At 32.9% G+C, this 57,671-nt stretch carries 50 protein-coding genes, 1 tRNA gene and 1 pseudogene (2 of these 52 cut by a window edge); 23 read left to right on the forward strand and 29 right to left on the reverse strand.

What is annotated here, in order from left to right:
• Together HS129_11855 and HS129_11860 are read left to right on the forward strand one after the other, a co-directional pair.
• Positions 1 to 1,207, forward strand: a pseudogene (locus HS129_11855) (AarF/ABC1/UbiB kinase family protein) (it extends 95 nt beyond the left edge of the window).
• Between the two features lie 157 nt (positions 1,208 to 1,364).
• Complete coding sequence (locus HS129_11860; GenBank protein ID MBE7412732.1) at positions 1,365 to 1,766, forward strand: hypothetical protein; 402 nt, start codon at positions 1,365 to 1,367, stop codon at positions 1,764 to 1,766.
• A 37-nt stretch (positions 1,767 to 1,803) separates the two neighbouring features.
• On the opposite strand, the gene HS129_11865 is transcribed toward HS129_11860, so the two are convergent.
• Positions 1,804 to 1,953, reverse strand: a complete 150-nt coding sequence (locus tag HS129_11865; protein MBE7412733.1) for a hypothetical protein — start codon at positions 1,951 to 1,953, stop codon at positions 1,804 to 1,806.
• 87 nt (positions 1,954 to 2,040) lie between these two features.
• Between HS129_11865 and HS129_11870 the strand changes: the two genes are divergently transcribed.
• The 3 genes from HS129_11870 to HS129_11880 are packed head-to-tail and all read left to right on the forward strand — an operon-like array spanning position 2,041 to position 6,843.
• On the forward strand, positions 2,041 to 4,695 hold the full coding sequence (locus HS129_11870; protein ID MBE7412734.1) for a valine--tRNA ligase: 2,655 nt from the start codon (positions 2,041 to 2,043) through the stop codon (positions 4,693 to 4,695).
• Positions 4,685 to 5,965 (forward strand): phosphoribosylamine--glycine ligase, encoded by a 1,281-nt coding sequence (locus HS129_11875; GenBank protein MBE7412735.1) that lies wholly within the window; start codon positions 4,685 to 4,687, stop codon positions 5,963 to 5,965. The genes HS129_11870 and HS129_11875 overlap by 11 nt, the downstream gene beginning before the upstream one ends.
• On the forward strand, positions 5,965 to 6,843 hold the full coding sequence (locus HS129_11880) for a hypothetical protein (GenBank protein MBE7412736.1): 879 nt from the start codon (positions 5,965 to 5,967) through the stop codon (positions 6,841 to 6,843). The genes HS129_11875 and HS129_11880 overlap by 1 nt, the downstream gene beginning before the upstream one ends.
• A gap of 22 nt (positions 6,844 to 6,865) precedes the next feature.
• Here the strand turns inward: HS129_11880 and HS129_11885 are convergent, their stop codons facing one another.
• Entirely contained in the window at positions 6,866 to 10,162 is a 3,297-nt protein-coding gene (locus HS129_11885) for a hypothetical protein (GenBank protein MBE7412737.1), read from the reverse strand.
• 74 nt (positions 10,163 to 10,236) lie between these two features.
• Here HS129_11885 and HS129_11890 point away from each other — a divergent pair, with 74 nt between their 5' ends.
• Positions 10,237 to 10,974 (forward strand): methyltransferase domain-containing protein, encoded by a 738-nt coding sequence (locus HS129_11890; protein ID MBE7412738.1) that lies wholly within the window; start codon positions 10,237 to 10,239, stop codon positions 10,972 to 10,974.
• A 13-nt stretch (positions 10,975 to 10,987) separates the two neighbouring features.
• On the opposite strand, the gene HS129_11895 is transcribed toward HS129_11890, so the two are convergent.
• Positions 10,988 to 11,836, reverse strand: coding sequence for a methyltransferase domain-containing protein (locus tag HS129_11895; protein MBE7412739.1), 849 nt, complete (start codon positions 11,834 to 11,836; stop codon positions 10,988 to 10,990).
• Positions 11,837 to 12,152: 316 nt separating this feature from the next.
• On the opposite strand from HS129_11895, the gene HS129_11900 reads away from it, so the two are divergent.
• From HS129_11900 to HS129_11915, 4 genes are read left to right on the forward strand one after another with little or no spacing between them, the layout of a single operon-like run.
• Positions 12,153 to 12,566, forward strand: coding sequence for a polymer-forming cytoskeletal protein (locus HS129_11900; GenBank protein ID MBE7412740.1), 414 nt, complete (start codon positions 12,153 to 12,155; stop codon positions 12,564 to 12,566).
• Between the two features lie 53 nt (positions 12,567 to 12,619).
• Positions 12,620 to 13,720: a M23 family metallopeptidase gene (locus HS129_11905; protein ID MBE7412741.1), complete on the forward strand. Its 1,101-nt coding sequence runs from the start codon at positions 12,620 to 12,622 to the stop codon at positions 13,718 to 13,720.
• Between the two features lie 17 nt (positions 13,721 to 13,737).
• The gene (locus HS129_11910; GenBank protein ID MBE7412742.1) at positions 13,738 to 14,808 is read left to right on the forward strand and encodes an alpha/beta hydrolase; all 1,071 of its coding nucleotides are present in this window, start codon (positions 13,738 to 13,740) and stop codon (positions 14,806 to 14,808) included.
• Between the two features lie 15 nt (positions 14,809 to 14,823).
• Positions 14,824 to 15,639 carry a hypothetical protein gene (locus HS129_11915; protein MBE7412743.1) on the forward strand — a complete coding sequence of 272 codons (816 nt, stop codon included), beginning with the start codon at positions 14,824 to 14,826 and terminating at the stop codon, positions 15,637 to 15,639.
• Here the strand turns inward: HS129_11915 and HS129_11920 are convergent.
• Positions 15,636 to 17,387: a 4-alpha-glucanotransferase gene (locus HS129_11920; GenBank protein MBE7412744.1), complete on the reverse strand. Its 1,752-nt coding sequence runs from the start codon at positions 17,385 to 17,387 to the stop codon at positions 15,636 to 15,638. The genes HS129_11915 and HS129_11920 overlap by 4 nt on opposite strands.
• The gene (locus HS129_11925; GenBank protein ID MBE7412745.1) at positions 17,384 to 18,445 is read right to left on the reverse strand and encodes a D-alanine--D-alanine ligase; all 1,062 of its coding nucleotides are present in this window, start codon (positions 18,443 to 18,445) and stop codon (positions 17,384 to 17,386) included. The genes HS129_11920 and HS129_11925 overlap by 4 nt, the downstream gene beginning before the upstream one ends.
• A gap of 266 nt (positions 18,446 to 18,711) precedes the next feature.
• On the opposite strand from HS129_11925, the gene HS129_11930 reads away from it, so the two are divergent.
• From HS129_11930 to HS129_11940, 3 genes are read left to right on the forward strand one after another with little or no spacing between them, the layout of a single operon-like run.
• Positions 18,712 to 19,020: a hypothetical protein gene (locus HS129_11930; protein MBE7412746.1), complete on the forward strand. Its 309-nt coding sequence runs from the start codon at positions 18,712 to 18,714 to the stop codon at positions 19,018 to 19,020.
• The gene (locus HS129_11935) at positions 19,017 to 21,671 is read left to right on the forward strand and encodes a TonB-dependent receptor plug domain-containing protein (protein ID MBE7412747.1); all 2,655 of its coding nucleotides are present in this window, start codon (positions 19,017 to 19,019) and stop codon (positions 21,669 to 21,671) included. The genes HS129_11930 and HS129_11935 overlap by 4 nt, the downstream gene beginning before the upstream one ends.
• Entirely contained in the window at positions 21,668 to 22,405 is a 738-nt protein-coding gene (locus tag HS129_11940) for a hypothetical protein (protein ID MBE7412748.1), read from the forward strand. The genes HS129_11935 and HS129_11940 overlap by 4 nt, the downstream gene beginning before the upstream one ends.
• Before the next feature lie 59 nt (positions 22,406 to 22,464).
• Here the strand turns inward: HS129_11940 and HS129_11945 are convergent, their stop codons facing one another.
• From HS129_11945 to HS129_11965, 5 genes are all read right to left on the reverse strand, one after another.
• On the reverse strand, positions 22,465 to 23,475 hold the full coding sequence (locus HS129_11945; protein ID MBE7412749.1) for a hypothetical protein: 1,011 nt from the start codon (positions 23,473 to 23,475) through the stop codon (positions 22,465 to 22,467).
• A 117-nt stretch (positions 23,476 to 23,592) separates the two neighbouring features.
• Complete coding sequence (locus HS129_11950; GenBank protein ID MBE7412750.1) at positions 23,593 to 24,612, reverse strand: DUF4340 domain-containing protein; 1,020 nt, start codon at positions 24,610 to 24,612, stop codon at positions 23,593 to 23,595.
• A 2-nt stretch (positions 24,613 to 24,614) separates the two neighbouring features.
• Positions 24,615 to 26,312: a GldG family protein gene (locus HS129_11955; protein MBE7412751.1), complete on the reverse strand. Its 1,698-nt coding sequence runs from the start codon at positions 26,310 to 26,312 to the stop codon at positions 24,615 to 24,617.
• The gene (locus HS129_11960; protein ID MBE7412752.1) at positions 26,309 to 27,034 is read right to left on the reverse strand and encodes an ABC transporter permease subunit; all 726 of its coding nucleotides are present in this window, start codon (positions 27,032 to 27,034) and stop codon (positions 26,309 to 26,311) included. Before HS129_11960 ends, HS129_11955 begins: the two co-directional genes overlap by 4 nt.
• Position 27,035: 1 nt before the next feature.
• Positions 27,036 to 27,956, reverse strand: a complete 921-nt coding sequence (locus HS129_11965) for an ATP-binding cassette domain-containing protein (protein MBE7412753.1) — start codon at positions 27,954 to 27,956, stop codon at positions 27,036 to 27,038.
• Positions 27,957 to 28,792: 836 nt separating this feature from the next.
• On the opposite strand from HS129_11965, the gene HS129_11970 reads away from it, so the two are divergent.
• From HS129_11970 to HS129_11980, 3 genes are all read left to right on the forward strand, one after another.
• Positions 28,793 to 31,132, forward strand: a complete 2,340-nt coding sequence (locus HS129_11970) for an N-6 DNA methylase (GenBank protein MBE7412754.1) — start codon at positions 28,793 to 28,795, stop codon at positions 31,130 to 31,132.
• A gap of 340 nt (positions 31,133 to 31,472) precedes the next feature.
• On the forward strand, positions 31,473 to 32,822 hold the full coding sequence (gene gdhA / locus HS129_11975; protein MBE7412755.1) for an NADP-specific glutamate dehydrogenase: 1,350 nt from the start codon (positions 31,473 to 31,475) through the stop codon (positions 32,820 to 32,822).
• A 90-nt stretch (positions 32,823 to 32,912) separates the two neighbouring features.
• Positions 32,913 to 34,517 carry an FAD-dependent oxidoreductase gene (locus tag HS129_11980; GenBank protein MBE7412756.1) on the forward strand — a complete coding sequence of 535 codons (1,605 nt, stop codon included), beginning with the start codon at positions 32,913 to 32,915 and terminating at the stop codon, positions 34,515 to 34,517.
• 3 nt (positions 34,518 to 34,520) lie between these two features.
• Here the strand turns inward: HS129_11980 and HS129_11985 are convergent, their stop codons facing one another.
• The 3 genes from HS129_11985 to HS129_11995 form a co-directional block, all read right to left on the reverse strand.
• Positions 34,521 to 35,318, reverse strand: coding sequence for a hypothetical protein (locus tag HS129_11985; GenBank protein MBE7412757.1), 798 nt, complete (start codon positions 35,316 to 35,318; stop codon positions 34,521 to 34,523).
• Between the two features lie 151 nt (positions 35,319 to 35,469).
• Positions 35,470 to 36,237: an ABC transporter permease gene (locus HS129_11990; GenBank protein MBE7412758.1), complete on the reverse strand. Its 768-nt coding sequence runs from the start codon at positions 36,235 to 36,237 to the stop codon at positions 35,470 to 35,472.
• Positions 36,238 to 36,287: 50 nt separating this feature from the next.
• Positions 36,288 to 37,616, reverse strand: a complete 1,329-nt coding sequence (locus tag HS129_11995) for a hypothetical protein (protein MBE7412759.1) — start codon at positions 37,614 to 37,616, stop codon at positions 36,288 to 36,290.
• Between the two features lie 290 nt (positions 37,617 to 37,906).
• On the opposite strand from HS129_11995, the gene HS129_12000 reads away from it, so the two are divergent.
• The 4 genes from HS129_12000 to HS129_12015 are packed head-to-tail and all read left to right on the forward strand — an operon-like array spanning position 37,907 to position 40,595.
• Positions 37,907 to 38,326 (forward strand): hypothetical protein, encoded by a 420-nt coding sequence (locus tag HS129_12000; protein ID MBE7412760.1) that lies wholly within the window; start codon positions 37,907 to 37,909, stop codon positions 38,324 to 38,326.
• A 45-nt stretch (positions 38,327 to 38,371) separates the two neighbouring features.
• Positions 38,372 to 39,313 carry a hypothetical protein gene (locus tag HS129_12005; GenBank protein ID MBE7412761.1) on the forward strand — a complete coding sequence of 314 codons (942 nt, stop codon included), beginning with the start codon at positions 38,372 to 38,374 and terminating at the stop codon, positions 39,311 to 39,313.
• 8 nt (positions 39,314 to 39,321) lie between these two features.
• Entirely contained in the window at positions 39,322 to 39,870 is a 549-nt protein-coding gene (pyrE, locus tag HS129_12010; GenBank protein ID MBE7412762.1) for an orotate phosphoribosyltransferase, read from the forward strand.
• Positions 39,867 to 40,595, forward strand: coding sequence for a hypothetical protein (locus HS129_12015; protein MBE7412763.1), 729 nt, complete (start codon positions 39,867 to 39,869; stop codon positions 40,593 to 40,595). Before pyrE ends, HS129_12015 begins: the two co-directional genes overlap by 4 nt.
• 13 nt (positions 40,596 to 40,608) lie before the next feature.
• On the opposite strand, the gene HS129_12020 is transcribed toward HS129_12015, so the two are convergent.
• The 13 genes from HS129_12020 to HS129_12080 form a co-directional block, all read right to left on the reverse strand.
• Positions 40,609 to 41,388: a TdeIII family type II restriction endonuclease gene (locus HS129_12020; GenBank protein MBE7412764.1), complete on the reverse strand. Its 780-nt coding sequence runs from the start codon at positions 41,386 to 41,388 to the stop codon at positions 40,609 to 40,611.
• Between the two features lie 9 nt (positions 41,389 to 41,397).
• A complete protein-coding gene (locus HS129_12025; GenBank protein MBE7412765.1) occupies positions 41,398 to 41,694 on the reverse strand; it encodes a hypothetical protein in 297 nt (98 codons plus the stop codon).
• Between the two features lies 1 nt (position 41,695).
• Positions 41,696 to 43,282 carry a site-specific DNA-methyltransferase gene (locus HS129_12030; GenBank protein ID MBE7412766.1) on the reverse strand — a complete coding sequence of 529 codons (1,587 nt, stop codon included), beginning with the start codon at positions 43,280 to 43,282 and terminating at the stop codon, positions 41,696 to 41,698.
• A 236-nt stretch (positions 43,283 to 43,518) separates the two neighbouring features.
• Positions 43,519 to 45,033, reverse strand: a complete 1,515-nt coding sequence (locus HS129_12035; GenBank protein ID MBE7412767.1) for a hypothetical protein — start codon at positions 45,031 to 45,033, stop codon at positions 43,519 to 43,521.
• 21 nt (positions 45,034 to 45,054) lie between these two features.
• Complete coding sequence (locus HS129_12040) at positions 45,055 to 46,992, reverse strand: ATP-dependent zinc metalloprotease FtsH (GenBank protein ID MBE7412768.1); 1,938 nt, start codon at positions 46,990 to 46,992, stop codon at positions 45,055 to 45,057.
• Positions 46,993 to 47,121: 129 nt separating this feature from the next.
• Positions 47,122 to 47,685: an aminoacyl-tRNA hydrolase gene (locus tag HS129_12045; protein MBE7412769.1), complete on the reverse strand. Its 564-nt coding sequence runs from the start codon at positions 47,683 to 47,685 to the stop codon at positions 47,122 to 47,124.
• A gap of 39 nt (positions 47,686 to 47,724) precedes the next feature.
• Positions 47,725 to 48,381: a 50S ribosomal protein L25/general stress protein Ctc gene (locus HS129_12050; GenBank protein MBE7412770.1), complete on the reverse strand. Its 657-nt coding sequence runs from the start codon at positions 48,379 to 48,381 to the stop codon at positions 47,725 to 47,727.
• 20 nt (positions 48,382 to 48,401) lie between these two features.
• Positions 48,402 to 49,340 (reverse strand): ribose-phosphate pyrophosphokinase, encoded by a 939-nt coding sequence (locus HS129_12055; GenBank protein MBE7412771.1) that lies wholly within the window; start codon positions 49,338 to 49,340, stop codon positions 48,402 to 48,404.
• Between the two features lies 1 nt (position 49,341).
• Positions 49,342 to 50,103 carry an NTP transferase domain-containing protein gene (locus tag HS129_12060; protein ID MBE7412772.1) on the reverse strand — a complete coding sequence of 254 codons (762 nt, stop codon included), beginning with the start codon at positions 50,101 to 50,103 and terminating at the stop codon, positions 49,342 to 49,344.
• A 22-nt stretch (positions 50,104 to 50,125) separates the two neighbouring features.
• Positions 50,126 to 50,200: transfer RNA gene (locus HS129_12065), tRNA-Gln, on the reverse strand.
• 2 nt (positions 50,201 to 50,202) lie between these two features.
• Positions 50,203 to 51,096 (reverse strand): 4-(cytidine 5'-diphospho)-2-C-methyl-D-erythritol kinase, encoded by an 894-nt coding sequence (gene ispE, locus HS129_12070; protein ID MBE7412773.1) that lies wholly within the window; start codon positions 51,094 to 51,096, stop codon positions 50,203 to 50,205.
• Positions 51,093 to 52,040, reverse strand: coding sequence for a WYL domain-containing protein (locus tag HS129_12075; protein ID MBE7412774.1), 948 nt, complete (start codon positions 52,038 to 52,040; stop codon positions 51,093 to 51,095). Before HS129_12075 ends, ispE begins: the two co-directional genes overlap by 4 nt.
• Positions 52,037 to 53,074 carry a WYL domain-containing protein gene (locus HS129_12080; protein MBE7412775.1) on the reverse strand — a complete coding sequence of 346 codons (1,038 nt, stop codon included), beginning with the start codon at positions 53,072 to 53,074 and terminating at the stop codon, positions 52,037 to 52,039. Before HS129_12080 ends, HS129_12075 begins: the two co-directional genes overlap by 4 nt.
• Before the next feature lie 119 nt (positions 53,075 to 53,193).
• On the opposite strand from HS129_12080, the gene HS129_12085 reads away from it, so the two are divergent.
• The 3 genes from HS129_12085 to HS129_12095 are packed head-to-tail and all read left to right on the forward strand — an operon-like array spanning position 53,194 to position 55,872.
• Entirely contained in the window at positions 53,194 to 53,892 is a 699-nt protein-coding gene (locus HS129_12085) for a hypothetical protein (protein ID MBE7412776.1), read from the forward strand.
• Between the two features lie 45 nt (positions 53,893 to 53,937).
• Entirely contained in the window at positions 53,938 to 55,233 is a 1,296-nt protein-coding gene (murA, locus tag HS129_12090; protein ID MBE7412777.1) for a UDP-N-acetylglucosamine 1-carboxyvinyltransferase, read from the forward strand.
• A 9-nt stretch (positions 55,234 to 55,242) separates the two neighbouring features.
• Positions 55,243 to 55,872, forward strand: a complete 630-nt coding sequence (locus HS129_12095; protein MBE7412778.1) for a 4Fe-4S dicluster domain-containing protein — start codon at positions 55,243 to 55,245, stop codon at positions 55,870 to 55,872.
• A gap of 37 nt (positions 55,873 to 55,909) precedes the next feature.
• Here HS129_12095 and HS129_12100 read toward each other — a convergent pair whose 3' ends face one another.
• The 3 genes in view from HS129_12100 to prmC are tightly spaced (at most 19 nt apart) and all read right to left on the reverse strand, a layout consistent with a single transcriptional unit that may run on beyond the window.
• Positions 55,910 to 56,866 carry a DUF4384 domain-containing protein gene (locus HS129_12100; protein MBE7412779.1) on the reverse strand — a complete coding sequence of 319 codons (957 nt, stop codon included), beginning with the start codon at positions 56,864 to 56,866 and terminating at the stop codon, positions 55,910 to 55,912.
• Between the two features lie 19 nt (positions 56,867 to 56,885).
• Positions 56,886 to 57,335: a peroxiredoxin gene (locus HS129_12105; GenBank protein MBE7412780.1), complete on the reverse strand. Its 450-nt coding sequence runs from the start codon at positions 57,333 to 57,335 to the stop codon at positions 56,886 to 56,888.
• A 1-nt stretch (position 57,336) separates the two neighbouring features.
• On the reverse strand, positions 57,337 to 57,671 hold the 3' end of the coding sequence (gene prmC, locus HS129_12110) for a peptide chain release factor N(5)-glutamine methyltransferase (GenBank protein MBE7412781.1). It continues 538 nt past the right edge of the window; 335 of the gene's 873 nt are visible here — the last part of the coding sequence; its start codon lies off the right edge, out of view; the stop codon is at positions 57,337 to 57,339.

The raw sequence follows: 57,671 nt of genomic DNA on the forward strand, positions 1-57,671 counted from the left end.
TTTAAAAGAGCTTTTACTCTCCGGTTCAACCTCTAATATTCCTGTAAAATTAAGAGAGGCATTTGAAGAGCTTGGAGCCACTTATATTAAATTGGGGCAGTTTATCGCATCGGCACCTTCTCTTTTTCCCGAAGAATATGTGAATGAAATGCAGAAATGCTTAGATAGCGTTCGTCCGGTCAGTTTTCCCGAAATCAAAAGAATTATAGAATTTGAATTAAAAGGAAAAATTTCAGATTGCTTTCAAAGTATAGAAGAGACTCCAATTGCATCTGCATCCATTGCTCAAGTTCACGGAGCTATAACTAAAGACGGGCTTGATGTAGTCATAAAAGTTCAAAGACCGGATATTGAATCCATTCTTGAAACAGATTTAAACTTAGTATATATTATTTTTCTCGTTTTAGATAAAATTATCCCTGGCTTGAACAGGTCAGGCCTTCTCGATATGGTGAAAGACTTCCAAGCCTCTATTTTAAAAGAAATCGACTTTATCCAAGAAGCAAAAAATATTGAAGAGTTTGAATCTTATCTGTTAAAGAATGGAGAGAATCGAGGAAAGGTTCCAAGAGTTTACCACAAACTTTCAACCAAAAAAATTTTGACGATGGAAAGACTCTATGGAATTCCATTAACCGACGTAAAAAAACTTCGCATGGTTGTAAAAAATCCAAGACAAACTTTAACAGACGCTCTCGACATATGGTTCAAATCCCTTTCCTCTACAGGTTTTTTTCATGCTGATGTACACGCAGGAAATTTGCTTGTATTAAAAGATGGAAAAATTGGCTTTATCGACTTTGGTATTGTAGGCAGAATTTCTAAGAAAGTTTGGTCAGGCTTGATGGTATTTATGGAGGGGCTTGGACTAAACAATACAGACAAAATGGTCTAAGGATTAGTTGACATGAATGGAACTGCTGAGGGAATCGATCAAAAAAAATTTTCAAGCGAGCTTTCGGAAATTTTTGACAAGTTAAACGAAGTAGCTATAGATTTTCAAATGGGCGACTTTAATGCGGTCAATGAAAGAGAACTAAACAAAATCATGTTCGACTTAAACGAAATCACCAAGAGAAATGGCTTAAAAATTCCTAGGGAATTTGCACTACTTATAAAACAATTACTCTATTTTGATAGATACGTTAGATCCCTTGCGCCCGACATAGATTTGTTTCGGAACCCTAAACTATTTTTAAAAGGATAGTTGAAGAAAACCGTTTGGAACAGACACGCTTATCCCCAAACTAAATCATAAAATTTTCTTATTTTTTAGCTAAATTTTACAAATTCAGTATAAATGACTAACTATCTTTACTAAAATTTATCTTGACAAAAAGAATTTTTTAGTAGATATTCAAAGAATGTTCAGCACGAAGAAAAAAGACAAAATTCTAGCAAATATCCAAAACTTTGCAGAATCGCTTCCCGTTACTGCAAAGGACAAAGGGTATCTTTTGGATGCTGTAAATGATATAGTAGAAGAAATTTCTATTGTTAAAATCGAAAAAGTAAACTCTTCCGATATTAAATTATTAATCTTAGAAATGAGAGAAGGATTTAAAAGAGTTGATGAAAGATTTGCTTCTAGCGAAAAAATTATGAACGAAAGATTTATATCTTTTGAAAAAAGATTCGAAGCAATTGATAAGAGATTTGAAGCAGTTGACAAAAGATTTGAAACTATGCAGTGGTTGTTAGGGCTTGGGTTTACATTTTTAACTATTATAGTTACAATTTTTGGTTATATCAAACCTCAAAGCTAATCAAAATTCTTACTTTTAGAAAATTTGAGTAGAGCTATTATTTCTTTACTAAAGCACTTAGAATTTCTTGTCTTTTTTTATCTTTTTGGAATTCGTTTAGAACAAGCCATTCTCTTTTAATATCTTTTTCCGAGATACCTTTTGCTTTAGCAAATTTTTTTAATAATTTCACAGTTTTTTGATTCATAAAATCCACTGAATTTGCTCTTTTATTCAAAGTCAAATGAAAAATGACCTGACAGAAAAAAATAAAATTCAATATCGTCTATGCAGTATGAAAAAAGAAATCAGCGATCGCTATGAGCCTAATTCAGTAGAGGAAAAATGGATTCTATATTGGGAGAAAAATTCAAGTTTTCTTCCAAATAAAAATTCAAAAGAAACTTTTTCTATAGTGATTCCTCCACCGAATGTTACCGGTACATTGCATATAGGACACGCACTCAACCACACGATTCAAGACATAATTATTCGTATCGAAAGAAAAAAAGGAAAGAACACTGTTTGGGTTCCCGGCATGGATCATGCAGGGATTGCCACCCAAGTAGTTGTAGAAAGAGAGCTTGCAAAGGAAGGGAAGAAAAGATTAGATTTTACTCGTGAAAATTTTCAAGAAAAAGTCTGGGAGTGGAAAAGAAAATCAGGAGGACAAATTACTCATCAGCAAAAGAAGTTAGGCGAAAGCGTAGATTGGTCACAAGAACGATTTACTATGGATGCAGGTCTTTCTAAAGCAGTTATAAAAGCATTTACATCTCTTTATGATGAAGGATTAATATACAGGGGAGAAAAATTAATTAACTGGAGTCCAAAAGCAAAGACTGCTATTTCGGATATTGAAGTAGAATTTAAAGAAGTTCAAGGAAAACTTTATCATATTCGATATCCTATTAAAAACACAAAAGAATTTGTAGTTGTTGCAACCACCAGACCCGAAACCATGCTTGGAGATGTTGCAGTTTGCGCTCATCCTGAAGACAAACGTTATGCGAAACTGAAAGACTCTGTATTGGAGCTACCACTTACTAACAGAGAAATTCCACTCCTTTTCGACTCTTTTGTGGACAAGGAATTTGGAAGTGGTCTTGTAAAAATAACTCCTGCTCACGACTTTAATGACTATGAAGCCGGACAACGATTAGGTTTAAAACCTATCAATATATTTCACCCGGATGCTACAATAAATGAAAATGGAGGAAGTTACTCCGGTTTAGATAGATTTGAAGCAAGAAAGAAAATTGTTTCAGATTTAGAAAAATTAAACCTAATAGAAAAAATTGAAGACCACACTCATTCCGTTGGACACAATCAAAGAGGGGGTGATATTATCGAACCTTATCTTTCTACACAATGGTTTGTAAAAGTTGAGCCTTTAGCAAAAAAGGCTATTGATGCAGTCCGGTCCGGTAAGATTGAATTTATCCCCAAGATGTGGGAGAAGACATATTTTGAGTGGATGGAAAATATTAAAGACTGGTGTATTTCTCGTCAACTTTGGTGGGGTCATAGAATTCCTGCTTGGTATTGTGTTGGAGATGAACAGTGTAAATTAGAATGCAAATCGCCTATCGTATCCGAAACTCCACCTGAAAAATGTCCTCATTGTGGGTCGAAAAATCTAAAACAAGACGAAGATGTTTTAGATACTTGGTTTTCTTCTGGGCTTTGGCCTTTCTCTGTTTTTGGATGGCCGGAAAAAACAGATGAGTTAAAAATGTATTATCCAAATTCTATTCTTGTTACTGCTTTTGATATTATCTTTTTCTGGGTAGCCAGAATGATTATGTTTGGATTAAAATTTATGAACGATGTACCTTTCAAAAAAGTAATCATTCATAGTCTTGTAAGAGATAAATCAGGAAAAAAATTCAGTAAGTCACTCGGCAACACTGTTGACCCTCTTGAGATGATGGCAATCTACGGAACAGATTCTTTTCGATTTTTCTTAGCTGCAACATTACCTGAGGGAAAAGATATTTTATTCGATGAAAAACGTCTCGATGGTTACAGATCGTTTGCAAACAAAATATGGAATTCCTCCAGATTTATAGTTATGAGTTTATCGGAAAATTTTACAATCAAGGATCTTTCTAAAGAAAATTTAGAATCTTCTGATTTATGGATACTTCACAGATTTAACCTATGCCTTGAAAAATATGAAAAATCTTTTTCTGAATATAGATTTTATGAAATGGCAGATTCAATCTATCAATTTTTTTGGGGAGATTTTTGTGATTGGTATATTGAGCTGACAAAAAGTAGAATCTATGGAAAAGAGAGCTTGCAAAGTAAGGAGCTTGCCGAGCAAGTTTTAGTTCAAACCTTGCTCGCCGGGCTTTGCTTACTGAACCCGATGATGCCTTTTATCACAGAAGAAATTCACTCTATTTTCTCCGACAAGAATTTAGCCAACAAAGAATGGATAAAAAAATTTACTGTAAATGATTTTAATAGTATTAAAAAAATAGATCTGCTTCAAGAGATTGTAGGAGAAGTTAGGCGAACTCGCTCTGAGTTAAATGTTCCATTAGACAAAAAATGTAAAATTATCTTAAAGTCTATTGATCCGCTTGTTAGAGAATTAGCAATTGAGGAAAAAGATTCTATTCTTCAATTAGCCAAAGCCGAATCTTTGGATATTTTTCATAACCACGATATATCCAAGTCAGATTCAGTGATACCATTTTCTAAAGGAGAGATTATTTTACCTCTTTCCGGCATTATGGACTTTGAAAAAGAAAAGCAAAGATTAAAAAAAGAAGATGAGTCTATTAAAATTGAAATTTCAAAAATACAAACGAAGCTGACAAATGCTCAATTTTTAGAAAAAGCAAAACCGGAAATCATTGACAAAGAAAAGGAGAAGCTCAAAGTTTTACAAGATAAGCTCTTTACAATTCAAGAAGGATTCAAAAAATTTGAAACTTAAAGTTCTTTTAATCGGAAGTGGCGGAAGGGAAAGTGCTCTCGCTTGGAAAATCAAGCAATCTCCCTTGCTCTCTGAATTTAAAGTTTTTCCCGGCAACGGAGGCTTTCAACCTGAAGAAATCCTTCCTGTAGGTAGTATTGATTTAAAAAATAAATTCAGTGTCCAAAATTTTATTAAAAAAGAGAAATTTGATTTTGTTATTGTTGGACCTGAAGAACCTCTTGTTGATGGAATTACTGATTGGCTCACTGAAATCCATGTTCCTTGTTTTGGTCCCTCTGCCTATTGTGCTCAATTAGAAGGCTCGAAAGATTTTGCAAAATCTCTTATGAAAGAATTTGGAGTTCCCACTGCTCGCTATTCTACATTTACTAATTTTGAAGACGCAAAAAAATACATCGAATCCCACTCTACTCCAATTGTAGTTAAGGCAGATGGTCTTGCAGCTGGAAAAGGTGTCATGGTTTGCAAATCTGCCAAAGAAGCTATAGAATTTATTCACGATATTTTTATTGCGCATAAATTTGGAAAAAGTGGAAACAAAGTTGTAATAGAAGAATTTTTAGATGGGGAAGAAGCATCCATATTTGGAATTTGTGATGGAAGTAATTTTTTATTACTGCCACCTGCACAAGACCACAAAAGAGCTTTCGATAACGACGAGGGACCGAACACTGGAGGAATGGGAGCTTATTCTCCCACTTCACTAATAAGCACAGAAGTTCTAAAACAAATCCAAGAAAATATTTTTCAACCAATGCTTGCCGGATTACAAAAAAAAGGTTATCCGTATAAAGGACTACTTTATGCAGGACTTATGATTTCAAAAGAAGGCAAGGTAAATATTGTTGAATTCAATTGTAGATTTGGGGACCCAGAAACTCAAGCGATTTTACCTTTGATTGAAGACGATCTTTTAGAAGTTTTTTATGAAGCCTCTACCGGGAAAATAACAAAGAAAGGCTTAAAATTAAAAAATGGTTTCTCGACTGTTGTAGTTCTCGCTGCCAAAGGATACCCGGATTTTTACGAAAAAGGAATAGATTTATTTTTTCCTCCGATTCCAAACAAAGAATCTTTTATTTTTCATGCTGGGACTGTGGTATCCAGAGATGGTATTTTGAAATCAAATGGAGGTAGAATTGCAGGGATTGTAGCAATCGGAAACACTTTAAAAGACTCTATTGAAAAAGTGTATAATATTTTGCGGACAATTTCTTCACCAAAAATATTTTATAGAACTGATATTGGAAAAAAAGGATTGTTCTAATGCCATTTTCGATTTCAGGAAATTTGAATCTAATCGAAGACTCATCTTTAAGAAAATTTGCTAAAAACTTTGGAATTATTTTATCAGACAAGCAATTTGAAAAACAACAACATCAAATAATCAAAACTGCTTTGAAAAATAATAAGAGTTTGTCTCAAATTTTACTTAGCCTTACGAAAAGTGAATTAATTAGCTTAGTGTACATTTTAACTCAATTTGGAGATGTTACTTTAGAAGAGACCCCGGAAGAATATTCCAATATGGAGAAAATTCCTTTTGTTATAGAATGGCAAAAATCGAAATTTATGCTTCCTTATGAAATCATAGATTACTTATCAAGCGAAAAAATTTTTAAAAATCAAAACTATCTTTTTTCTTTACTACCACAACTGAGCTTAAAAGAAAAAAAATCTTGGATTCGATGGATTGGAGTTGATTTTGAAAAAGAGTTTGAGAATGATATCAACCACGAAATATTATACCACTGTCGTTTATTACAAAAACCTTTTAAAGGCAAATCCATCATTCTTGAGAATGAATTTTTCCTGACTCAAGTTTGGTCTGTAGGAAGCAATGAAATCGTAGATTGGTTTTATAAAAAACTTACACCGTTTTACTATTCAATGCACGAGCTTTCCAAAAATGAGCAAAGCCCTTTCATCATTCATCTTCTCGAAACAATCAAAGCCGGTAAATATATTTTAAAAGAAGTAGAAGGCAAATTCAAACTTGTGGCAACTATCGAGGGTACGACTCCCCAACTGCGAGATACAATTTTTCAATATGAAATAGAAAGAAATACTTTAAAGCATAGTCTCTTCTCTCAAAAAAATCCTTCAGAAGAAATCTTTTCTGACAAAAATACTCTACTGCTTTAACACTCTCTAAATTTTGAACTTGTTACTTTGCCAATGTTCGTTTATCTGTAGGTGCACTATTGATTATTGAATCCACCAAAGATTTTTCAAGATTCAGTTTTTCTGCAATTACTTCGCTATTCCACTGGAAGTTATTGTATAAGTGCAATACAGTAGATTTTTTCTTTTTCATAAGCCCAGCTTCGTCATCTTGAATTTCAGTGTTCTTTTTTCGACTTTGCTTTTCAGAGCTTGTAACTAAATCTACTGTGTCTAAAAATGCAGACAATTTATTGAATTTTTCATCTGCTTCAGACAATAGACTTTCTAATTCTGTCTTAGAATCATCTGCTTCAGATTTTAACTCTTCCATTCTTCTTTGCAAGGTAGAAACTTGTTTGTGTCTTTCTGATAGGTCTATCATTAAGCTTTCGATTTGTTCAAACTTTGCTTCCACTGATTTTATTTCTGCATCTTTTTGAAGTAGAGTTGTAGTCTTTTGATCAATTTTTCTTAACTCACCTCTTAGCTCTTCACCACGAGTATCAAATAAAAGAATTTCTTTTTTCAAATTTGAAAACTGTTCTTCCATTTCACTCAGATCAATCGCCCTCGAATCGAGAGAGACATTCAATTTGGAGATTTCTGTATTTGCAAATTCTAACAAGGAAATTTTTTCGTCTATAGCGGATTGTATTTTATCTACATTTTTTAACTTTGCATCAAACTGTGCAATCTTTTGAAATTTATCATCAATGGTTTTGATTTTTTCATCCGCTTGTTCGATCTGACCTTGAGTGTTATGAATACTGTCTTCAAGCTCCTCTATTTTAATTCTTTGAATATCGAGTTTTCTCAACTCCAATTCCATTTCCTGTTTAAGAGAATTCAACAACTCCGAATTTTTTAGATACTCAGAAATTCCTTTTTCTTCTAATCGAATCTTCTCAAGCATTTCTCCAATTTGATCAATTGTTCTTTCAGAATCACTGATTACCTGTTGCGTATTTATAAATAATTCAGAATGCCCTTCTACCATTGTAAGTTTTTCTGCTATGCTATCAATTTTTTTGGTAAGAATGTTCGTTTCTCTATTCAATTCAGATAAAAGCGAATCTCTCTCGTTTTCAAATTCTTTAAAATTAGAAGACAACTCAAACTGAACAGAAGAAATCTCTGATTTTGTTTTCTCAAATTCTTTACGTGTGCTTTCAATAAAATTATGATTTGTTCGCTCCATCTCGCGGAAGTGCTTCTGAATCTCTTTATTAAATCCATCTATTTGCTTTGATGTGTCTTCTTTGGTAAATCTAAGACTATCTTCTACATTTCGTCTAACGTCTTGAATATATTTTGAAACTTTTTCTTCCAATTTTCCTAACTGCAACTCGCCTTTATCGGTCAAGGCTGCAAGCTGTTTAGAAATTTTTGTATCTATTGTCGCATTCAACCTTTCAATTTTTTCTTCTTGTTTATCAAAAAATTCTACTGCCGTAGATTCTAATTCCTGTAAAATCTTTTCTGATTCTTTTCTTGCTTCATAATTTTGTGTTTGTATCTCATTCAATAAATTTTCAGTAACTGATTTTAATGTATTTTCCTGAATTTCACAAAATTGAGAAATTCTTTGTTTACCGTTTTCATACTCTCCTGAAAATTTCTCTAATAAATCTGAGCCTTCTACATGGATGTCTTTTAATCTATCTTCTAAACTATCTACCGACAATTTTGTATCGGCTTTGATTTTCTCAAGTTCTCTAAACCAAGATTCTTTGATATTCTCTAAACGCTCTTCCATTCTCAAAGTCTCGTCTTCAACAGAGCCAAAAATATCTTTTGCTTTTGTATCTGTATCTTTTAAAATCTCTTTTGCACTTTCTTGCAAGGCAGATTTCAACTCTTCGAAATGTTCATCAATTAACTTAATTTTTTTCTGAGTGTCATTCTTTAATTCTCCTACCTTTGTTTCTACCTCAGATAAAGAATTTTTCAAACCTTCAGTTTTTGTATCGTGCAGCGTGATCATTTCTTTTTCAAGTTCGTCTTTAAGTTTCATGAGCGACGATTTTACGGAATTGGAAACCCCACTTCTAACTGACTCTAAATCAGTTTCAAAATTCTGCAATCCACCCATGACGGTATTTTTTAAAGTTTCAGCCTCTTCTTTCAAGGAAGCGCTTACTCGATAAAACTCCTCTTCAAATAAATCAATTTGACGCATGAGTTCTGATTTTTTAATATCAGCTTGACGTAATAATTTATTTTCAGCTTCAAGGTATTTTTCTTGAAAGAGTGCGATATTGGAGTTGATAGATTCCGCCTGTCGTCTTGTTTCATTCAATATTTCATCTCTTCGTGTCATGGTTTCGAGATCCAATCCCTCTATTTCTCGACGAATCGATTCTATCTCCATTTTTAATCCGCGTATGAATGCATCTTTACTTTGAGTTACCTGATCTACTATTAAATCAAATCTATCTTGTATTTGTTTTTCAAAACCTATAAGTCTTTCTTCAATTTTTTTCTCAGCAAATTCAAATTTATCGTTAAGTCTCAAATCTACTCGATCCATCTTCTCGGAAATTATATCCGAAAAATCTCTAAATTGAATTATCTTTGAATCTATGTTCTTTTCAGACTCTTTCAAAGAATCAGTTAAACTTGAAATCTTTGAATGTAAAAATTCTACTTTCCCAACAGACTCCCTTGCTAAAATTTCAATCTCTTCTTTTAGTTTTTCTTGAAATGTAACAGAAACATTTTCAGCAAACTCATCCAATTTATCTGATTTAGATTCGAGCAGTGATTCCATTTCTACAATCTTTGTCGCCAAAGATTGCAACACTTCGTCTGTTCTAATATTTACTTTTTCGTTAAAGGCAAGTAAAATCCCTGATGCTTCCGATTGAATTTTCAGTATTTCTTTTTCGATTTTTTCGATTTCATTTCTTTGGCTTTGAAACAGCGAAAGCCCATTTTGAATATAGGCAGACTCTTTTTGAATTTCTCCCGTAAGCTCAACCACTCCAGACAACTCAGTAGAAACATTATCGAGATAGGATTTATTGGACTTTACGGTTTCCAAAAGAATTTTTGTGTCTGAGGATACTTTCTGAATTTCTTCGGAAAGTTTTTTTGCTTGCTTATTCATTATTTCCAGATCGATTCCGGCGTCTTTCACCGATTGAATCTTAGAAATTGCTACATCATTAATTTCTTCTGTTAGTTTTTGAGTGTATCTTTTAATTTGACTTAGACGATAGTTGGATTTGTCCAATCTTCTAAGAAGAATAGTAATCAATACACTGGCGATAAATGGAATTAAAAGCTCTGTACCCATATTATAGATTATGTCTCATTTTTAATAGTAAAAAAACTGCACTTGCTATTTAGGCAAGAATTTTTTTAAAATTTATGGAAAATTACAAACCTTATAGTGTTTTTAGCCAATACTACGACGAAATCCTAAACTATGTAAACTATGAAAGATGGAAAAACTTTATTTTATCCGAATTTGTCCGTCAAAAATCTAAAAACCCTTCTCATATCCTCGATCTTGGCTCTGGCACAGGCTCTTTGCTTAGACAATTTAAAGACGTAAACGCTAAAATGACCGGAATCGACTCGTCCCAGGAAATGCTTAATATTGCTCATAAACTTTCCAGAGACATAAATTACATTCACGCAAAAATTTCTGACTTTTTTCTAAACACAAAAGCCGATTTAGCCATCTCAACACACGATGTAATAAATTATTTAACTGACAAAAATGAGTTAATCCAACACTTTAAATGCGTTCACTCCAATCTTAGCAATGATAGTTTGTACTTTTTTGATATTACAAGCGAATACAATATAATCCGAAATTTCCACAATAGAGTGATAAATAATGATTTTCGAGACGGAAATTTACAATGGTCAAATGAATACAATCCGGAAAGTCACATACTAAAATCTGAGCTAATATTTTTCACTCAAGAGAAAAAAACAAAGGAAACCCATTTTCAGAAATACTATTCTCCTTCTGAAATTTTTCAAATTTTAAAAGATACAAAATTTAAAGTACTGAAAATAGGGAGTGATTATCAAAAATGGAAACTGGAAAAAAATACTTGCTTGATAAATTTTTTAGTTCAACCTGTTTCAGATTAATGCAACACCTTCTTCATTTTTTCAATATCGCAAATAAAGTATTATTTAAATTGATTTTTTTAAAACTAATGACCCAAAGAAATTTAGAAATTTTATAATACAAAAGTTTTGCAATTCCGCCTAACTTCGATTTTCCTCCAGAAATAAAAAGAATCGGTTTTAATATTTTAAATTTAATTGATTGAAACCCACTGTCTTTTGAAAGCATAGCCAGAGTTGTTTCGGTATAATCGTTTATATGATCCTTGACTTCCAAATAATGTCCGTCCGGTTTCATTCCATTTATCATAACTTTCAGTTTTGCTTTAAATAGCTGAATAGGAAAATTGGGAGTCTGAAGAAATAAAATTCCTCCGGGTTTTAAAATAGAATAAAGATATTTCATAATCGGTTGAGGCTTTGGTATATGCTCTATCACATCCCAAAGAGTAATTATATCAAAACTGTTTTTTGGAATTTTACTTTTTTCTACTTGACCTGAAAAAATATTTTTTAATGAATTCTTTTCTTTTGCATACTTAACTGCAGAAGGACTCATTTCATAGCCAAATGCTTCCCAACCCGGTCTTTTCTCCAATACGGTTTTTACAAAAAAACCAAGCCCACACCCTACATCTAAAATTTTCCCTTTTTCTGCTTTTAAAAAAGATTCAATGAATTCAGAATACACATCTCTGTGAGCTACATCCCACCATTCTAAGTCGTAACCCTCTTCTTCTCCCCAATACCCTTGGTAGTGCTCATCTTGCTTGTAAGTAGAAAAAACATGCCCACAAGTCTTGCATTGAACAATCGGAATTCCATTTTCAATAAATACAGTTTTATTTTCAGAACTTTCACATAAATAGCATTTTGTGTTCAATTTATTTTTCCTCGGGCAAGTAAATTTCTATTAATCCAATTATTTCAAACGACAATAACTAATTTTTGAACTATTCCTTAATTAAAAACAAATATTTGGCTACCGGTAAAAAGTTTTATTACAGAAATGAATTTTTATCTATATACGAAATTGATTATAAAAATTTGCCTCAAATAAAATTAGCTGTATTCGGGTTTCAAAAAAGAAATTGGGAAATAAAGCAATACCATAAAATTTATATAATCCAATTTTAATTTTTACTAAAAATGGTTGTCAATTATAAATAGAGTGAAGTTTTAGGTACAGAGGTATTTTTATGGCAATTGGAAGGGATAACGTAAATAGCACAATTGGACCCGGTTCTATTTTTGAGGGGAAATTTTATATTGCAGGATCACTGAAAATAGACGGAAAATTTGAAGGTGAAATTAAAACAGACGATGCTTTGTATGTAGGAGAAACCGGAAAAGTAAAAACAAATATTTCCGCAAAAGACGTAGTAGTATCCGGCACAATGATCGGAAATATTAAAGCAGAAAGCGAAGTTCGATTAGAAGAAACTGGCAGAATGTTAGGGGACATAATGGCTCCTTCTCTCCATTTAGCAAGAGGAGTAGTAGCCAAGGGACATATTACTGTTACAGGGGGACAAAAGAAAGACGTTCGCAAAATTGTAGAAGAATCCTTTGGAGGGCCTCGACCTCTTGAACTTGGCAAAAGGGATGAATAACCTTTAATTTTTCCTTTACTTAAGACGATATTTAAAGAGTAGAGTAATATCTAATGTTTCAAAAACCTCGACAGTTAGCAAACGGAAAGGAAATTCTTAGAACAAAGAATTTTACACTTATTTATTTAGGAAAGGGCAACGTCCATTATTCTTATTTAAGTAATTCTAAATTATTTCATGGAAGCCTTGATCTAAAAAGAAAAAGATTCAAAGTAATACCGCTTTTTGCGACAACTTTTTTACTTACTATTTTTTTGGGGATTGGCTCTGATTCCAGTTCGGCTATGATCGAACACGACACTGTAAAAGAAATTTCTGAAAATGATGAAAAGGATATACAAGCAAAAAGTGGAGACGAGCATTTTCTAAAGCAATCAGAAGAACAAAAATTAGCGATCATCAGTGCCAAAGAATTGAACGTAAAAGAAACTAAAAAGAAACTCAAACTAATTCAATACAAAGTAAAAAGTGGAGAAACTTTATCTGGGATCGCAACAAGGTTTAAAGTTTCAATGGATTCCATTGCCGGTTCATCTAATATAAAATTAGAAGACAAACTCGCATCAGGACAAATATTAAGCATTCCGAATAAGCAGGGACTTTTGTACAAATTAAAAAAGGGTGACACATTAGCAAAAGTTGCCAACTATTACAAAGTTGGAATTGAAGATATTGTCGAAGAAAATAAACTCAAAGAATCCGATTTCTTTTCTGTTGGGCAAAAACTTTTTCTACCGGGTGCTGTTATTCCAGAAATCGTAAAATGGGTGTCACCGGTATCTTCAAGAATAATTACTTCAGGCTATGGGTGGAGAAGTTATCCAAAATCACAATTCCACGATGCTTTAGATTTGCGTGCAAAGTATGAGCCTGTGAAAGCTGCACGTAGTGGAAGAGTGATTTATAGCGGGTGGATGGGCGGTTACGGAAACGCTGTTGTTATAGAGCATAACGAAGACATGAAAACTTTATACGCTCACAACTCAAAACTATACGTCAGGCAAGGTGAGTATATTAGTGCCGGGAAAATAATTTCTCAATCCGGTTGTACAGGTTTTTGTTTTGGGCCTCACTTGCATTTTGAAATTATTAAAAATGGAAAAAGTGTTAATCCCGGAAAATTTTTAAAAGGCCTTGTAAAAAGAAAACACTAAAACAATACATCTTGAGAATATTTTACTTTTTCTTTATTTTAACTTTATTATTTAATTGTAAAACTACATTTGAATTAGGAAAAGAAATCTCTAATAGACTTTCTCAACCTTTTGACGAAACAAAATCTATTGAAGTCTTTTTTACTACTTCTCGCAAGACAACCGATCTGAATCCTTCATGTTCCAATTCTTACTTTACCACAAATTTTGAAAATAAAGAAAAGTATGGATTTTGCAAGGTGAACGTTCCAATTGAACATGAGATTGGAGCAATTGATTCTAATCCTTCTGGAGATTCTCAAAAGTTTTTCAAATTTGAGAAATATTCTTCTTTGAATTCAGAAAATTTATTCAATCAAATCAAAAATGATCCATTTAATGAAGTGTTGGTTTTTGTTCATGGATTTAATGTCAAATTTGAAGAAGCAGTTTACCGTGCAGCTCAAATCAAATTTGACGTAAAATTTCCAGGGAATGTCGTGGTGTATTCTTGGCCTGCTGGTGCAGACGAAGGCTTTTTCAATCAGCTTATGATTCAAGGCACGTATAAAAATAATTTCCAGAACGCAATTCACTCAATTTCAGGGTTTAAAAATTTTATAAAGAAATTATACTCTACACAAAAAAAAGTTCATTTAATTGTTCACTCTATGGGTCACCAAGTTGTTTTGCCCGGATTGTCTGAACTTGCTGATGAAATGTCAGAGCCTTTTCTCCATGAAGTAATATTCAACGCACCTGATTATGATACTAACGAATTTCAAAAAATTGTTTCTAAAATAGTAAAATCTTCTAAAAGAGTTACAGTATATTGTTCTCCAAACGACAATGCTCTTGTCGCATCGAGTAAGGTGAATTCCGGTAAAAGAGTCGGTTCATGCGATAAAATTTCCGGAGTAGAAATGATCAATGTGAACTTAGTTGACTCTCCTGTTTTAGGGATCGGAGGTCTTGGTCACGGATACTATTCTTCTCGACCAATTTTAACTGACTTATTTCAAATTCTTTTAGGAATTCCTGCAAACAAAAGATTGTTCATCAGGAAATCAAATCCTAACTCTACAGAAGATTTTATTCTAAGAAAGTGAGGAGGACTGCTCACTGTGAAATACTTACTCATACTCATCGTATTTCTAACTTCGTGTAAAACCTTTGTATCGGTAAATCGACTTCCTGACGATTCTATTCGAATTTGTTTTTGGAATGTAAAAAATCTTTCAGAAGGAGGATTAAAAAGAAAGACTAAAGGAGCTTATATTTTAGACTTTGCAAAAAAATGCGATATAATTGCTTTTATGGAGATTCGATCTGCAAATATCAATATGGCAGAAGAAATTTCTAAAGAGTTTGAGAATATCGGTGAAGAATACACATGTATCGAAGGTAATCCAAAAGGTAAAGTTGATACAAAAAGAAAAGAAAAATATCTTGCTTGTGCTAATATAAAAGTAACCGAATTGGACAAGAGTGAATTTTTAGATGAAGAAAAAGATTTTGTAAGAGCTCCTACCTATTTTTTATTTCGATTTAAAGAAATGAAATTTTTACTAGCGCCCTTTCATTCAACTCCAGGAGATTCTGAAGAGCTTACAAAATTCCAAAAAGTTATCGACTTTGCATATCAAAAATATTCAGATAGAAGAGCCTTTTTCGGAGGAGATTTTAATACCGGAACAAATTACCAAACTGAAAATTTTGTTGGAAATCTAAACTACTTCAAAATTTTAAAGCAATTAATCGAAGAGCCGACTACTTTTGCAAACCAAAAACACGACTTAATTTTTACTGATCGAGCGACTGCAATCAAATGCAAGGGAAAAGTTTGGAGACTCGACAAATTATTCACTGATTTAGAAGAAAGAAAGGATTTTGAAAAAATTTCTGATCATTTTCCTGTTTCGATTGATTGTAAATTTTAATTAAGTCTTTTGCTTTTTTTCACTATTTTTTTAATCTTTGAATTTAATATATCTTCGTGTAGTAAATCTTCCAGAAAAAAAGAAAATCTATAGCTCCAGTTCTCTTCCTCCGGGGTTCCCGGTATATTTATTCTGTGTTTGTTTGGTTTTTGGAACAAGTGTTTCTTTGTATTTTCTAATCTACAAATTTTTCCTTCAAATAAAAAGTCGTGCAATAAATTTATTGAAAAAATACTTTTGGTGGATAAACTAATTTCAAGAAGTCTTTCTATAATCTGGTGAATTGTATAGTCTTCTTTTATCCCTGTGAACTCCATCGCCTTTCTTTTCTCGTCTTCTTTTAATTCATTCCACCAAGCAATTCCAATTGATGTATCATGTACAGATAATGAGGATACAGCGTTTTCTCTGTAGTCTTGAGGTCGAATATAACTTCCATCAGAAAATGATCGAGTCCATCTTATAATATCAAGACCGATAATTTTTTTTTCATGAATGCTGTCTCGTACAAATTCGGGGACTACTCCCAAGTCTTCTGCACACGGTAGCATGTTGGAGTTATGCATTAAAAAATCTAATATCTCTTCTCCATTTTTTCTCCAATTAGATTCGTCTTTTTCTAAATGTTTAACTGATAGCTCGTATAATTTTCTTTTTGTATCTTCTTCAAAAGAATTGTATTCTTTTGATAAATAAAAATCCCAATGAAATGCAAATTTGCCTTTAGAAAATTCATAAATGATTTTCTTTTTTACGAATTCTTTTGGGTCTAAATGTACTTCTTTAAATTCTTCTACACTGGCTCCTGTTTGGGGGTGAAAGTAACCCATTCGAGCTTTTTTAACTTTTATCGGTACTGCCCAAATTCTGTACATACCTAAGACATGATCAATTCTATATAGATGATAAAAATTTTCAATATATTGAATTCTATCCTTCCACCAACTAAAGTTTTCTTTCTTCATTGCATTCCAATTGATTACAGGAAAACCCCAATTTTGCCCATCCGCAGAAAAAGCATCCGGAGGTGCACCTGAGTTTAAACTCAAATCAAACAAATGAGTTTTCTCCCATACATCAGCACTATTTCCAGAAGTTAAAATCGGCATATCCCCTTTTAAATAAACACCGATACTTTCTAAATACTTTTTTATTTCTTTCAATTGTTCGAATGCAACTTTTTGCATCCAAATCTGAAAATAAAAATCTTCTTCATTCGTTTTAATAACTTTTTTACAAAGTGCTTCTGAATATTTTGAATCTTTCCCCCATTCACTCCAATGCTTGCCAAGATTTTTTTCATAGAGTATTTTAAATACTCCAAAGGAATTCAAAAAATTATGCTCATTCAAAAATTTGTCCAACTCCTTTTTTAATTTTGGGTTGTACTTTTTTAAGAAATGATATTTTAAAATTTTCAATTTGAGTTCTTTAATTCTATTATGGTTGATTTTTAAAGTTTTTATTCTATCTGATCTGGAAGTGCGATTAATTCCAAGCATATACAAAGAAATATAAATCGGATCAACCGCAAATGCTGAAATTGAACTGTAAGGACTTTTGCCATAACCTAAATCATTCAAAGGCAAAATCTGAATAATGGATAACCCACACTGCTTCGCCCAATCACCAAACAATTTTAATGAATGAATATCTCCGGATTCAAATGAATTCTTGGTTAGAATAGATAATAATGGAACGGACACTCCTGCTCGACGAACTTTGAGTTTGCTAAACTTGTCTTTCATGTATTACTCCATAACGCTCTTTCTATTAAATTATCTAAAAAAACTTCCATTGTGAGTCCCACGCATTTTATTTGTTGAGGAAGAATGCTTGTCTCCGTCATACCGGGGAGAGTATTTGTCTCAAGGATATAAGGAGTGTCTCCACACAATATAAAGTCAGTTCTGGAATATCCGACACAACCTAATAGTGTGTGGGCTTGAAGAGAGCCGAGTTGAATTTTATTCATCAAATCTTCTGAAATTTCTGCGGGTGTAATTTCTTTACTTCCACCAATTTTATATTTTGCTTCATAATCAAAAAATTCATTACTTGGAATAATTTCTGTGGCAGGAAGAGCAAAAGGGATGAATTGATTGTTTATTTTTTTTTCAATTACTCCACAAGAAAATTCTCTACCTGATACAAATTCTTGCAAAAGTATTTTTTCTTCTTTTTGGAATAATTCTTTTAATTTAGAATACAATTCATCTTGAGTAAAAACCTTCCCTATCCCAACACTTGATCCACCCAGAGTTGGCTTTACAAAAATAGGAAATTGTAAATTTATTTTTTCTACATGAAAATCAATTGATTCAAATTCTCCTTTTGTTATTTCTAAAAAATTAGCAACGTTTAGTTTAGAATTTTTGAAAAGAATATTGGCTCTATATTTGTCCATGGCAAGTGACGAAGCCAAGATATCTGAACCGGTAAACGGAATTCTGTAAGATTTTAGAAGTCCTTGGATTGTTCCATCTTCTCCTTCTCCACCGTGCAAGCCAAGAATAACTAAATCACAATTTATTTTTTCAATACTAATAGAATTACTTGAAACGATAGAATTCTTTTTTTTAAATTCAGAAAAAAATTTTTCAGAATTAATCTCTTTGGAGTCTATAGGAGGTAAATAGTTTTCAAAAGACTCAGGAATAACCCAATTTCCCTTCTTATCTATTGGTATAATTTTTATATCGTATTTATCACGAAGTAAAGTTTTGAATATGAAAGCCCCGGTCAATAAAGATATCTCGTGCTCGGTGGACATACCACCCATTAAAATTGCGACTTTTTTTTTCATAATAGAAAAGACTTCTTTTAGTTTATCATTTGCAAGATTATTTTTTAGCTTAGAATACATAATAATTCAAATTTGAAAGTTTCTCAAGAATTTTTTTGACTCAATTATTCCCTTTTTACAGTTGCTTGTACTTGCGTTAGTGTAGCATAGAAAGGTTTTTTAGGTGCGTTATTTTTAAAATAGACTTTTAAATATATTGAAAATGAGATTGGCTAAAAAGCATAGTCTAAAAAACTCTTCAGGCAATACCAAATATAACTTATAAAATGAAACTGATTTTTAAACTTGTAGCTGATAAACAATTATTCCAAATTTTATGGAAAACTCTAATTTTTATAATTCTATTTTCGATAAATTGTTGTTATGATAACAATCGAATTCAAGAATATGATATAAATCGAAGAATTCAAGTTTTAATCGAAGCTAAAGCGAAAGAATGTAACAACAGACCTTCCTACCCTCTATTTTTTACCAAAGAGAGAAGCCCTTCTGAAGTTGAAAAATGCGAAGTAGATATGATTTTAAAAACCTGCCCTTTCAATTCCTATCCTTGGAGCTGTGTAAGAATATTTTGAAAATAGCGATAACCTTATTCACTTTTTTATTTACAAATTTTGGAATTTTTTCCCAATCAGTAAAAATTTCCGGTTCTATTTTCATAATAGATAGAGCAACAAATTTACCCATACCCGACACACCGGTTATTATTAAAGAGGCAGGAAAATACTACACTACAAATTCTAATGGAATTATAAAATACGAAGTTTCAAAATTAGGCCACTACACAATCCGAATTGTAAGATCAGGCAAAGTTGAAGTCTTTCAAAAAGAAATTACTTACGACGGCCAAAAGTTTACAATCTTTGTAAATGAAGTTATTGAAAAGGGTGGAATAGAAGTACTAGGAGAAAAAGATAAAACAAAACTTTCGAGATACACTCTTGGGCACGATGAAATCAAAAGACTTCCCGGTGTGTCGGGAGATTCTTTAAAAGCAATTCAAACTCTTCCCGGTGTTTCCCCCGGAATTCCTATCGGGCTTGGTCCAAGTTCCTTTTCTAATATTTCTATTTCAGGTCAACCTTACAGAAATAGCGACAGAGGGGATATTGTATTTAGAGGTGCTGGCACAAGAGCAAACCAATACTACTTCGATGGATTTCTTGTAAGCTATCCTTTTCATTTAGGAAACCAATCTTCTGTTTTTAATAACAACATCATCAAATCATTCGATATTTATTCTGGTGCATATTCAGCAAGGTACGGATACGCTACAGGAGGAATCATCAATATTGAAGGTAAAGACGAAGTGAAAAAAAACAGTGCTACTGTAAATATCAATATGTTTCTATCCGATGCAATGGTGGAAGGTAAGTTATCCGACAAGGCTTACATAATCGCAGCAACAAGAAAATCTTATCCAAATGTTACATTATTAAAATTATATCCAGAAGGGATTCCGCCTAACGCAAAGTACGCAAATTATGAAGACTACCAATTCAAAACCGGTTGGGAATTTGCTCCGGGTCATAAAATTTTATTAGCGAGTTTTGGTGCAAGAGATATGCAAAAATATACTAAAGCAGTAGCCGAATTTGAAAATGAAAACTACGGAGAAAAAGATTCACGCCCCCCCATAGGCTTAGATAGAAGATTTAGAACAGATGGGTTTCGCTACACTTTCCAGCCTAACACCCGAATTCAAAATACTTTTAGTATTTCAAGAAATCACTTTCAGGAATTTTTTGAAGTCAAAATACAAAACCCTATGACAGCAGAAAATATTTTTGGTCTGGAAAATGTAACTACTCAAACTATTGTTTTTGCTGAAGAAAGACTAAGTGTAGAATTGTTTAAGAATATTTTAAAAGTAGAAGCCGGAGGAAATTATAGAGAAAGAGGAATTACTTTAAAAGCAGAAAATATCTCACAGCAAAATTCACAATTTACTAAAGTATTTAACGATCTACTTGATTCCAATCCTATTTTTCGTGCGCTTATTGACGGAGATAAAGCAAAATCAAAAGAAGTCGGGTCATTTTTAGAATTCAATTTTGAATACAAAGGGTTTAAATTAGTGCCGGGAGTAAGAAGTGACTATTATAATTTAGCAGGTCAAAGAGAAGTTAGCCCCAGACTATCCTCATCCTATACAATCGACTCTACAAAAACTACATTCCTTGCAGGAGGAAGTATTCACCATAACGCACCCCCAAATATAGAGCAAATCTCATCCAGAGTCGGCAATTCAAATTTAAAAATGGAAAAAGCTGAACATCTTGCCGGAGGAATCAACCAAGAGATTGGAGATAAATGGTTATTAAAAATAGAAGGATTTAGAAATATTTATTCTAATTTAGTTGTTTCAGACAACTTTATTCAAAATCCATTCGCGATCAACGATGAACCAAGAGATCTAATTCAAAGAACAAATTATGTATTAAGAAACCCGCTTGTAACAAAATCTTTATATTATTCAAATTCAGGCACAGGTTTTTCTGAAGGTGTAGAAATACTTTTAAAGAAAAGTAAAACACCAACAGTCAAAGGTTGGTTTGGTTGGATTTCTTATACAAACTCAATCACAAAAAGAAATAACCATCAAGCACGATACGAGCAAAGCGAAAACTCAAAACGAAACCTATTGAATTCTTCAAGAAAACTTCTTGCCCAAACTAAAATCGGCACAAATTACATTAACTATTACGATGACAATAATCTTGAGCTGATTTATGATAACGACAAAACAGAATATTATGACTTAGATAGGACTCATATCCTAAATATGATTTTTGGTTGGAAAATAAACTCAGACTGGCAAGTCGGAGGAAGATTTAGGTATGCAACTAACGTCCCAATTACTCCGATTACCGGCTCTAACAGAATGAATCCAGCCTCTACTTTTGGTTTAAATCTATACATGCCTGAGTACTCTAAAGATTATAATTCTTACAGATACCTACCGATTCATCAAATGGATATTCGAATAGATAAATTTTTTAATTTTGAGTGGGGATATATGAATATGTATCTTGAGTTTGTAAACCTATATGGAAAAAGAAATATAGTTAGTGAAGAATTTCAAAATACAAAACCCTATTTAAAAAATTCTAATCCATCTCCTACTTACGATACTACAAACTCTCCATACATTCAGAGTCCTGTAAGAGGAGGACATTTAATGTATCTACCGTTAATAAATTTTGGATTAGAGGCAAAATTTTGAACTATTTCGATTATAAAAGTTTTCTTCTCTTTCTAATTTTGAGTTTTTTATCTTTTTCAATTTTTCAGTGCAATGGAAATGAAAATACCTTTAAAAATCGAGAAAATTCCTACAATTTATCTCTACTCTATTTTATTAAAATTCGTTCAGAAGGAAATTGTTTACGAATAGAAACAAAAAATTCCGACATAAAAAATATTTATTGCGACAGAAGACCTATGGGAGTTTGCAATTCCAATAACTTAATATATACAAATGAGGAAAAAAATTATAGATTAAAAGAAATTTCAGACTTGAACAAAAAAACCACAGAATGTATTAGTTTTATTTTACAATCGGGTGTTTCTACTGAAAAAGTTACTACCGAAAATGAAGAAGATGTTATAAAACAAAACAACTTTTATAAATCTATCGAATCCTGTGAGTCCACTCAAATCGCCACCGACTACAATACACTCACTACTTATGACGAATGGATTTTTTTAAATTCGACACTTGGAAAAATTGCAGTAATGGCAGAGATAGCAAGCATCAATCCATTAAATCAAAGCCTTCAGGACAAGGGTAAAAATTGTTTAAATACAATTTTAACAGATGAAGTTACTGGAATTATAGACAACGAAAAAAAGAAACTGATTGAAAATTATCGTAACGGAATAAAAAAATTAAACTTTAACTGTACGTTAGGAGACCCTGGTTCTTTAAATAAATGTTCAGGTTCTCTCATTTACTAAAAATATAATACCTGACATTATCAAAAATTCACTTGATAAAACTTTACAAATGCACTATTTTATTTCACATCTAAAGTTTTTAAAAAAAGATTCCATTCGTCTTCTGCCTCTGATTTTTTTTCCAAAGGATAACTCAAAGAAAAGAATAGACCCTTGTTTTTTCTTAGATAATATTTTTCTTTAACTATTTTATTTTTCTTTTCACCAAATTCATTTACATCATAAAAATTTGACTCGTAGTAATTTCCAACCTTCTCTCTTTTGAAATGTATTTCACGAATCCTGTTTTTCGTCAAACCTCTTCTTATATCCCACAATTGATAATAGTTGTCTTTTGTATAAACTAAATTCGTATTATGAAATGTCATCCCTGCAAAAAAAATAATTTTTGCATCTCGAATTTTTTTTACAAAAGATTCTGATTTTTTTAGTTCCTCTTCAAAGCCAGAAGATTTTTCTTTTTGTTTTGGGTCTCTCTTAATTAATCTAAAAAATTTCCATTCATAATCAGACTCCTTCCCCGACATATCATCAATTCTATCAGGAAAATTATACTCAAACTCCTTCCCTATTTGAAATCTAAACGCAAAAGCCTCACTTTCAATTAGTAAGTTTTTTTCTAATTCTTTTTTTTCGGTAATATAGCAACCATAAGGATCGGTTAGTATTTGTATTTCGTTCTCTTTATGACTAAACCTTTTGTACATTGTATTCAATAAATTTGTAGAGCTATCATAATTTCTCAATTTATCAGTAATAGAATTTTTTATCATAGATCTATTGCATAAATTAATACCCTTCAATAGTCTGATTCCTTGAATGAAATTCCCGTTCTCCGAAAGAACCTCGCTTTCAGATAAATGAATATCAAGTTGAGAAAAATCAGGAAAAACATCTCTATAAAAATCATTCAATTGAAACGCAATAGTCCCATTTTTTTTTATCTTGTATTCTCTACCAAAAAAATCTTCTTTTATGAATAAACTTTTAGTTTTATTTATTATAGTAGAAAGTCGATTGTAAAATTTTTCCTCTTCGTCAGAGACTTCCTGTATCCAAGAATTTTGCAATAGTGGGTCTAATTGTTGTGAAAAGATTTCCAAGCAAATAAAAAACAATAGAATATGAAAAATTTTATTTATTTCACACCTTCCTGTATAAAATTTTTAATCACAAAGGACTAAATTTTAATTTTGAAAAGTATTTTTATTTTCTAAAATGAAGCTATCCGAACTCTTTTCTATTATTGGAACAATTGAGTTATAACGAATTTTATACACCATCGGATCACCTACTCTTTGAAAAAATATATCGTCCTTTAGTTTTCCAATAGATTGAACTTTATAATTTTCAAGGGTTCCATTTTTATTTTTGTAGAAGAGCAATATTTCTATGGATGATTTTTTATCAATTTTAGATAATTCATTTTCTTTAGCAATTTCGTCAGCTTTCAAATCTAAAATTTTCGTAATAATGGAATTCACTTCATTCAACGAGGCATTTCCTACAGGAGGCTTTACTATATTCCAATTTTTATTTTCTTTTTTTAAGTTATACTTGATACTGCCATCGATAGAAACTAAAATTTCTGTCATATTATCCAAAATAATTCTATCAGAAAAAAGTTTTTTATTGACAAAAAAATCATCTTCTAATCTGCCCAAAGGCGACTTTAGATTATCCTCTACTAAATAAATATCTGATGAGTCATTGAATGTAACGTGAGTGTAACTGCCTCTTGGGGTTACAGAGCCTAACTTTAAAAACCCTTTCGATACATTTTCTTTACCGATTATTTCTACGCGAAAAACTTCTTCTTGAAATCCATAATTTTTAGAATTTTCTTTAGACGAAGAAACTACTGTAAATTTTTTTGCACTTAGATAAGATTTTATTAAATTAGAAATTTTAGACTCATCACCTGTAAATACACCTATCGAAGTTTTTATTATCCAGTGATCGTTTTCTCTGACTATCTCTATACTTTTTTTATCGTTCCCATCTTTTTCTAATTTTATTGCGGCAATTTCTTCTTCTTTAATTTTAAAGAATGAGGGTGCTTTTTCATAAGTGAACACAAATATTCCAAAAGGGTCTTTTATAAAAAATACTAACACAACAAATAGTACATTGAGTGATACAATTACAAACGCGTTATTCTCTTTTAAAAATAAAAATGATTTCTTAACTAAATTTTCAATTTTCATAATTACTCCGAAGCCCTTACATTATTTCTTCTCTTGAGTCTTGAAAAAGCAAACAGTGCCAAGAATATTGGAACAGCAAGCACATTAAAAAAACTAAAAAATATTTGGGTAGTCTTGGAAAATGGATGCAAATTCATAATCGTTCCTTTTCTTCCTCTCGCAGCAAGTAGATCGGTATCCCCCGACATCGAATCCAATAAATTCATCACGAATGGAATATTTGTTTCTTGAAAAGTTTCTCTAAACTCTCTTGTTGCAAGAATATCTGACACCAAATAAGGAGTACCAAGTACAACTATATTATTTTTTTTTCCGATAACAGTCTTAGAAATAAAATTTTCTTTCTTCTCTAACTTGGGTATAGAATCCTGTGTGAAGGCAGAATTTAAAGCCCCCTCTATGTGCAGACCAAGTAAAATTGGTGACCCATTTGGAGTCAGCTCTGAAGTAGCTACTGAATTTTCTCCGATATTTAGAAAATCTCCTTTTTTAGATGCGTTAGGCGTGCTCTCTAAAATCTTTACAAACTTAGCTTCTTTTTGTTTGTCGGGATTTATTTCTATACTAGAAACCCAAGGCAACAACAACGCATCTGTATCTATTGTCAAAGGACTCTCTTTGGATAAGCCACCATTTTTTTTATTCACTATGATCCATAATGGATAGTGGTACCTTCCAATCACCCCAGGCTCAACTTGCACAAGTGGACCCATAGGCATTGCATACTCCGGCTCTAAAACCAGATCAGATTTTACTTCAAATCCATAATTTTTAGTAAACTCTTGTAGGTTATGAGATTCAGGAGAAGTTCTTGCCATATTTTCTTCTCCTCCCATTCCCATCATCATACCATACTGTCTGTTTCTTTGGTCTAAAGAAAAATCCATAGTCTTGGCAAAAATTACTAAATTTCCACCTCTCATCAAAAACTGATCTAAATAATATTTACCAATATCTGTCAAAGAAGGTGCACCCGACCAAATCAATGTAACAACTTCATCGGGAACTTTTTCTTCATTTATATTCACGTCTAACACATTCCCGTTTTCAGGAACGTAGGCTTGAGTAATAAAAATTCCATAAGTGTCCTTTCCCGAACCTTGACCAGGTGGTGGAGCACTAAAAGAGCCTGGAGCTTTTAAAATCCCAACTCCTGAAGAAGAATTTTTCTTTACCATTTTTTTCAATGAAGAAAGAATCTGGTATTCCATCTGCTCTGCAAAAAACGCAACCGGAAGGACTTCAGTTTTTTCTCCCAAGGTTAATACGACTCCAAAATAGGCTTGCTTTAATGTTGCAGATCCTCTTTCGGATTTTTGTAAAGTCTGGGGATCTATCCCAAACTCAGTTGCTTTCTTTCGATCTGTTTCGTTTGAATCTGGATCAAAAAAACGAAGCTCTACCTTAGATTTATTCACTGAAGCAATTTCTCTAATCATTTCTTTTGCGAGGTCAAGTCTTGCCTTATACTCTCCTGGAATGTCGCTTGAGTAGTAAGCATCTATATACAACTTTTCAGGAAGAGATTTTAGAATTTTTTCTGTACTTTCAGTCAATGCAAATCTTTTTGAACGAGACATGTCCCATCTGCAATTCCAATCCGAAAATAAAAAATTACTCAAAAAAAATAAAGCTATTACATTAAAAATTATAAAATTTCTATTATGATTAAAAGGTGTAAATTTTTCTAACAGCTTCATCTCTTCCCTCTTAAAATCATTACGTTTAAAAATAACATTAAACTTATTACACTAAAAAAATAAAAGAAATCCCTCGGATCGAAAACACCCATTCTGAAAGATTCAAAGTGATGCGACAAAGAGAGGAAAGCTAATAATGCACCGGAAAATTTTCCGAAAAATTGCAGAATGGGTTGATACCCCATTAAAAACATTACTAAACACAAAAGTAATGTAACTACAAACGCTGTGATTTGATCTTTGGTTAAAGAAGATACAACCAAACCTAAACTTAAATAAGCACCACCTAAAAATAAAGTCCCGACGTAACCTGAAAAAACTAAACCAAAATCCAAATCCCCTAATATCCAAATCGTAATCGGTACAAAAATACTACCAAAAATTGTCGCGCCAAGAAACGCCCAAGCAGAAAGAAATTTTGCGATTACTACCTCATAATCTTCTACCGGGAAAGTCATCAAGACTTCGATAGTTCCAGATCTCTCTTCTTCAGACCAAAGCCTCATACTGATAGCAGGTATAAAAATTATAAAAAGCACGGGAACCCATAAAAAATATTGCTCCATACTCGCAATTTTCATTTCCCAAAAAGAATTTCCACCAAGACCGAAAAAAAATAAAAAAGAAACTAAGAGCAAAAAAAATGCGCTAAAAATATACCCGATCGGAGTATTGAAATAAGTTGAAATTTCTTTTAAAAAAATAGTTTTTATATTTTTCATTTTAATTACCCGTTAAATCTTTAAATACAGACTCTAAAGATTTTTTGTGAATTCGCATTTCCCTTACTAAAACCCCGGAGTTTGCTAAAATTTGGAAAATATTTTCATAAGAATCATTTTTCATTAAAATAAGAAAAGAGTTAAAATCGGTTTTATTTTCTTCAGAATCATCATACTTTCGGATTTCTAGAATATCTAAAGAACTAAATATATTTTTTACTTTTTCTTCGTTTGCGCGAACTGTGATTACAACACCATGCCCTTTGTGTAATTCACTCACAGGTGAATTGGCAACAATCTTACCCTTATTTATAATAATCACATCATCACAAATATCTTCAACTTCTTGCAATATATGAGTAGATAAGATAACAGTTTTGTCCTTACTCAAATTTTTAATCAAGGCTCGAATTTGTGAAATTTGATTAGGGTCAAGACCGGAAGTAGGCTCATCTAAAATAATTACTTCAGGGTTGTGAATTAGAGTTCCCGCAAGCGCAACTCTTTGTTTAAACCCTTTGGATAAAAACCCAATCGGTACATGAAAGTGGGTTTTAAGTTCACAAAGATTTTTCATCTCTTCTACTTTATTTGAAATTTCAGGATTTTCTATTCCTCGAATTTCTGAAACGTATTGCAAATATTCACTCACTAACATATCGGGATAGAGTGGTGCCGATTCTGGCAAATACCCCATTTTCTTTTTTACAGAAATTGGATCGCTTAAGAATGATTCATTTTTATAAAAAATTTTCCCAGAAGTCGGTCGGATAAATCCTGTAAGTAATCTCATTGTAGTGGACTTGCCTGCGCCATTTGGACCAAGTAAGCCGGTCACTACTCCCGGGCGAACTTGAAAGGAAATATTATCTACTGCAATTTTTTCAGAAAATACCTTTGTTAAATTCTCAGCTTTCAACATATCTATTTTTGCATTAGCTTATTTTTACCATTTTTTTGTCGAGTATAAATTTTTTCCAAATAAAAGGTATAAAAAAAATAGATTCCCTGTCATTAGAAAAAAGATAAATATCATTATAATAGCAAGAGACTGCGATCTACTATAGTATTGACACCTCTAGTAGAATTTACAAAACTATAAGAAAACCTGCCTAAATTGTAAATAGAAAGGGAGAAAAATTTTTAATTGCCAATATTGCCTACTCACAAATGAAAATTAATTGACTTGAAAATATATATTAGCAACTAAGATTTGATAAACTTCTAATGATTAATAAAGTAACTGCATATAAAAAGATTTCAGAATTGGTAGAGCGATTTGCTGACCAATACGACAGCTATAAAAAATCAGAATACAACGAAACGCAAACAAGACGGGATTTTATTGACCCATTTTGGAAAGCCTTAGGTTGGGATATTGACAACGAAAATGGCTATGCCGAAAGTTACCGTGAAGTAATTCACGAAGACCGTGTAAAAGTTGGAAAAGCAACAAAAGCACCTGACTACTCATTTAGACTTGTTGGCGGAAAACGATTATTTTTTCTCGAAGCAAAGAAGCCAAGCGTTTTAATCAAAGACGAGATTGCACCAGCTTATCAAGTTCGCAGATACGGTTGGAGTGCAAAAATGCCGATTTCTGTAATCACAGATTTTGAAGAATTTGCAATTTACGATTGTTCTACAAAACCAAAAGAAACCGACAAAGCAAGTAACGGACGAATAAAATATCTGACTTACGAAAATTACATTTCGGAGTTCGATTTTATTTGGGACACATTCGCAAAAGAAAGGGTTTTGCGTGGCAGTTTTGACAAATACATCACGAGCGACAAAAACAAAAAAGGAACATCGACAGTTGATAACGAGTTTTTGCAATCGCTTGACAAATGGCGTGTTGAACTTGCTGTAAACATAGCACTTCGCAACAAAAACATTTCCGAAGATGAACTCAATTTTATCGTTCAGCACACGATTGATCGCATTATATTTCTTCGCATTGCCGAAGATAGAAGCGTAGAACCTTACGGAGATTTGCAAACCGACATCAAGACAGGCGACTTTTATAAAAACCTTTTATTCCGTTTTCATCAAGCCGACCAAAAATATAATTCGGGACTTTTTGATTTTGCGAAAGATAAAATCAGCGATAAAATTTCGATTGATAACAAAGTTATCAAAAGCATTATTTCCGAACTTTATTACCCGATTTGTCCTTACGAATTTTCAGTTTTATCGGTTGAGATTTTAGGAAGTGCTTACGAGCAATTTTTAGGCAAAAAAATTTCACTTTCCAAAAGTGGTAAAGCCACTATTGAAGAAAAACCCGAAGTAAGAAAAGCAGGTGGCGTGTATTACACACCGCAATACATCGTTGATTACATCGTAAAAAACACAATCGGGAAATTGGTTGAAAACAAAACGCCAAAAGAAATAAGCAAAATAAAAATAGCTGACCCTGCCTGCGGCAGCGGCAGTTTTTTGATTGGTGCTTATCAGTTTTTGTTAGATTGGCACAAAGATTTTTATACTCAAAACGGAAAGCAATCCAAAGGCAATAAAGACAATCCACTTACACCAACAGGCGAACTTACCACAGCCGAGAAAAAACGTATTTTGCTCAACAATATTTATGGTGTGGACTTGGACAGCAACGCAGTTGAAGTAACAAAATTGAGTTTGCTTTTAAAATGTATGGAGGGCGAAACCAAAGAAACCATTGAAGCCCAAACTAAACTTTTTCACGACCGCATTTTGCCAACGCTTGACAACAACATCAAAAGCGGAAACAGTTTAATTGACCTTGATTATTACGACAACGAACTCGACTTTGGCGAAGAACGAAAAGTAAAACCTTTCTCGTGGCAAAAAGCATTTCCCGAAGTTTTTAAACAAGGTGGTTTTGATTGTATCGTAGGAAATCCGCCTTATGGAGCTGATTATGGAAACGAATTAAAACACTATTTGTCTAACAAATTTCATTTACCAATTCCAATAGCTGACACTTATTTAATGTTCTTGCTTCAAGCATTTAACATTTCAAAACAAAATGCTTGTGTTTCGTATATCATTCCTTCGACTTGGCTTTATATGCCAAAATTCAACGTGTTTAGAGAACGAATAATAACCGAAAAATATTTGTCAGAAATTCAACTATTCAGAAAATCAATTTTTGAAGATGCGACAGTTGAAACTTGCACAATAATTTTGCATAACGAAAAGCCAAATAAAAAAGCAACTTACAGTTTCAAGGAAATTAAAGATGAACCTAATTTGTTTATTGGAGAAACTCAAAATCAGATACAACTTGAATTATTGAATAACGCTGAATATTCATTGGTTTTATCAAACAAAAATGATGATGATTTGTTTAATAAAATACGAAACCAAAACAAACCATTAAAAGAAGTTGCTCTTACTGTGTGTGGTCTTACACCTTATCGAGTTGGAAAAGGAACACCAATGCAAACGGAAAAGATTGCAAAAAATAGAGCGTATGACGCAGACTTCAAAAAAGACAAAACATATCGTCAATATTTAATGGGGCGAGATTTTAATAAGTATCAATGGTGCATTGAAAAAGAACGTTGGATTAGTTACGGAAAATGGTTAGCAGAGCCAAGATATAAAGCACCTTTTGACGATGATAAAAAAATCGTAATTAGACAAACTTCTGATAGGTTGATTGCTCATTTAGACACAAACAAATATCTATCATTAAAAAATGTCCATAATTTAAGAGTTACAAATTCTGAACTTTCATACGAATATCTACTTGCAATTATCAATTCAAAATTATTGGATTGGTGGTATCAAAAACTTATTCCAGAAAAAGGGCGTGTTTTTGCGGAAGTAAAAGTTGTAAATCTTGAAAAACTTCCAATAAAAATAATTGATACAAAAAACAATACAGAAATTCAAAAACAAAACGAAATCATCAAACACGTTGAAACTCTTTTAAAACTCAATGCAGACAAGCAAAACACAACTTTACCGAGCCAACTTGAAATGATTAACAACAGAATTGACCACGCAGAAAGTAAAATAAACGAATTGGTTTATCAGCTTTATGAGTTGACAGAAGAAGAAATAAAAATTGTAGAAGAAAGATCATTACATAAATCTGCGAAAGTTTAATTACTCGCCTTAAATTATTGCAAATAAAAAAGATGCCCCATACCGAACTTAGATCAAAATAATTCTGTTTGAAAAAGTTGAAACGGAATCATGTTTAAAAAAAATAACTCAGTTATCAAGAACACCAAATAAAGCATAGAATCAAAAAATTGTTTCCCAATTCTGAGAAAATAAAAACTTTTTCAATAAGGCAAATTATCTACAGATTAAAATTGACTTTGTACATATCCAAAAAAACATAGATTCAGATTTTATTCAAGGACTCATATCTTAATACGTTCTACAATAAGATTAAATTTATTTCTCAAGATTTCTAACCAAGATCTTGTTGGAGAAAAAGATGACCCAATCAATCAATGGAAGTTTAGATACAATTTATCAAGAAATTGTCAGAAGAAATGCAGGGGAAACAGAATTTCACCAAGCAGTTAGAGAAGTTTTAGAATCCTTAGGACCCGTTTTAGACAAACATCCTGAATTGGCTCAAAATAAAATTATCCAAAGAATAGCCGAGCCAGAACGTCAAATTATTTTTCGTGTTCCGTGGCAAGATGACAAAGGGGAAATTCACATCAATCGAGGATTTCGAGTTCAGTTCAATTCTTGTCTTGGCCCATACAAAGGTGGGATTCGATTTCATCCTTCTGTATATCTTGGAATCGTGAAATTTCTCGGATTTGAACAAATTTTTAAAAATGCGTTAACTGGTCTTCCTATTGGAGGTGCAAAAGGAGGATCTGACTTTGACCCTAAAGGAAGAAGCGACAGCGAAATTATGAGATTTTGTCAAAGTTTTATGAACGAATTATATAGACATTTAGGGGAATACACAGACGTTCCCGCCGGAGATATAGGAGTAGGCGGTCGCGAGATTGGTTATATGTTTGGTCAATATAAACGTTTAACAAATCGTTACGAGTCAGGTGTACTTACCGGAAAAGGTTTAGCTTATGGTGGATCGCTTGTTAGAACAGAAGCTACCGGTTATGGCGCAGTTTATTTTGTTTCGGAAATGCTCAAAGTAAAAAAGCAGTCAATCGAAGGGAAGACCTGTTTAGTATCAGGTTCAGGAAATGTTGCAATCTATACGATTGAAAAAATTCATGAACTTGGCGGAAAGGTAATTGCATGCTCTGATTCAAATGGTGTGGTTATTGATAGAAAAGGCATCGACTTAGAATTTTTAAAGCAAATTAAAGTTACTGAGCGCCGAAGAATTAAAGACTATTGCGAAAAACACAAAGACGCAATTTACCAACCATCCGGAAATATCTGGGAAATTCCATGCGATGTCGCCATGCCTTCTGCTACACAAAATGAAATCAATGGTAAAGATGCAGCCAAGCTCGTTAAAAATGGTTGCAAGGTTGTCGGAGAAGGTGCAAACATGCCTACTACACCTGAAGGAATAAAAGTATTCTTGGAAGCAGGCATTGCTTATGGGCCAGGGAAAGCAACTAACGCAGGTGGCGTTGCAACTTCTGCGCTCGAGATGCAACAAAATGCATCGAGAGATTCCTGGTCATTTGAATACACCGAGGAACGATTAGCAAAAATCATGCGTAACATTCACGAGATCTGTTACGAAACTGCCGATGAATACGGCACCCCGGGAAATTATGTAAATGGAGCAAACATTGCAGGATTTATCAAAGTAGGGAACGCCATGCTCTCTATGGGTTTGATTTAAGCCAAATTTATACTCATTCTGAAGATGAATTTATCAGAGTGAGTATAGAAAATACTTTACACTCTTACCAAAAATAAAAATCTTTTCATTATGAATCTTAGAACTACAAATATTGAAAAGCTTCAATCTGTAAAATTTGATGTACTAATTTTGGGTGGTGGAATAAATGGTGCAGTCAGTGCGGCTGTTCTTTCGGCAAGAGGAGCAAAAGTTGCTCTGATAGACAAAGCTGATTTTGCCGGACTTACCAGCAGCAGCTCATCCAACCTTGCGTGGGGCGGGATTAAATACATGGAAACTCTCGAATTTCCCTTAGTCAGAAAACTTTGTATGTCGAGAAATCATCTAATCCGAAGTTATCCATCTACCGTAGAAGAAATTCGATTTTTCACTACACATGAGAAAAACTTTCGTCACGGACTTTGGAAACTACTCGCAGGCACTTGGCTTTACTGGCTAATAGGGAATTGCTTTACAAAAATTCCAAGGCTACTCACAAGAAAAACAATTCAAAAAGAAGAGCCTTTCGTCAACATAGATACAAGCAATGGAGGTTTTGAATACTCCGATGCTTATCTTCATGATAACGACGCTCGATTTGTTTTTAATTTTATTCGCTCCTCTTTAAACTATGGTTGTATCGCCGCCAATTATGTTGAATCTCTCGGAGCACAAAAAAAGTCCGATGAATACTGGAGTATTAAAGCTAAAGATAAAATTTCAGGAAAGCAATTTACTATCTCTGCAAAAATTCTAATCAATGCCTGTGGACCATATTTAGATGCACACAATAAACTTACCAAAGAATCCACTATTCACAAACACGTTTTTTCAAAAGGGATTCACCTAATCGTAAACCAGATCACTCCAAATAAAAGAGTGCTAACTTTTTTTGCAAACGATGGAAGATTATTTTTTGTAATTCCAATGGGAAACCGTACTTGCATAGGAACTACAGATACAAAGTTAGATACTCCGGAGTCCTACGTTACATCCGAAGATAGGAAATTTGTATTAGACAATATCAATCACTTGCTAAAACTTCCTTCTCCTTTAACCGAAAAAGATATAATTGCCGAGCGTTGCGGGGTGAGACCTCTCGTAGTTACAACTTCTTCCAACTCTGAAGGAGATTGGATGCAACTATCCAGAAAGCACGCAGTAGAGAGCAATTCTACCTCTAAACATATAAGCATCTTTGGAGGAAAACTCACAGATTGTTTAAACGTAGGTGAAGAAATTTATGAAATCGTCCAATCCATGGGAATCCTTTTTAATTTCCCAACTAAAAAATGGTATGGCGAACCCTCAGAGGAAATCAAAAACGAATTTCTCCACCAAGCAAAATTAATTGGGTTAGATGAGATGACCTCTCCTCTATCTTCAGAAGTGTTAAGCAAACGCCTTTGGAGAAGATACGGTGCTCAATCATTTGCACTATTAGAAAATATTCGTATGGATCCGAAAATGGCCGAAATTTTAATTGAAGGCTCAGAGTATATTCGTTGCGAAATAGAGCAAACAGCAAAAAGAGAAATGGTAACGAAACTCGAAGACTTCCTAAGAAGGCGATCCAAGATAGATCAAGTAGTTAGAAAAGAAGAACTCAAAAAATCGAAAGGATTAAAAGAAGCGTGTAAAATTCTTTTTGGAATCGAAGCAACTTCTAAATACAATGAGTATTTTTCTAATTAAAATTTACTTTTTTTCTTTTAAATTCTGATCTCTTCTGGAATAAGCCGGGTCAATGTTTCCCATAGAAATGGACAATTCTTCCAAATCTGGTTTCATCCAGACATTGGGATAGATTCCTTCTCCTTCCAAAACTTTAAAGAAATTGTCTGAATGAATAGTTAAATATTTATTCCTGTCTTTGGAAATTACTCTTTCTATTTCGTGTCGTAAATTTTCAAAGTCTGTCTCGTTTATGTTTGCTGGAAAATCGGCTTCGTGTAACAATTTCAGTAAAATTACAAACCTACCGGAGTGTTTTAAAATTTTTAAAGCAAAAAGCATCTCTCTTAGTTTTAGTAAATACAAATAGGGTCTTGTGTTTTTTGCAAAAATTAGTTTCTGCTCTGCTTCTTCAATATCCCGAAATCCCATTCGTAAAAATGCAATTGTTTCAGTTTTTTCTTTTCCTCTTGAAATAGATCCAAGTCTATTTAATTCCATTCGTATCATGTAAATATTTTTTGTAAGTGTACTTTCATATAGAGAGATTAATAATTTTTGAGTATGTCGTATTCTTTGATAGGCCTTTGAATAATCTGATTCAATATATAAAATTTGAGATTCTACGTAATGCTGGATACATCTTTTATAGAGTTTTTTTTCTTCATCTGAACCAAAATTGGAAACTGTAGAATTGATTGACTGCAAGATTAATTGATTCTCTTCCATACCGTAAGCTACTTGCTGATTAGCAGAGCTGGAATATTCATCAATTTTCCATAAAAATAAAAAACAAATTATTATGTAAAATTTTTTACTCATATAGTCTCAAATAATTTTCGGTGAAATTTATATTTTTTGAATGAAAAATAAAAATTAGTTGCTTCTTGAAACTTTATGTCTTTTTGAATTAGAAAAGAAATTGTAAACTATTAAAAGCAATCACTAGAATATTAAACTTTTTTGAAAATTTTTAATTATTATAAAAAATTGCAGTAGTAGTATAACCAAGAAATATAACCATAAGAAAAGAAGTTACAACTGACTCTCTTGTAGTTTTCCCTACACCTATAGCACCGTTAGTCGTACGGAGTCCATGAGAACATGCAATGGTTGAAACAGTAACTCCAAATATAAAACCTTTCAATACTCCGATATATAAATCCTTCAACCCATTTATTGAAGCAATCCTTGTAACTACATCGTCAAAATATATTTTGTATTCAATACCCAATTGAAAATGTCCGATTGCCGCACCTCCGAGTATTCCTAAAATCGAAGAGTAAACACAAAGCACAGGCACCATCACAGACAATCCCACAATTCTCGGCATTACCAGATAACGTACCGGATCAATCGACATTACTTCTAATGCGTCAATCTCCTCTGATACCTTCATCGTACCAATTTCTGCGGCAATGGCAGAGCCTACAGAGGCAGACAAAATAAGCGCAGTCATAAAAGGCGACATTTCTCGTGTCAAAGTAATCGTAAGTAATACTCCGATTTGACCTTCTGCACCAAAGTCTCTAAGACCAAGACCTGTGTTTAGTCCCATGATCATCCCTGTGAAAATCGCGACAACCGATACCACAAAAAAACTGCCAACACCTGCAATGTACATCTGATGAATTATTTCATTTCTTTTAAAAAAAATAGCTTTAAGCTGAAAAATAGCTTTGAACAGTAGAATTAACGTATAACCTGCTCCTGAAATATAGCTAAAAATTAATTTCATCATATAACTCTTTGCATAATTATTCAGTCAGAAATAATTTACATCTTCCCTTTTTAAAACTTTTTCTTATACAATTCATCGCTAACAGATTTTTCTTCAGAAGAAATTTTTATAAACCACAAAAGTTGCAAAGATCTCTTTTCGTATTCTCTTTCGTAGCCAAATAATCCGTAAAGTATTTTTATTTTAGTTCGATGCTCTTCAAAAGATAAATCTAATAAAAACGGAATGTATATATGAAATTCGGTATCTGTCCATCTTTGTGTGTAAAGCCTCATAAATAAAGAAAATCTTCTCTCCCCATTGATGAATCTTTTGTACTCTATTATTGACCAAATCGGCTCCCAGTTTTTTTCCACTGTATCCGAACGAATCGGAAACAATGAAAATAAACTCCAGTCCATATTGCCTTCAGTGTCCTTATGGTATCTGAACAAGGGCCAAATCTTAAAATACTTATCTGTCCTCTCTTCTTTTTTATAATATTGATTCATACTCCAGACAAAAGGCAAAAAAAAGTGGTAGCTTGTTTTCACAAGGTGAGTATCTGTTCTCAAATTTAGATACAATGGTGTGATAAAAGTTGCTTCTTTTCCTGCATATCTTGAATAGCCATAAAAAGGAAAAAATATATGTTTTCTGTAATCTTTATCGTTTGAATAACCATATTGAAAAAGATAAAACAACTGAAAACTTACTTCGCCTGTTTTTTTATCGTAGCCGTAGCTAAACATTGAGCCAAGAATAGGAAACCACAAAACTGAATAACTTCGCATATTCCCGTATTCAGATTTTTTAAAATTGAAGATCGGCCATATAAAAGTATAAGATGTAGGCTCTTTCTTATCCAAGAAATCTTCACCCCATTGTACAAAAGGCCAAAAAATAGAATAATGCCTGTACTTGCCGATATGTTCCTTAATTGAAAAAAATGGAAGAACTCGATATTCTTTTCTAACCTCAGACGACCCAAACAAAGTAAGAGGCCACAAAATAGAAAATGCTTTATATTCTTTATGACTCCAACTCGAATACAAAGGAAATAAAAAGAAATTAATTTCGCTCCATGCAATTTTAGAACGAACACTTCCAAAAAAAGGAAAAAATGCAAGATACCTTTCTCTATCCGTATCACCTTTCCCCCATTGTAAAAAAGGTGATAGAATTAAATCTGTATCTTCACCAGTGTCAGGATGTTGTAGAGTGTCTTTGGAAAATAAAAATAAAAAACTCCATTTTTCCCAATAGTTTGTTTTTTCTCTGTAAAATATCGGATAAAGAAAAGTTTGGAATTTATGGTCACTTTGTTTTTCATGGTAGCTACTAAAAAAGGGTCTAATTATAAATTCAGTTTGACCTGCTCTTTTTTCGCTTTCGTACAAAAACCAAAACTGCCAATAATCTGATTTTGAACTGCCGTAGGTTTGCGTTGGGTTTTTTGCATAAACCTCTACTGCGAAACCAAATAATAAAAAGAAACAAAATACATATCTAAGAGTTTTCATAACTGTTGGTAACGGGGTAGTCGGAGCGCTGCATATTCGTCTCCAACAGTTCCATCGGTTTGTGTGATCACCTTTATATATTTTTAATTCCAAATTTCATTCATCTTTTTTTAAAAAATTTTATTTCTCTATAAAAATTTGTCTTAGTATTGAGGTAAACTATATTTATGATAACAAATATAGAATTACAAAAAATAACAGACATAGCCATGAAAACTTTTTCTTCCCCCTTGACAAATGAAGATTTTGATTTACTAAAAAGTGAAAGAAACAGAAAGATAGATCGCTATAAAAAATTAACCTGCATACTTTGGGTGAAACCGGAATCTGACCCTTTACTGATTTTTAATATACTCTATTATTTCAGTTTTCAAAATAGAATAAAATATGTTACAAGTCCAAAACCATTCAATAAATTTTTAGATAAATGTATGATGGCATCAAATAACAGAACTTTTACAAAAGACAAAAAGCCAAGATTAATCAGTATGGTTGCTGATTTAATTTGCTATTCTGAGATATTAGTCGAAAAAAATAAAATAAATTTTAATGACATAATTTTATGGAGCGAATTAAAAAAATTATAAAATTTTTCTTTTCAACTTATCTATATTTTAAAACATTCAACTTATATGAAAAATAAAAAAGCAATATTGATATTTAACCCGGGAAGCGGTAAAAAAAAATCACCAGAAAGAGCCTTGGACTTTTCCAACCATTGGAATAATCGTTTTGGATCAGAAATTAAACTGAGGGCCACGAAATCTTTTTCTGATATTCGAATCAGCTCTTCCGAAAACTCAGATTATGACATAATGATTTTTATGGGTGGAGACGGGACTTTAAGCGAATGCCTCCAAGGGGTTTGCGAGAAAGAAAAATTTAAGCCTCTAAAAAATCCTGTTGGTTTTTTACCAGGAGGTACCGGAAATTCATTTCTTCGAGACTTTGGAATTTCTACTTATGAAGAAGGGCGAGATGCGTTACTTGATGCAATTCAAAAAAACCAATCTATAAATGTGGACTTGTCAATTGTTTCCTATCTTTCCGAAGAAAATAAAAAACCTTTGAAAAGAGTTTGTTTTAATATTTTTGGCTTAGGAGTAATTCCGGACGCAGCAGAAACGGCGATTAAAATGAGATTTCTTGGAGACTTAAACTATTTAGTCGGAGTTTTAAAAAGTGCATTCACTACAAAAAAGCTAAACACAAAAGCAAACATTGACGGTAAAGAAGAGTTTTTATCTTGCAAGGCTCTTAGTATAAATAACTCCAGATATACCGGTGGGGCTATTGAAATTGCGCCCGCAGTTCGAGTGAATGATGGTAAATTATTTTTAATGATACCAGAAGAAACAAGCCCACTCGCAATGTTGAATTTATTCCCTATGATTATGAAAGGAAAACACTTAGATCACCCTAAGGTCAGAACCGAATTCATTAAAGAAGCACAGTTTATAAGAGACGATTCATTTTTAATGAATATTGATGGCGAATTAGAAAAAGGATTCAATCCTAATATAAAAATTCAACCTGATTTCTGGAAACTTTTTATGCCTAAAGGACGAGTTTAGTGTCTCCTATAAAGGAAAAAATTTTTTCTCTTATAAAAGAATTTGTTTATAGATACTCTGAGGAAGAATTCACACTCGCTTCAGGAAAAAAGTCACACCATTATTTTAATTGTAAAGAAATTACACTCTACCCTGACCGACTTTCTATCCTTGCAGAATATTTCGTAAAGGAGCATATTCCTTCTATTCTGCCAAGCCCACCTGAATCAGTCGGAGGACTTACGTTAGGTGCAGACCCTATCAGCTATTCAATTGCACTAGAATATTCAAAATCAAATACAAAAGTTTTTCCACTCGTAGTTAGAAAAGAATCAAAAGACCATGGAACAAAAAAAGAAATAGAAGGAGCAATTCAACTTGTAAAATCCTGCTTAGTCATTGATGATGTAATTACTACCGGTGGCTCGACTATCAAAGCTGTAGAATCTCTTCGTCGTGCAGGACTTGTGGTAGATAAAGGAATCTGTATTTTAGATAGAGAAGAAGGTGGAAACGAATCTCTATCTTTAATTGGTATAAAAATGTTTCCTATTTTTAAAAAAAGTGATTTTATATGAATGGTATTTTCTATTACGACATTAATTTTTTCAAAAAAAGACTTCTTCAAAGAATGGGAATTATTGGATTAATCTATCTTTCATTTCTTGTTACAAACTATATCGGAGTCCCACAAGAAAATAAAATAGAATTCCTAAAAATTTTTCTACCCATCAGTGCTTTACTTGGATTTTTCTTCTATAGAAATTTTCAAAAACAAATGAAGATTGTCCGTGCAGGAAGAATTGAAATCGACGGAAGTATTTTAAAACAATACGCAGGAACTAACGGCAATTGTTTAGAGTTAAATTTAAAAGATACCAAATCAATTTCCAAAGATAGTTATCGATCGTATTCTAGATTATTATTAGAAACAGAAGAGCACGAATATTCTTTTCTAAATCTTGCAGATATGCCAAAATTTGAAGAACAAATCAAGTCAATCACCAATCTAGAAATCCAAGAGGCTAACTTTTCACTTAAAGACATACTAAAAAAAGCTATTACTTACTTTACGCCTTCGTTTGTTTGTGCATTTTTAGTATTTTATCCAAAAACAAATATTGATATTAAAATATTATTTTTAGTTATTAATATAAATGCGATTTTTTTTGTTAGAAGTATGACCGAGCACAAATCTAATTCTAAATTCATCACAGATAAAGGAATTCAAAGAACTATCCTTGGGCTTATAATTTTGGTAATAATTCAAATAATTGTTTTCGCAGTGCAGGTTTATTTATAACAGAATTACTAAACTATTTACGATATCGTGCAAAGTAGTTGTCAATTTCTGGTCGTAGTTCTACACCAACTTTTTCAAAAATGTCTAAGAGTTGTTTGTATGTTCCTTGTCCGCCAAGAAAATCCCAAAATTCTTCTGCAACTTTCAATTCGCTTGGTAAGTCTAACATTCCTGCCATTGTCCAACGTGAATAAGGTTTTGGTTCGTAAGGATTGTAAGGAATTGCAATTAACGTATTGATTTTTGCTTTTGAATTTTCAGATAAAACACAAGCTGTCCATTCTAAAAGTGTTCGCTTATATTCTTTGAAACCGCCTTTGTTTGGCTTTGCAGTTTTGATGTCAAACAAGTAAAATTGGTTGTCGTGACTTTGCAACCAAATATCCACTTTGGTTGGTTTCACAGTTTTCATTGTTCCTGTTTGTGCAACTTTTCTAATCGCTTCAATTTCGTCTAACTTTTTTGGTTTTGAATTGACAGCTGTCAAGTCGTCCATAATGTCTTGGATAACTCGTTGTGCTTTTTCGCTGATTTTTGTTCCTGCAGTGGCTTGTGATTTCGCTTCTTTAAAAGTTGTTGACGCTAACGCCAATGCAACAGGTTCAAAAATACTTGTTCCGAAATTTGTGTTTAGCGAATGAATAAATGAGAACAACGCCATTCTGTCCTTTCCCAAAAGTCTTGTATGAAAAGGCATTGAAGCGGGTTCTGGTTTATAGTTTTGAAATTTATTTCGTAAACTATTTTTCAAAACTGTATCAACTTGATTTATTTGTTGTTTAGTTAATGCCATTTTTTAATTTCATTTTAGTTCATAATGTTCTAAAATAGGCTGCTCTAAAATAAAGAAATCTAATTTGTTTTCTCGCTCTCTAAAGGTGCCGTATTGTTTCAAATCTAAAATCGCTCTTTCCAACATTTCAAAAGTTTCATCATCATCTAAATACTTAAAACTAAATGCGGAAATTTGCTCTACAATTTTATCTTTTGAATTTTCAGTTTCTAATAACGCTGCTTCTTTATTTGAATACAAATTAGAACCCCAAACCTCTACATGTCCTACATTAAAACTTACATAAAAACACTTTTCGTTCTTCATACTACTTACTCTTTAAATGAAAAATTATTTCCGAATACGCTCCTTTGTCCTTTTCAGTTCGGTTTAATACAGGTCGTTTGAATTGATTAACGATTTTCATTCCTGCGTTTTCGGCAATAGTCGGATACATATTGTATTTGTCGTTTGCTACTAAAAAAATGTCGTAGTCGTCTGCAAGATATTTTTTTGCATTGTTTAAAACGTCCGAAATTCCTTGTATATAACTCTGTTTTGCTTCTTTGCCTTGTCCTTTGAAAAGCGGACCGATTTCTAATTCGTCTTTGCGTTCAAAGCCAAATAAATCGTAAGCGTAAGCGTGTTGCTCGTGATAGTCAATTAAACCAACGTAAGGTGGTGATGAAAAAATGCCTTTGATTTTTTTCTTTTCAGCTAATTCTGCAAACGCTGGATTTTGTTTTTTGAGTTGAGTAAAAATATCTATCGTTCTGCTATCGCCTGTTAAACAAGTTTGAAAAGTTTCTGTTCGTAATTTGTCAAACTGTGCAAGTCGTTTTACTGTATCTTTGCTGTAAGTTTCCAACCATTTTAATATTGAAAAAAGTGGTTTGCACATTTTTCCGTGCTTAGAACAATAATAAGTTGCAGTAATGGGTTCAACAAGTGTAGCTAAATCAGCGTGTGTAGTTGCTCTGCAACTACGAATTGTGCGACTTAGAATTACGCTTACAATTTTCTTCGTGTTCGTATTTTTAATTTTTTTGATTTCGCTAAACACAAATTCTATTTCTTCACGAATGTGTTGCGAATACCATTTGTCTAAAAAGTTGTCAGCTTTGTCTTGGCGTAATTTTATGTTGTATTGTTTTACGAGTTTATTGTATGTCGGCAAAAATTCTTTTTCTTTTTCCGCACCGTATTCTTTCTCATTGATGTTGCCTTGTCGCAAATTGTATTTGTAAGTGGTTGCGGGAAAATATTTGTTGTTGAACTCGTAGAGTTCTTGCAACAATTTTGCTTCAAATTCGGTTATATGGGAATTTTCAATAAACGATTTCAATGCTTTTGAAATGCGATTGATTTCGTTTTGAATGTCGGCTAAATCATACTTTGTTACCTTGCAATTCCCAATTAAAGCGTTGAAAGCTGAAACATCAATGCCGACTGCGTTCATTCCTAATTCGCAACTTTGCACCATCGTTGTGCCGCTTCCTGAAAATGGGTCAAGCACAATGTCGCCTTTTTTGAAATACGTTTCAGTTTTGAAATTGTCGATGTGATTGTCTAAAAAATACTCAACCAACTGAGGAATAAATTTGCCTTTGTATGGGTGTAAACGATGAACGTGTTTTGTCGTTTCGGCTTCTTTGTATTGGTCAAACGATAAAGCCCAATTCAAATCTTCGCCAAGTTGGTCTTTCCAAGAATTTTCACGTTGTCCGTTGTAGGATTTGTAATAGTTTACAAGGTCTTGCAACGCAATTTGCGTTGAGCCGTTTTCGCCAATTTTCTTAATTCGTCCGTACTGAATGAGATAGGAAATGTTAGCGGTCGTAACGGTTTTGCAAGTGTGCTGTGTCGCCCATTCGCTTGCTTCTTTTATGGTCAAAAGTTTAGATTGTATTCCCATTTTTACCTTTTCTTAAAAACTATATTTATGACGCTACTGCAAAAACCCTTTCAGGGCTTTTTACAACGCTAGAAAATGGCACTTTTATTGGCTTTTTGAACAATTGCTTTTTCAAAAAACGACTTTTTGCAGGTACGCCATTTACAAAAATCCACTATACAAATTTATTGCAAGTTAAAACTTTCAATCTTCTTCAAATATTAAACTTCCTATTATGTTAAGAATTTTTAGGGAAACTAAATTTTTTTAATCGTAGAATTTTCAAGAAGTTCTCCAAAAATCGAATTTGAAACAAATCTCCTAAATACCTGAATTCTTCTATATCCAAAAAATTTTCCCGCATTTTCTTTCATGTAAGAGTCAATATCTAAAGATTCACCTATCAACCCTTTTCTTGTAGAGGCTCCTTGGTCATACAAATTTTTATAATAGGCTCTAACAAACTGAACTCCTTTTGAAAAATGAATATAGGAATCAACTAATGAATCACTTATATCTAAGTATTTTTCATTCCAATATCTGATAATCAAATATTTTACAATATTTTCTGGAAAAATTTTGGAAAGTGAATTTTTCTCAACACAATAAATGTGTCCAAAGTTACGACGACTCATATCTTCCAAAATAATATTATATATTACAACAGGCCCAATATGATATAAAAAAACATGTGGCTCATCAGTCGCTTTGGGAAAATCTTTTTCACCCAAGTTAGTAGTAATAAAATCAAAGAGAGCTTTAATTACTTGTTCGTATCTCGCTCTTTGAGTGTGCCCAGAATTTTTTCTTACCATTGCAGATGCAAGTGTAGGGGGGGTATCAAACTCACCAGGTTTCAATGAAACAAAACTAGAGTAATCAAATTTTTCATATTCTTTAGTTAATTCAGATTGCTCTACTTCCAAAACGTATGAGTCATTTTTATTCCATTCTTTTGTGCCGACCACACGAGTTCGGAAACTCAACTTACGTTCGTTTTTAACAGAGGGTATTTCAGGTTTTTCAAAAATAATAATTTTTTCTACAGGTTGTATCTTCTCTTTAACTTGAACATTAAAAAGATTCGATATATTATAATCCTTATCAAGCTTATACGCAATGTTAGAAACTAAATTACTTGAGGTGGTTTTTTCGGACTCTATGATTTCGCATTGATAGTGTGTTTTCAATTTAGAAAGAAATTTTTCTGTAGATTGATCTAATAAATTAATTTTATTTAAAATTTTTGTTTTAATAATCTCTTCAATGTTGGCAGTTTCAGGAATTTTTCTAAACTCTTTTAATCTTGATTCAAAAATAGGCCAAGTGGATAACGTAATTTTTGAAAAAGACGAAATATTTTCAAAATAGATTTTTACCTTACAAAATTCTTTTTTTGAATCTTTTATATTTTCCGAAGGAAATATTTCTTTATATTTTCTCTCTATTTCTCTCTGAATTATTTTTGCAGAAAGAATTGAAATCAATTTATCGTAAGCATCTTCTACTTCTTTGAGTGGAGATAAAAATTCATATTCATGTTTTTGGATTATTTTATTAGCTTGAATGGGTATAGATCGACTATCAAATAAATTGCGAATTGATTTTGTACATTCTTTATGAAAAGAAAGCGCAACAGAAGGGTCTATAGAAATATCGACTGCAGTTGGAATAGCATCAGGAAGATTAGGAAAGTCTAATCCTCCACTCAGTGAGCCTCCCTGTTCAACAACCAGATCCGATAATGGGTCATCATCTTCAAAGAATTCCATCTAAGGAGTTTTCTCCTTACTTCAAATAACTACCGGAGCAGGATTCAAATTTTCTGGATCATTTTTTACTTTATCTACCTTTTTTTTGGTAACAAGATCCGGTGAAGATGAAAGTATTGTATTTAACTCTTCAGAATTAATTGTTTCTTGAACAAGCAGAGCTTTTGCAAGTCGATCTAATTTTTTATTGTTCTTCTTAATCAAATCTCTACCTTTATTCAGACATGACTGAACAATTGTTTTTACTTCTTCATCAATCATTGCCGCAAAATGCTCACTATAAAATTTACTCGGATGCGACATGTCTCTCGCTAAGAAAACATTTTCATTTCCGCCACTATAATTAATCGTGCCTAACTTCTCAGACATTCCCCATTCGCAAACCATTTTTCGAGCAATATTAGTCGCATGTTGAATATCGTTACTTGACCCTGTTGAAGGATTTCCAAATTTTAATTCTTCAGCAATGTATCCACCCATCGACATTACAATTTGATCTAACCAATAATTTTTAGGATGAATGTGTTTTTCTTCAGCCGGCAAAGATTGAGTCAATCCAAGTGCCCTCCCTCTCGGAATAATTGTAACCTTATGTATTGGTTCAGTAAACGACAAAAGAGTCGCAAGAATTGCATGGCCGGCTTCGTGAAAGGCAATAACTTCTTTCTCTTTTTCAGAAATAAAAAATGATTTTCTTTCAGGCCCCATCATGACTTTATCTCTTGCATTTTCTAAGTCTTCTTGAGTTACCCTTTTTTTATTTCCTCTTGCAGCTAGTAAAGCTGCCTCATTAATCAGGTTAGCCAGATCTGCACCTGTAAATCCTGGAGTCCCTCTTGCAATCGAATTTAAGGATATATCAGAAGTCAAAGGCACTTTCTTAACGTGAACTTTTAGAATTTCTTCTCTACCATTTACATCGGGTAAATCCACAATCACCTGACGATCAAATCTACCCGGGCGTAAAAGTGCCGGATCCAAAACATCTGCGCGATTGGTTGCAGCCATTACAATCACACCTTCATTCTCTTCAAACCCATCCATTTCTACAAGCATCTGATTGAGTGTCTGCTCTCTCTCGTCATGCCCTCCACCAAGTCCTGCCCCCCTCAATCTTCCTACAGCATCTATCTCATCAATAAATATTATACATGGAGCATTTTTCTTACCTTGCTCAAATAGATCTCTAACTCTGGATGCCCCAACCCCTACAAACATTTCTACAAAGTCAGAACCGGATATGCTAAAAAATGGAACTCCCGCTTCTCCTGCAACTGCTTTTGCAAGAAGAGTTTTTCCTGTTCCGGGAGGTCCCACAAGAAGAACACCTGTAGGGATTCTTGCACCAATAGACTGAAATTTTTTAGGATCTTTTAAAAAATCAATCATCTCGGAAAGCTCTTGTTTCGCTTCTTCGCAACCGGCAACATCTCCAAATGTTACTTTTACTTTTGGATCCATGTTTAATTTAGCTTTGCTCTTCCCAAAAGAAAACGCTCTGTTTCCAGTCGATTGCAACTGACGCATCATAATAAACCAAATAATACCAAAGGCAAGAATCCATGGAATGATTGAACCAATTGCATTCAGAAAACGATTCTCTTCTGATGATTTTGCTTGAAAAGAGTGGTTTGACTTTCTTAGTTTTGCTAAAATTTCAGAGTTGATCGGAGCAATATTTGTCCGAAACTGTTTAGGTTTATTATCTTTAGAATTATCCGGTAGATACCAGCCCTCGATGATTTCCTTTTCGATGACTAATTGCTTTTTTTTTTTTCCTTCAGATTCCACTATCTTACCGATAGGTTTTTTACCATCAACCGGCTCAAGCATGTTTAAAAAATCAGAATACGATATTTCTGTCACTCTGGTATCTAACCTTTCCGGTCTGTACCAAAATGCTAAAATTAACAAAACTACAGAAAGGATGAGGATTACATTTTTAACATTTTTATTCATCTAATTACTCCGAATATTAGACCACTGAAAAAGCCAACTTTAGTCATGATTTCTTTTAATTTCATATTGTATGGATAGGTTTACCTGTTCCGACAAGAATAGCAAGTTATAATTCTGGAATTTTTCGCTTTAAAGTTTGTATTTTTCAATTACTTCATCAATATCTCCGAGACTAATAGAGCGTATTGCTGCTTCTGCATCATTAATAATATCAATCAACTTCAAATTTTCCATAGGGTGGAAATCTTCTTTTAAAAACTTTTCATGTTCCCCTACTTTAAATTGATTATTTTTAATTCCAATCCTGATTTTTATAAAATTAGATGACCTTAGCGATTGAGCGACAGAGGCTATCCCTGCGTGTTCCGAATCAGAATTCCCTTTTTCAATTACAATTTGTCCAAGAGACAAGGTGTAGTCTTCATGAATCACAACAATATCTTGGACTTTTATCCTTAAAAAAGAGGCGATGTACAATACAGACTCTCCGGAGAGATTGCTAAACGTTTGGGGCTTTAAAAGAACAACCTCGTCTCCTTCAAAAAAACCCCTTCCAATCATAGACTTCTTTTTTTTGGTTTTAATCTCCAGACCAATATTGCTCGCAATCACATCTAAAATTTTAAAACCAATATTTGCCCGATTATTATTGTACTTGTCTCCCGGATTTCCCAAACCTACTATAAGTTTAATGTTTGCAGAAGATTTTGGCTCTAGCATAATAATATTAGATTATTTTTTCTTTGCTGCCGGAGCTTTTGCCGCAGGCTTATCAGCTGCACCCGCAGGAGCTTTTGTATCCGATCCCTTAGATTCAGTTTTTTCAGCAGCAATTAAAGCTCTTGTTACATTCACAGACGTAATAATCGGATCCCCATTGATTAAAACTTCCCAACTTTTTGGAATTTGAAGTTGACTTACTTTTATACTGTCTCCTATTTCCAAATCAGTAACATCCAGAGTAATAGTGTCTTTCATTTCTTCCGGTGTCATCTTCACTTTTAGTTCATGGATTAAGTGCTCAAACTGCCCTCCGGACTTAGATCCTTTTGCAATTCCAGTTGTTAAAATATTTACTTTTGCTACAACTTTTTTGCCCGGAGTTACCTGATAAAAATCAATATGTCGAACTTTGTTTGTTCCCGGAAATCTTTGAATATCTTTTACATACACATTTGAACTCGCTCCGTCTATATCTAATTCAAACAATGTCGCCTGACGTATTCCCGATGCTAATAAATGATCCAATTCTGTTTCCACCATGCTTGCAGGTGTTGATTTACCTCCACCGATGATATTCACGGGAACTCTACCACTGGCTCTCAACCTATTGTTTGCATTTTTTCCTGTTTCGGTTTTCTTGATTGCTTTGATTGTTAGTTTACTCATATTGTTTTTCCTTATATTTATTATAAAAATAGCGAGCTGATTGATTTTTCATCGTGAATAATTTTAATAGCCTTTGCAAAAAGTGGCGCAACTGAAAGCACTTTTATTTTATCAATTTTTTTGCCTTCGGGAACCATGATTGTATCCGAAAGCACTACCTCTTTGAAATCTACCTTATTCAAACGATTGATTGCTTCTCCAGACAAAACTCCATGGGTAGCACAACACATAACAGACAGAGCCCCACCTTCAAGAAGAGCGTTTGCTGCTTTACATATTGTACCTGCTGTGTCTATCATATCGTCTAAAATTAAACAATTCTTGTCTTTGATTTCTCCGATTATATTCATCACCTCAGACTCATTCGCCTGTGGTCTTCTTTTATCAATTATGGCTAAACTTCCATTTACTTTTTTGCCGAGAAATCTTGCTCTTTCAGCTCCTCCTGAATCAGGGGATACAATAACTAAATCTTCTATCTTCTTTTCTAAAATATACTCAACTAAAACAGGTGCAAAAAATAAATGATCGACCGGAATATGAAAAAATCCTTGTATTTGATCTGCATGAAGATCCATCGTAAGTATTCTATTTGGACCAACAGTTTGAATAATATCTGCGACAACTCTTGCAGAAATCGGCACCCTTGGCTCAACTTTTCTGTCTTGTCTTCCATAGCCATAATAAGGTATAACTGCAGTAATTCTTCTGGCGGATGCCCTGCGAAGCGCATCAATAATTAAAATTAATTCCATGAGATGATCGTTTGCCGGAAAACTCACTGACTGAACTACAAAAACATCTCTACCTCGTACGTTTTCTCCAACTTTGACAGAAATCTCTCCATCAGAAAATTTTTTCACAGTAATTTTGCCATTAGGAATTCCAAGGTGAGAGCAAATATTCTCTGCCAAGAGTTTGTTAGAGTTCCCTGAAAATAACGCTATATCCTGACCCATGCTATATCCTCGGCTCTCGATTGTCTAAATACGCCTGAATTCTCTCTAAATCTTCCGGAGAATTTACTCCATGACTCTCAAATGAGTTCTGCAACTTCACAGCACCAGAGGGCTTTCCTTCTTTATTATAGAGCTTTATAAGATCCGGTAAATAATACTCTCCTTGAGCATTTTCTTTACCGATTTTTTTTAGATAAGTAAAAACTTCAGGTGAGTTAAAACAATACGTACCAGTATTAATTTCTGAGATTTGCTTTTGAGATGAATTGGCATCTTTCTCTTCTACGATTTCAAGTATTTCGCCTGACGCATTACGAATAATTCTACCATAACCAAAAGGATTATCTAACTCTGCACTCAAGACGGTTGTTGCATTTTTATTTTCGATATGAGAGTAAATTAAATTTGTAAAAGTTTTAGAAGAAATAAGAGGAACGTCTCCGCAAGCAACAACCAATATTCCGTGATAATTAGTTAAATTTTTTTCAGCACATAGTAAAGCATGACCAGTGCCTAACTGCTCTTCCTGGGTAGCAAATCGAACATTCACGTAAGACGAACAAATTCCCATAACTTCATCTTTTTTGTAACCAACAATAGTGGTGATATCTGAAATTCCTGCATTGTTTAAGTTTTCAACGACATGACAAATAAGAGGCTTCCCCTGAAGTTTAATCGCAACCTTAGGAGAATCACTCTTCATTCTAGTACCTTTTCCAGCAGCTAAAACCACTGCTGAAACTTTCTCTGTAGCATTCGTCATAAATGAATTTCCAATTTTTAACTGGCTGGGCTGCCAGGGATCGAACCTGGGAATGGCTGGATCAAAACCAGCTGCCTTACCACTTGGCGACAGCCCAGTTTAAAAACTAAAATTTATAAATTTGCAATCAGAAAAATGATCCTTCATCTTTTCAAATATTTCTTCTCGAAGTTTTTCATCACTAACAAGCCCGTATATACAAGAGCCTGTTCCTGTTAATGACGCAAAAGAAGCACCATATTCAAGAAACTTCGATTTTATTTCTTTAAGAATAGAATAATTTCTAAAAGCAAACTCTTCAAAATCGTTTTCAAACCTGCCAGATAAATACTTCCAATCTCCATTTCTCAGAGAAAGAAGGTCTTTTTCTTGCAGGAAATTCCATTCTTTTAAATTGACCTCTGCCTGTAAAGGTTTTTTGAGGTACGCAAACGCTTCTTTGGTATTTATTGATATATCAGGAATTGCTAAAATTCCTAATCCACTCGAAATTACTATGTCACTTAAGTTCTCACCGATTCCTGTAACTATAGAATTTTTTCCTTTTATGAAAAAAGGTATATCTGCCCCGACTTTTGAAGTTATCTGAATTAATTTATTAAAATTTTCTGGGCTGGTATTTTTGAAAAAATGATAAAACAACATCCCTGCATTGCTGCTCCCCCCACCCAATCCCCCTCCAGGAGGAATCTTCTTTTTAATTCTGACCCTCACCCCTCCAATTTCAGGAGAAAGTTTCACTGATTCCAAAAATGCTTTATAAAGAATATTTTTTTTTATATCTCCTTTCTCGGAAACCTCATCGTATAATTTTCGTTTTTCACCGTTTAAAAGATTTTCTGAAATCAATTCAAATTTTCCTTTTTCAATTTCTTCAAAATAAATTTCATCGCCCCAATGTATTTTTATAAAAATACTATTCAATTCATGATAGCCGTCTTGACGCTTGAATAAAATTTTCAATCCAAGATTAATTTTTGCAGGAGAGATCATGTATTTTTTAATATTTGGAATTTTTCCAAATCTGAGACAAATTCTTCCCTAATGGATTCCGGTTTTAGAACGATAATATTTTTTCCGAAAGACCGGATGGTATTTTTAAACCAATTTTCTTCTAAAATTGAAGTAGTTGCACGAATGTATTTATTCTCGTTATCGAGTATTATATTTCTTTCTTTCACAATAAATTTCATTCTTAAACTAAGATTAATTTCTATTTCAGGAAGAAATAAAATTTCAGCTTCTTCTTTATTTGACGTTGATATATTTGAAAAAGATAAATCGTATTCTGTTGATTGCATTTCCATCAAATCCGATTCGTACGATGTGCCAATTTCCACAATATCAAAAATAGAATCTATTCTAAAAATACGCAAATCTTTTCTAAGATAACAATAAGCGATTAAGTATCCAGAATTTTCTTGTATTATCCGAAAAGGTGCGACTTCTCTTTTTTCGGATAAATTATTTTTTCTGGATTGATAATTGAATTGTATTTTGTTTTTTTTATTTATCGCATCTTGAATTTGCTCTTTTAATTTATATCGAGGCTCATATTCAGAATACGGAATAATTTTTTTTATTTTTTCTTGAACACTTCTTAAATATTTCTTTCTTTCGTCGTTGAATTCGATTTTTAATTCTTCATCAATAATGTTTCGTAACTCCATCCATTCATCTGCACTTAATCTCACATAAAGATCTAGTTTCGTTGGAAGACGAATTCCTACTGTGTTTCCATCGTAATCAATTTCTATATAATCTCCCGGAGAATAAGGGAAGGAGCCGATCATATACAATTCAGAAAGATCATTTTTTAAGGAAGATATTTTCGTATAGCCTGAATATTTTGCAAGCTCGTCTAAGGTTAATCTTTTTGATGATAGTATTTTTATTAGATTCAGTTTTTCTCTGACTTTTTTAGTCTTTTGCTTCAAAGAAATTTCTCCGAATTATTATAGTTTTTTTTTATTTCAGAAATATAATTTTTAAATTCAAAAATGAATTTGTCTGAATCTGTTTTCACTGGAATTTCCGAATGAGAATAAAAAAACCCGCACAAAGCTTGAAGATTTGTAGTAGAAAAATAAAATTTTGATTTTTCTTCTTTGTATGGATAATCCGATAAAAAATCCTTAAATCTCCAAATATAATCCGGTTCGATGTAAATATTCAATTCTATCGACTCGTGAACATGAAAACCTAACGGATGGAAATTTTTTTCTGCATTTGTTGGTTTTCTTGAATGAAAGAAACTGCCGGTAAGACTCGTAAGTTTTTCAATTTTCTGAAAAATAAATTTCCTGAAACCCTTTCTCTCTCTATCGTAAGCAATGATATAAAAATCTACTAAACCTTTTTTAACAATTTCTAAAGGCTCGATTTCTCGTACTTCGATTTTTTTATCTACCAATTTATTGTAATGTATTTTTAGTGGAACTTTATTTTGAATAGCTTGGATTATTTTATTAAATTTTATCTTGTTCGCTTCTTTTTCATCGTTAAGATTTACTTCTTCTACCATAGAATCTTTTTTCATTTTAGGGAAGTGTGTCAAATCTCCAGAAAAAATCTTTTGAGATATTGAAAATAATACTTCAGAATTTTGTAGTTGTGATTTTTCAAAAATCAGATCAGACAAAAATTTCAACTCTTCCTGTGAAAATTGGATTTCTGTATTGTTGGATTCTATTTTATAAACATTTCCGATATTAGAAGGATTTTCTAAATAGCTTTTATAGTACTTTATGGAAAAACCCAACTCCTTTAATTCTTCAATATCTCTTTGTAATTTTTTTTCATCTGATTGGAGTTTTTCATTTCCGTAAAAGTGAGGCATAATTTTGCAAATTTTTTTAAAAGAAAGACCTCCCCTATTTTTTAATAAATTCATTACTAACTCTATTTGACGAGATTCTGTTTCATTGGCAGATTTAGGATCTATTCCTAAACTAATTTTTTCTTCTATCATTTTCCCTCAAAAGATATTAAGACAATTTTATTTTTTTGTTTAAAAAAGACTTTCATTATAAATAGAATATTTCACTAATAACCGATAGATTGCTTTTTTAGAAGTTAATATACAAGTCAATGCGTCAAATTATTTTTAAAACTTTTTTTTTCATTCTTCTTTCATTTTTCTTTTTTAATTGTGCAACCTACTGGAATAACAGACGCAAAGATTTTCAAGATATTTTTACTGTTGGTTTTGAAGCACCCGGGTTTGGAGCGGGTTTAAGAGTTGGTCCTGCATCTGTAGGTCTTGCCTTTTTAGGAGGGGAAACCGCTCCTGGGAAGTTAGACAAAGGATCAGGAGTAGGTCTAAGGGGAGGTCGTTTCGGATTTTATAAATCACAACAATTGACTTTTTTTCTTTTAGGTGGGGAAACTTTTTATTCTGATGACGTTAAGTATGACTCAGATGGAAATCCTGAAATTGAAAAAGGTCTGCCTAAATTAAATAGCGAAAGAGACAACATAAAAAGTCACAAGTCCAGATACCTTACACTATATTTCGATCCTATAAAAGATCGAAGAAAAGAAAAGCGTGATGATGTTAAATTTGCTATAATCGACGAGCTTGCCAAAAAAACGGATGACCCCGCAATAAAAGCCTACCTTCCCAAAAGAGAAAAAAAACCTCACGGATACTCAAAATCGTATTTATTTCAAGTGGAAATCTACGCTGGAATTTATTACGGACTAAGATTGGGTTTTAATTTTGCCGAGCTTGTAGATTTTATTCTTGGATTTACCACTATTGATATTTTAGATGATGACGTAAATTAGCATAGAATTCTTGCAAGTAAGACGTTAATTTTTTAATTGTGTATTATGAGTTCTTCCTACTTTAAAATTATCGGTAAAAATCCTCTATCCGGAACTGTTGTTCCTCAGGGAAATAAAAATGAAGCTCTTCCTCTTCTTGGAGCTGTTTGCATGGTCGAAGGCTCTGTTATTCTCGAAAATGTTCCTGCAATCTCAGACGTACTCATGCTAATGGAAGTCTTGAAACATCTCGGAATAGAGATTCAACAAATCGAGGAGGGTGTATATTCTTTCCAAAAAAACGACAACTTAAAATCAAATCTTCCAGAAGAACTTTGTTCAAAATTGAGAGGAGCCGTAACCCTTGCAGCTCCCATACTTGCTGTTACAGGAAGAGTATTTTTACCCAAGCCAGGAGGAGACAAAATTGGAAGAAGAAGGTTAGACACACATTTACTTGCCTTAGAAGCGTTAGGTGCTAATATTGAAATTTTTCCTGATGGTTATGAAATAAAAACAAATGGTTTAGTCGGAACTGATATTCTCTTGGATGAGGCTTCTGTAACAGCAACTGAAAATGCAATCATGGCTGCCTGTTTCGCAAAAGGAACGACGATTATCAGACACGCTGCAAGTGAGCCTCACGTTCAAGGGTTGTGTAATTTTTTAAATTCTGTAGGCGCAAAAATTTCCGGTATCGGCTCTAACATATTAATAATCGAAGGCGTAGCTTCCTTACGATCCAATAACACTCGCCACAGAATATCTTCCGACTATCTCGAAGTCGGGAGTTTCATAAGTTTGGCTGCAGTAACCAAAGGAGAAATCCTCATCAAAGATGTAAATTTAGAGGACATTAGAATGATTCGTCTTGTATATTCCCGCCTCGGTATTGAAGTTCGTCCTGTTGAAGGTGGAATACTTGTTCCCAAAGATCAAAAAATGGAAATCATTCCTGATTACCACGGGGCCACCCCAAAAATAGACGACTCTCCTTGGCCTGGATTTCCCGCAGATATGACATCAGTTGCTTTAGTAACTGCTACTCAATGCAAGGGAACAATTTTAATACACGAAAAAATGTTTGAGTCTAGATTGTTTTTTGTGGATAACATTATTGCAATGGGTGCACAAATTATTTTGTGCGATCCACACAGAGCCGTTGTTATCGGTCAATCGGAACTATACGGTCAAAAGGTCGCAAGCCCAGATATTCGAGCCGGCATGGCAATGGTTATCGCTGCGTTATGCGCTAATGGTACAAGCTATATTCACAATATAGTACAAATAGATAGAGGTTTTGAAAATATTGACACAAGACTTCGCTCTCTCGGTGCTCAAATAGAAAGAATCAAGGAATAAATTACTTTAATGCAAAGAAAAGATTTTTTTAAAAAAGGTCTTGCTAAATTATTAGAATCAGCAATCTCAAAATCTGAAGAGATTTACGAGACAGTATCCAATGCAAATGTAACCACAGAAATAAAAGCCAAGAAAACAAAAAATTATTCCGGATTGCCTAAATACACAAGATCTAAACCTATTGCTAAAGGTCTTAAATTCCCACCAGGTGCCGTATCAGATAGAACAAAATTTGAATCTCTTTGCAATGGATGTGGAGATTGCATCACTCAATGTCCTTATAATGTTTTATTTCCTGTAAAAAAATCAAAACCGAAAAAAGATCTCCCGTATTTAGACCCCAACTTAAAAGCGTGTATGTTGTGCAAAGATTGGCCTTGTATTCAATCATGCGAAACAGGTGCGTTATTGCCTTTAAAGAAAAAACTTCCAAACTTCGGTAAGGCTGTAAGTAAATTTTCAAATTGTGTAAATTTCAAATTAGACGAAAGTATATGCACTGCTTGTTTGGATTCTTGCCCTGTTCCAAAGGCTATCAAGTTTTCCAAGAATGAACCTATTTTTTTAAAGGGTTGCGTAGGTTGCGGGATTTGTGTTCAATCGTGCCCAAGTTTTCCAAAGGCTATTGTTATTGATTAATTTTCCACTGTATCTCAATTAGCAAAATATCTTCGATTTACTCTACTACTTGAAACATCACTCTCTCTGCGCTAAAATCTTTCAACTTTTCTTTTTTAATTACAGTTTTTATTCCTCTGAAAATTTTTAATTCTCCTTTCCCTACCGATCGAAAAATTTCATCTGATTTTTCTTTCTCAGAGCTAAATTCTGCTTCTTTCCCGGATGTAATAGCTTGAATATATTCATAACCTGTAGGAGCAGTTACCTCCCATTCAAAATCATCATCCTCTTCGGGAAAAGTATAATCTTTATTTAACGCTATGGATTTTTGTGCAGAAAATTTATTTGGATATATTTGAGATATACTGCCATTTTTATCTACAGAAAAAATTTTAATGTAACAATTGGATATAGATGCATCTTTAGATTCTACCCTAAAAGTCAGCTTTACCTTTTCTTTGATTTTGTAAGTCGGATTTTTTCCTTTATCTAATTTTAGTTTTATTATATAAGGGCTATCTGGATTCTCAAAAAGCAAAACAACACTAAGCAATTCATCGAGAGTATTTGCGATTTTCTCAGAGCATTTTGCCAGTACTTCACAAGAAGATTGATTTGCACCGATCACATTTCCGGTTTCAGTTTTGATAAGTCTTGCTGATACAAAGTACAACTCCTTAATAGATTTTTCTTTTCTTACTTCACCCAAAATAAGATACGAAGCACCATGAATTTTTCCCAATTCTAACATCTCATCTTCTTTCACTATTCCTGATTTAGTCATTGTGATTTCATTCAGTGCTTTTGTGAGTTGTCCCTTTTCTACAAACTTAAATTTTTTCTTTGAAGATAAATTTGTTAAAACAAATGCAGCTGCCTGCTCACCTGCTTTTTTATCGTCACCCTCAAAAGGCATCACTCCTACTACTGAAGAATCACTTAAAAGCGATCTCGTAAAAAAGAATAATACAAAAAAAACAATATTTATCCGAAATGATTTTTTTTTGTTCATGCTACTAACTCCAAAAACTTTATTTCTTTAATACTTTCTGAATAAGCTCAAGCACTTCTTCAGAATTTTTATACAAAACCGGAAGGGTAATATCTTCTAAGATAATCTTCCCTGTTTCATCAACCAAAAACATAGCGCGCTTTGTTCCAAGAAGTCCTGAAGCGCCATAAGCATCACATATTTTTCCAGAGACATCACTTAGTAATGGAAATTTAAAATTATACTTTTCACCAAATTCTTTATGAGAATTCACCGTATTTTTATTAATTCCAATTATCTCAATTCCAATTTGCCGAAATCCGTCAAATCCATCACTATAAGAACAAAGCTGTTTTGTACAAACCATAGTATTGTCTCCAGGATAAAAAACTAACAATACTTTCTTACCTATATAATTTTTTAATGAAACAAGATTCCCATTCGTATCAGGTAATTCAAACTCTGTTGCTTGCTTTCCGAGTAGCGACATTTTATTCTTCCTTTTTTCTAAGTCTAATAAATCTTTCCTTGCCACTCAAGTCTTTTTTAATCTCTATTGTATCGAATTGGAAATTTTTTGATAATTCAGAAATTTTATAAATCCAGTCAGGGTGAGACTCCATAAATACATTTCCATTATTCTTTAAAAAATGAGAAGTCTCGCTTAACAATTTAGGATAAAACTCATCCGGATTTTTTAAAAACAAGGCAATTTCAGGCTCATACTCTATTACATCTTTCATTATTGAAAGTTTTTCAGATTCTGGTATATACGGTGGATTTGAAATTATATCATCATACAAAATAGTCCTATCTAAATTACTCA

Source organism: Leptospiraceae bacterium (assembly GCA_015075105.1).
Classification (GTDB): Bacteria; Spirochaetota; Leptospiria; order Leptospirales; family Leptospiraceae; genus JABWCC01.

Coding starts and splice junctions, on each gene's coding strand:
- HS129_11960 (MBE7412752.1), bottom strand. CDS start 27,034: ATGAAAAATATAAAAACTATTTTTTTAAAAGAAATTTCAACTTATTTC.
- HS129_11950 (MBE7412750.1), bottom strand. CDS start 24,612: ATGAAAATTGAAAATTTAGTTAAGAAATCATTTTTATTTTTAAAAGAG.
- HS129_11985 (MBE7412757.1), bottom strand. CDS start 35,318: ATGAGTAAAAAATTTTACATAATAATTTGTTTTTTATTTTTATGGAAA.
- HS129_11955 (MBE7412751.1), bottom strand. CDS start 26,312: ATGAAGCTGTTAGAAAAATTTACACCTTTTAATCATAATAGAAATTTT.
- HS129_12000 (MBE7412760.1), top strand. CDS start 37,907: ATGATAACAAATATAGAATTACAAAAAATAACAGACATAGCCATGAAA.
- HS129_12080 (MBE7412775.1), bottom strand. CDS start 53,074: ATGATAGAAGAAAAAATTAGTTTAGGAATAGATCCTAAATCTGCCAAT.
- HS129_11990 (MBE7412758.1), bottom strand. CDS start 36,237: ATGATGAAATTAATTTTTAGCTATATTTCAGGAGCAGGTTATACGTTA.
- HS129_12050 (MBE7412770.1), bottom strand. CDS start 48,381: ATGAGTAAACTAACAATCAAAGCAATCAAGAAAACCGAAACAGGAAAA.
- HS129_12040 (MBE7412768.1), bottom strand. CDS start 46,992: ATGAATAAAAATGTTAAAAATGTAATCCTCATCCTTTCTGTAGTTTTG.
- HS129_11880 (MBE7412736.1), top strand. CDS start 5,965: ATGCCATTTTCGATTTCAGGAAATTTGAATCTAATCGAAGACTCATCT.
- HS129_12095 (MBE7412778.1), top strand. CDS start 55,243: ATGCAAAGAAAAGATTTTTTTAAAAAAGGTCTTGCTAAATTATTAGAA.
- HS129_11890 (MBE7412738.1), top strand. CDS start 10,237: ATGGAAAATTACAAACCTTATAGTGTTTTTAGCCAATACTACGACGAA.
- HS129_11865 (MBE7412733.1), bottom strand. CDS start 1,953: ATGAATCAAAAAACTGTGAAATTATTAAAAAAATTTGCTAAAGCAAAA.
- ispE (MBE7412773.1), bottom strand. CDS start 51,096: ATGATCTCTCCTGCAAAAATTAATCTTGGATTGAAAATTTTATTCAAG.
- HS129_11870 (MBE7412734.1), top strand. CDS start 2,041: ATGAAAAAAGAAATCAGCGATCGCTATGAGCCTAATTCAGTAGAGGAA.
- HS129_11905 (MBE7412741.1), top strand. CDS start 12,620: ATGTTTCAAAAACCTCGACAGTTAGCAAACGGAAAGGAAATTCTTAGA.
- HS129_12020 (MBE7412764.1), bottom strand. CDS start 41,388: ATGGCATTAACTAAACAACAAATAAATCAAGTTGATACAGTTTTGAAA.
- HS129_12005 (MBE7412761.1), top strand. CDS start 38,372: ATGAAAAATAAAAAAGCAATATTGATATTTAACCCGGGAAGCGGTAAA.
- HS129_11925 (MBE7412745.1), bottom strand. CDS start 18,445: ATGAAAAAAAAAGTCGCAATTTTAATGGGTGGTATGTCCACCGAGCAC.
- HS129_12035 (MBE7412767.1), bottom strand. CDS start 45,033: ATGGAATTCTTTGAAGATGATGACCCATTATCGGATCTGGTTGTTGAA.
- HS129_12085 (MBE7412776.1), top strand. CDS start 53,194: ATGCGTCAAATTATTTTTAAAACTTTTTTTTTCATTCTTCTTTCATTT.
- HS129_12105 (MBE7412780.1), bottom strand. CDS start 57,335: ATGTCGCTACTCGGAAAGCAAGCAACAGAGTTTGAATTACCTGATACG.
- gdhA (MBE7412755.1), top strand. CDS start 31,473: ATGACCCAATCAATCAATGGAAGTTTAGATACAATTTATCAAGAAATT.
- HS129_11965 (MBE7412753.1), bottom strand. CDS start 27,956: ATGTTGAAAGCTGAGAATTTAACAAAGGTATTTTCTGAAAAAATTGCA.
- HS129_11860 (MBE7412732.1), top strand. CDS start 1,365: ATGTTCAGCACGAAGAAAAAAGACAAAATTCTAGCAAATATCCAAAAC.
- HS129_12060 (MBE7412772.1), bottom strand. CDS start 50,103: ATGACGAATGCTACAGAGAAAGTTTCAGCAGTGGTTTTAGCTGCTGGA.
- HS129_11900 (MBE7412740.1), top strand. CDS start 12,153: ATGGCAATTGGAAGGGATAACGTAAATAGCACAATTGGACCCGGTTCT.
- HS129_12025 (MBE7412765.1), bottom strand. CDS start 41,694: ATGAAGAACGAAAAGTGTTTTTATGTAAGTTTTAATGTAGGACATGTA.
- murA (MBE7412777.1), top strand. CDS start 53,938: ATGAGTTCTTCCTACTTTAAAATTATCGGTAAAAATCCTCTATCCGGA.
- HS129_12030 (MBE7412766.1), bottom strand. CDS start 43,282: ATGGGAATACAATCTAAACTTTTGACCATAAAAGAAGCAAGCGAATGG.
- HS129_11920 (MBE7412744.1), bottom strand. CDS start 17,387: ATGAAAGACAAGTTTAGCAAACTCAAAGTTCGTCGAGCAGGAGTGTCC.
- HS129_12055 (MBE7412771.1), bottom strand. CDS start 49,340: ATGGGTCAGGATATAGCGTTATTTTCAGGGAACTCTAACAAACTCTTG.
- HS129_12100 (MBE7412779.1), bottom strand. CDS start 56,866: ATGAACAAAAAAAAATCATTTCGGATAAATATTGTTTTTTTTGTATTA.
- HS129_12015 (MBE7412763.1), top strand. CDS start 39,867: ATGAATGGTATTTTCTATTACGACATTAATTTTTTCAAAAAAAGACTT.
- HS129_11885 (MBE7412737.1), bottom strand. CDS start 10,162: ATGGGTACAGAGCTTTTAATTCCATTTATCGCCAGTGTATTGATTACT.
- HS129_11980 (MBE7412756.1), top strand. CDS start 32,913: ATGAATCTTAGAACTACAAATATTGAAAAGCTTCAATCTGTAAAATTT.
- HS129_11930 (MBE7412746.1), top strand. CDS start 18,712: ATGAAACTGATTTTTAAACTTGTAGCTGATAAACAATTATTCCAAATT.